The organism is Acinetobacter sp. RUH 2624, from assembly GCF_000162375.2.
In the GTDB taxonomy this organism is placed as follows: domain Bacteria; phylum Pseudomonadota; class Gammaproteobacteria; order Pseudomonadales; family Moraxellaceae; genus Acinetobacter; species Acinetobacter nosocomialis.
The window spans coordinates 855,769-913,439 of the sequence record NZ_KI391939.1 but is presented as its reverse complement, the minus strand read 5'-3'; the positions used below and the strand labels follow the sequence as shown (position 1 = coordinate 913,439).

56 protein-coding genes and 1 pseudogene (1 of these 57 running past the window's edge) are annotated in these 57,671 nt (G+C 36.6%); 36 read left to right on the top strand and 21 right to left on the bottom strand.

From position 1 onward, the window contains the following. From HMPREF0014_RS11005 to HMPREF0014_RS10990, 4 genes are all read right to left on the bottom strand, one after another. Positions 1 to 66, bottom strand: the beginning of a protein-coding gene (locus HMPREF0014_RS11005; protein WP_002050124.1) for an AAA family ATPase. It extends 717 nt beyond the left edge of the window; the window shows 66 of its 783 coding nt (coding positions 1-66); its start codon is at positions 64 to 66; its stop codon lies off the left edge, out of view. Positions 67 to 87: 21 nt separating this feature from the next. Then, positions 88 to 720: a 16S rRNA (guanine(527)-N(7))-methyltransferase RsmG gene (gene rsmG / locus HMPREF0014_RS11000; RefSeq protein ID WP_002050181.1), complete on the bottom strand. Its 633-nt coding sequence runs from the start codon at positions 718 to 720 to the stop codon at positions 88 to 90. Positions 721 to 807: 87 nt separating this feature from the next. After that, entirely contained in the window at positions 808 to 1,497 is a 690-nt protein-coding gene (gene murU, locus HMPREF0014_RS10995) for an N-acetylmuramate alpha-1-phosphate uridylyltransferase MurU (protein WP_002049766.1), read from the bottom strand. Next, entirely contained in the window at positions 1,497 to 2,510 is a 1,014-nt protein-coding gene (locus HMPREF0014_RS10990) for a phosphotransferase (protein ID WP_004887496.1), read from the bottom strand. The genes murU and HMPREF0014_RS10990 overlap by 1 nt, the downstream gene beginning before the upstream one ends. Positions 2,511 to 2,630: 120 nt before the next feature. Between HMPREF0014_RS10990 and HMPREF0014_RS10985 the strand changes: the two genes are divergently transcribed. Beyond that, complete coding sequence (locus tag HMPREF0014_RS10985) at positions 2,631 to 5,084, top strand: LPS-assembly protein LptD (RefSeq protein ID WP_004709137.1); 2,454 nt, start codon at positions 2,631 to 2,633, stop codon at positions 5,082 to 5,084. Next, the gene (locus tag HMPREF0014_RS10980) at positions 5,084 to 6,394 is read left to right on the top strand and encodes a peptidylprolyl isomerase (RefSeq protein ID WP_004887497.1); all 1,311 of its coding nucleotides are present in this window, start codon (positions 5,084 to 5,086) and stop codon (positions 6,392 to 6,394) included. Before HMPREF0014_RS10985 ends, HMPREF0014_RS10980 begins: the two co-directional genes overlap by 1 nt. A gap of 120 nt (positions 6,395 to 6,514) precedes the next feature. Here the strand turns inward: HMPREF0014_RS10980 and fba are convergent, their stop codons facing one another. The 3 genes from fba to HMPREF0014_RS10965 all read right to left on the bottom strand — a co-directional run bounded on the left by fba (position 6,515) and on the right by HMPREF0014_RS10965 (position 9,225). Then, positions 6,515 to 7,552 (bottom strand): class II fructose-bisphosphate aldolase, encoded by a 1,038-nt coding sequence (gene fba / locus HMPREF0014_RS10975; RefSeq protein WP_002049840.1) that lies wholly within the window; start codon positions 7,550 to 7,552, stop codon positions 6,515 to 6,517. A 121-nt stretch (positions 7,553 to 7,673) separates the two neighbouring features. Beyond that, positions 7,674 to 7,916, bottom strand: a complete 243-nt coding sequence (locus HMPREF0014_RS10970) for a hypothetical protein (protein WP_004887500.1) — start codon at positions 7,914 to 7,916, stop codon at positions 7,674 to 7,676. A gap of 121 nt (positions 7,917 to 8,037) precedes the next feature. Next, complete coding sequence (locus HMPREF0014_RS10965) at positions 8,038 to 9,225, bottom strand: phosphoglycerate kinase (RefSeq protein WP_004887501.1); 1,188 nt, start codon at positions 9,223 to 9,225, stop codon at positions 8,038 to 8,040. A 138-nt stretch (positions 9,226 to 9,363) separates the two neighbouring features. Between HMPREF0014_RS10965 and HMPREF0014_RS10960 the strand changes: the two genes are divergently transcribed. From HMPREF0014_RS10960 to putP, 14 genes and pseudogenes are all read left to right on the top strand, one after another. After that, the gene (locus tag HMPREF0014_RS10960; RefSeq protein WP_002050020.1) at positions 9,364 to 9,747 is read left to right on the top strand and encodes a DUF2237 domain-containing protein; all 384 of its coding nucleotides are present in this window, start codon (positions 9,364 to 9,366) and stop codon (positions 9,745 to 9,747) included. Further along, on the top strand, positions 9,747 to 10,340 hold the full coding sequence (locus HMPREF0014_RS10955) for a Maf family protein (RefSeq protein ID WP_006581996.1): 594 nt from the start codon (positions 9,747 to 9,749) through the stop codon (positions 10,338 to 10,340). The genes HMPREF0014_RS10960 and HMPREF0014_RS10955 overlap by 1 nt, the downstream gene beginning before the upstream one ends. A gap of 30 nt (positions 10,341 to 10,370) precedes the next feature. Then, a complete protein-coding gene (locus HMPREF0014_RS10950) occupies positions 10,371 to 11,534 on the top strand; it encodes a cupin domain-containing protein (RefSeq protein WP_004887505.1) in 1,164 nt (387 codons plus the stop codon). A 360-nt stretch (positions 11,535 to 11,894) separates the two neighbouring features. Further along, positions 11,895 to 12,461: a TetR/AcrR family transcriptional regulator gene (locus tag HMPREF0014_RS10945; protein ID WP_004709146.1), complete on the top strand. Its 567-nt coding sequence runs from the start codon at positions 11,895 to 11,897 to the stop codon at positions 12,459 to 12,461. Positions 12,462 to 12,936: 475 nt separating this feature from the next. Next, on the top strand, positions 12,937 to 13,245 hold the full coding sequence (locus HMPREF0014_RS10940) for a metalloregulator ArsR/SmtB family transcription factor (protein WP_002050127.1): 309 nt from the start codon (positions 12,937 to 12,939) through the stop codon (positions 13,243 to 13,245). Between the two features lie 419 nt (positions 13,246 to 13,664). Next, positions 13,665 to 14,867 carry a serine/threonine transporter SstT gene (gene sstT, locus HMPREF0014_RS10935; RefSeq protein ID WP_002050031.1) on the top strand — a complete coding sequence of 401 codons (1,203 nt, stop codon included), beginning with the start codon at positions 13,665 to 13,667 and terminating at the stop codon, positions 14,865 to 14,867. Positions 14,868 to 14,872: 5 nt separating this feature from the next. Then, positions 14,873 to 15,553, top strand: a complete 681-nt coding sequence (locus HMPREF0014_RS10930; RefSeq protein ID WP_004887507.1) for a YoaK family protein — start codon at positions 14,873 to 14,875, stop codon at positions 15,551 to 15,553. 3 nt (positions 15,554 to 15,556) lie between these two features. Then, positions 15,557 to 16,093: a DUF2058 domain-containing protein gene (locus HMPREF0014_RS10925; protein WP_002050144.1), complete on the top strand. Its 537-nt coding sequence runs from the start codon at positions 15,557 to 15,559 to the stop codon at positions 16,091 to 16,093. Positions 16,094 to 16,466: 373 nt separating this feature from the next. Beyond that, positions 16,467 to 18,314 carry an ABC transporter ATP-binding protein gene (locus HMPREF0014_RS10920; protein WP_006580778.1) on the top strand — a complete coding sequence of 616 codons (1,848 nt, stop codon included), beginning with the start codon at positions 16,467 to 16,469 and terminating at the stop codon, positions 18,312 to 18,314. Further along, a pseudogene (locus HMPREF0014_RS10915) lies at positions 18,314 to 18,753 on the top strand (MaoC family dehydratase). The gene HMPREF0014_RS10920 and the pseudogene HMPREF0014_RS10915 overlap by 1 nt, the downstream one beginning before the upstream one ends. Before the next feature lie 108 nt (positions 18,754 to 18,861). Beyond that, positions 18,862 to 19,887 (top strand): AraC family transcriptional regulator, encoded by a 1,026-nt coding sequence (locus tag HMPREF0014_RS10910; RefSeq protein WP_000705529.1) that lies wholly within the window; start codon positions 18,862 to 18,864, stop codon positions 19,885 to 19,887. A gap of 38 nt (positions 19,888 to 19,925) precedes the next feature. Beyond that, positions 19,926 to 20,300, top strand: coding sequence for a glycine cleavage system protein GcvH (gene gcvH / locus HMPREF0014_RS10905; protein ID WP_002049861.1), 375 nt, complete (start codon positions 19,926 to 19,928; stop codon positions 20,298 to 20,300). A 97-nt stretch (positions 20,301 to 20,397) separates the two neighbouring features. Further along, positions 20,398 to 21,105 (top strand): NAD-dependent deacylase, encoded by a 708-nt coding sequence (locus HMPREF0014_RS10900; RefSeq protein WP_079377024.1) that lies wholly within the window; start codon positions 20,398 to 20,400, stop codon positions 21,103 to 21,105. Between the two features lie 409 nt (positions 21,106 to 21,514). Then, positions 21,515 to 23,005 carry a sodium/proline symporter PutP gene (putP, locus tag HMPREF0014_RS10895; RefSeq protein WP_004709158.1) on the top strand — a complete coding sequence of 497 codons (1,491 nt, stop codon included), beginning with the start codon at positions 21,515 to 21,517 and terminating at the stop codon, positions 23,003 to 23,005. Positions 23,006 to 23,040: 35 nt separating this feature from the next. Here the strand turns inward: putP and HMPREF0014_RS10890 are convergent, their stop codons facing one another. Beyond that, positions 23,041 to 23,529 carry an Lrp/AsnC ligand binding domain-containing protein gene (locus HMPREF0014_RS10890; RefSeq protein ID WP_001014235.1) on the bottom strand — a complete coding sequence of 163 codons (489 nt, stop codon included), beginning with the start codon at positions 23,527 to 23,529 and terminating at the stop codon, positions 23,041 to 23,043. Positions 23,530 to 23,653: 124 nt separating this feature from the next. Between HMPREF0014_RS10890 and putA the strand changes: the two genes are divergently transcribed. The 4 genes from putA (at position 23,654) to HMPREF0014_RS10870 (ending at position 29,655) form a co-directional block, all read left to right on the top strand. After that, positions 23,654 to 27,406, top strand: coding sequence for a trifunctional transcriptional regulator/proline dehydrogenase/L-glutamate gamma-semialdehyde dehydrogenase (putA, locus tag HMPREF0014_RS10885; RefSeq protein WP_004887510.1), 3,753 nt, complete (start codon positions 23,654 to 23,656; stop codon positions 27,404 to 27,406). 104 nt (positions 27,407 to 27,510) lie between these two features. Next, on the top strand, positions 27,511 to 27,984 hold the full coding sequence (locus HMPREF0014_RS10880; protein WP_004887513.1) for a GrpB family protein: 474 nt from the start codon (positions 27,511 to 27,513) through the stop codon (positions 27,982 to 27,984). Between the two features lie 106 nt (positions 27,985 to 28,090). Beyond that, positions 28,091 to 29,176: a tRNA (uridine(54)-C5)-methyltransferase TrmA gene (gene trmA, locus HMPREF0014_RS10875; protein ID WP_004887514.1), complete on the top strand. Its 1,086-nt coding sequence runs from the start codon at positions 28,091 to 28,093 to the stop codon at positions 29,174 to 29,176. Between the two features lie 248 nt (positions 29,177 to 29,424). Then, entirely contained in the window at positions 29,425 to 29,655 is a 231-nt protein-coding gene (locus tag HMPREF0014_RS10870; RefSeq protein ID WP_002050077.1) for a hypothetical protein, read from the top strand. 35 nt (positions 29,656 to 29,690) lie between these two features. Here HMPREF0014_RS10870 and HMPREF0014_RS10865 read toward each other — a convergent pair whose 3' ends face one another. Beyond that, positions 29,691 to 30,437 (bottom strand): phosphodiester glycosidase family protein, encoded by a 747-nt coding sequence (locus HMPREF0014_RS10865; protein WP_004887516.1) that lies wholly within the window; start codon positions 30,435 to 30,437, stop codon positions 29,691 to 29,693. A gap of 187 nt (positions 30,438 to 30,624) precedes the next feature. Between HMPREF0014_RS10865 and HMPREF0014_RS10860 the strand changes: the two genes are divergently transcribed. Next, complete coding sequence (locus HMPREF0014_RS10860) at positions 30,625 to 31,215, top strand: lecithin retinol acyltransferase family protein (protein WP_002050195.1); 591 nt, start codon at positions 30,625 to 30,627, stop codon at positions 31,213 to 31,215. A gap of 49 nt (positions 31,216 to 31,264) precedes the next feature. Here the strand turns inward: HMPREF0014_RS10860 and HMPREF0014_RS10855 are convergent, their stop codons facing one another. Beyond that, positions 31,265 to 31,855: a YceI family protein gene (locus tag HMPREF0014_RS10855; protein WP_004709169.1), complete on the bottom strand. Its 591-nt coding sequence runs from the start codon at positions 31,853 to 31,855 to the stop codon at positions 31,265 to 31,267. Between the two features lie 214 nt (positions 31,856 to 32,069). On the opposite strand from HMPREF0014_RS10855, the gene HMPREF0014_RS10850 reads away from it, so the two are divergent. Then, positions 32,070 to 32,477 carry an OsmC family protein gene (locus HMPREF0014_RS10850; protein ID WP_004887518.1) on the top strand — a complete coding sequence of 136 codons (408 nt, stop codon included), beginning with the start codon at positions 32,070 to 32,072 and terminating at the stop codon, positions 32,475 to 32,477. Positions 32,478 to 32,534: 57 nt separating this feature from the next. Here HMPREF0014_RS10850 and tkt read toward each other — a convergent pair whose 3' ends face one another. Then, positions 32,535 to 34,523 (bottom strand): transketolase, encoded by a 1,989-nt coding sequence (tkt, locus tag HMPREF0014_RS10845; RefSeq protein ID WP_004887520.1) that lies wholly within the window; start codon positions 34,521 to 34,523, stop codon positions 32,535 to 32,537. A 524-nt stretch (positions 34,524 to 35,047) separates the two neighbouring features. Here tkt and metK point away from each other — a divergent pair. Then, positions 35,048 to 36,214, top strand: a complete 1,167-nt coding sequence (gene metK, locus HMPREF0014_RS10840; protein ID WP_002049844.1) for a methionine adenosyltransferase — start codon at positions 35,048 to 35,050, stop codon at positions 36,212 to 36,214. Positions 36,215 to 36,335: 121 nt separating this feature from the next. Here the strand turns inward: metK and HMPREF0014_RS26145 are convergent, their stop codons facing one another. Then, positions 36,336 to 36,584 (bottom strand): hypothetical protein, encoded by a 249-nt coding sequence (locus HMPREF0014_RS26145; protein ID WP_004702072.1) that lies wholly within the window; start codon positions 36,582 to 36,584, stop codon positions 36,336 to 36,338. Positions 36,585 to 36,842: 258 nt separating this feature from the next. Here HMPREF0014_RS26145 and HMPREF0014_RS10830 point away from each other — a divergent pair, with 258 nt between their 5' ends. Then, the gene (locus tag HMPREF0014_RS10830) at positions 36,843 to 37,031 is read left to right on the top strand and encodes a hypothetical protein (protein ID WP_002050045.1); all 189 of its coding nucleotides are present in this window, start codon (positions 36,843 to 36,845) and stop codon (positions 37,029 to 37,031) included. A gap of 71 nt (positions 37,032 to 37,102) precedes the next feature. Here the strand turns inward: HMPREF0014_RS10830 and HMPREF0014_RS10825 are convergent, their stop codons facing one another. From HMPREF0014_RS10825 to HMPREF0014_RS10815, 3 genes are all read right to left on the bottom strand, one after another. After that, complete coding sequence (locus HMPREF0014_RS10825; RefSeq protein WP_004887522.1) at positions 37,103 to 37,663, bottom strand: FxsA family protein; 561 nt, start codon at positions 37,661 to 37,663, stop codon at positions 37,103 to 37,105. A gap of 412 nt (positions 37,664 to 38,075) precedes the next feature. Next, positions 38,076 to 38,621 (bottom strand): GNAT family N-acetyltransferase, encoded by a 546-nt coding sequence (locus HMPREF0014_RS10820; protein WP_004709178.1) that lies wholly within the window; start codon positions 38,619 to 38,621, stop codon positions 38,076 to 38,078. Next, positions 38,618 to 39,211, bottom strand: a complete 594-nt coding sequence (locus HMPREF0014_RS10815) for an XRE family transcriptional regulator (protein WP_004887524.1) — start codon at positions 39,209 to 39,211, stop codon at positions 38,618 to 38,620. Before HMPREF0014_RS10815 ends, HMPREF0014_RS10820 begins: the two co-directional genes overlap by 4 nt. A 229-nt stretch (positions 39,212 to 39,440) precedes the next feature. Between HMPREF0014_RS10815 and ruvC the strand changes: the two genes are divergently transcribed. Further along, on the top strand, positions 39,441 to 39,986 hold the full coding sequence (gene ruvC, locus HMPREF0014_RS10810) for a crossover junction endodeoxyribonuclease RuvC (protein ID WP_002050094.1): 546 nt from the start codon (positions 39,441 to 39,443) through the stop codon (positions 39,984 to 39,986). A 4-nt stretch (positions 39,987 to 39,990) separates the two neighbouring features. Here ruvC and HMPREF0014_RS10805 read toward each other — a convergent pair whose 3' ends face one another. Further along, the gene (locus HMPREF0014_RS10805) at positions 39,991 to 41,454 is read right to left on the bottom strand and encodes a bifunctional ADP-dependent NAD(P)H-hydrate dehydratase/NAD(P)H-hydrate epimerase (RefSeq protein WP_004887526.1); all 1,464 of its coding nucleotides are present in this window, start codon (positions 41,452 to 41,454) and stop codon (positions 39,991 to 39,993) included. Positions 41,455 to 41,483: 29 nt separating this feature from the next. On the opposite strand from HMPREF0014_RS10805, the gene queG reads away from it, so the two are divergent. After that, complete coding sequence (queG, locus tag HMPREF0014_RS10800; RefSeq protein WP_004887528.1) at positions 41,484 to 42,584, top strand: tRNA epoxyqueuosine(34) reductase QueG; 1,101 nt, start codon at positions 41,484 to 41,486, stop codon at positions 42,582 to 42,584. A gap of 87 nt (positions 42,585 to 42,671) precedes the next feature. Then, complete coding sequence (gene bioB / locus HMPREF0014_RS10795) at positions 42,672 to 43,661, top strand: biotin synthase BioB (RefSeq protein ID WP_002049782.1); 990 nt, start codon at positions 42,672 to 42,674, stop codon at positions 43,659 to 43,661. Between the two features lie 45 nt (positions 43,662 to 43,706). On the opposite strand, the gene HMPREF0014_RS10790 is transcribed toward bioB, so the two are convergent. Further along, positions 43,707 to 43,919, bottom strand: coding sequence for a hypothetical protein (locus tag HMPREF0014_RS10790; RefSeq protein WP_002050123.1), 213 nt, complete (start codon positions 43,917 to 43,919; stop codon positions 43,707 to 43,709). Between the two features lie 66 nt (positions 43,920 to 43,985). Further along, complete coding sequence (locus HMPREF0014_RS10785; protein WP_002049957.1) at positions 43,986 to 44,336, bottom strand: hypothetical protein; 351 nt, start codon at positions 44,334 to 44,336, stop codon at positions 43,986 to 43,988. A gap of 434 nt (positions 44,337 to 44,770) precedes the next feature. Here HMPREF0014_RS10785 and HMPREF0014_RS10780 point away from each other — a divergent pair, with 434 nt between their 5' ends. The 5 genes from HMPREF0014_RS10780 (at position 44,771) to HMPREF0014_RS10760 (ending at position 50,513) form a co-directional block, all read left to right on the top strand. Then, positions 44,771 to 45,307 carry a fimbrial protein gene (locus tag HMPREF0014_RS10780; protein ID WP_006580773.1) on the top strand — a complete coding sequence of 179 codons (537 nt, stop codon included), beginning with the start codon at positions 44,771 to 44,773 and terminating at the stop codon, positions 45,305 to 45,307. A 70-nt stretch (positions 45,308 to 45,377) separates the two neighbouring features. Further along, complete coding sequence (locus HMPREF0014_RS10775) at positions 45,378 to 46,118, top strand: molecular chaperone (RefSeq protein ID WP_004887533.1); 741 nt, start codon at positions 45,378 to 45,380, stop codon at positions 46,116 to 46,118. Between the two features lie 55 nt (positions 46,119 to 46,173). Continuing rightward, positions 46,174 to 48,711: a fimbria/pilus outer membrane usher protein gene (locus HMPREF0014_RS10770; RefSeq protein WP_020992220.1), complete on the top strand. Its 2,538-nt coding sequence runs from the start codon at positions 46,174 to 46,176 to the stop codon at positions 48,709 to 48,711. Continuing rightward, positions 48,708 to 49,727 (top strand): fimbrial protein, encoded by a 1,020-nt coding sequence (locus HMPREF0014_RS10765; RefSeq protein WP_004887537.1) that lies wholly within the window; start codon positions 48,708 to 48,710, stop codon positions 49,725 to 49,727. Before HMPREF0014_RS10770 ends, HMPREF0014_RS10765 begins: the two co-directional genes overlap by 4 nt. 606 nt (positions 49,728 to 50,333) lie before the next feature. Further along, positions 50,334 to 50,513 carry a hypothetical protein gene (locus HMPREF0014_RS10760; protein ID WP_002049890.1) on the top strand — a complete coding sequence of 60 codons (180 nt, stop codon included), beginning with the start codon at positions 50,334 to 50,336 and terminating at the stop codon, positions 50,511 to 50,513. Positions 50,514 to 50,570: 57 nt separating this feature from the next. Here the strand turns inward: HMPREF0014_RS10760 and HMPREF0014_RS10755 are convergent, their stop codons facing one another. Then, complete coding sequence (locus HMPREF0014_RS10755; protein ID WP_002050142.1) at positions 50,571 to 51,422, bottom strand: LysR family transcriptional regulator; 852 nt, start codon at positions 51,420 to 51,422, stop codon at positions 50,571 to 50,573. 94 nt (positions 51,423 to 51,516) lie between these two features. On the opposite strand from HMPREF0014_RS10755, the gene HMPREF0014_RS10750 reads away from it, so the two are divergent. From HMPREF0014_RS10750 to HMPREF0014_RS10740, 3 genes are all read left to right on the top strand, one after another. Beyond that, a complete protein-coding gene (locus HMPREF0014_RS10750) occupies positions 51,517 to 52,449 on the top strand; it encodes a DMT family transporter (RefSeq protein WP_002050245.1) in 933 nt (310 codons plus the stop codon). A 114-nt stretch (positions 52,450 to 52,563) separates the two neighbouring features. After that, positions 52,564 to 53,028, top strand: a complete 465-nt coding sequence (locus HMPREF0014_RS10745; RefSeq protein WP_004887541.1) for a hypothetical protein — start codon at positions 52,564 to 52,566, stop codon at positions 53,026 to 53,028. Positions 53,029 to 53,278: 250 nt separating this feature from the next. Then, positions 53,279 to 54,694 carry a cytosine permease gene (locus HMPREF0014_RS10740; RefSeq protein ID WP_004887543.1) on the top strand — a complete coding sequence of 472 codons (1,416 nt, stop codon included), beginning with the start codon at positions 53,279 to 53,281 and terminating at the stop codon, positions 54,692 to 54,694. 56 nt (positions 54,695 to 54,750) lie between these two features. On the opposite strand, the gene HMPREF0014_RS10735 is transcribed toward HMPREF0014_RS10740, so the two are convergent. After that, on the bottom strand, positions 54,751 to 55,188 hold the full coding sequence (locus HMPREF0014_RS10735) for a PACE efflux transporter (RefSeq protein ID WP_004887544.1): 438 nt from the start codon (positions 55,186 to 55,188) through the stop codon (positions 54,751 to 54,753). A gap of 89 nt (positions 55,189 to 55,277) precedes the next feature. On the opposite strand from HMPREF0014_RS10735, the gene HMPREF0014_RS10730 reads away from it, so the two are divergent. Then, positions 55,278 to 56,177, top strand: coding sequence for a LysR family transcriptional regulator (locus HMPREF0014_RS10730; RefSeq protein ID WP_004709197.1), 900 nt, complete (start codon positions 55,278 to 55,280; stop codon positions 56,175 to 56,177). 626 nt (positions 56,178 to 56,803) lie between these two features. Here HMPREF0014_RS10730 and HMPREF0014_RS10725 read toward each other — a convergent pair. Next, the coding region (locus HMPREF0014_RS10725) for an IS3 family transposase (RefSeq protein WP_082187643.1) at positions 56,804 to 57,671 on the bottom strand (868 nt) is incomplete at its 5' end.

The window sequence follows — 57,671 nt, the reverse complement described above, 5'->3', positions numbered from 1 at the left end:
ATTTACTGCAGTCGTTGTTTTACCAACACCACCTTTTTGGTTTGCAATCGCAATAATTTGAGCCATGGTAACCCTAATACTTTTTATTTAAATTCGTTGAAGTAAAAGTAAATGACGTTGTTCATCAAGTCTTGGTACATGCAGTTCAATCACTTTACATGAAAATTCCTGCTTAAGCTCTTCCATTTCTTCAACTGGAATCAATCCTTTCATCGCAGCAATTATACTATGCTCATGTAAATATGGACGTGCAGCCTCAACAAAATCAGTTAAAGATGCAAATGCACGACTTGTGATCACATCAAATTGACCAAGCTCATCAATTGTATCTTGATTTTCAACACGCGTTTGCACAGCTACTACGTTTTTAAGCTTAAGGTCAGCAATAAACTGTTTCAAAAAACGAATTTTCTTACCATTTGAGTCAAGCAATACACAAGAGCGCTCTGGTTGACATAAAGCAATGATCATGCCTGGCATACCACCACCAGTACCAACATCAAGCAATCGACCTGGTGGTAAATCTTTCAAAATACTTAGGCTATCTAACAAATGCTTCACTAACATCTCTTTCGGATCACGAATCGCTGTTAGATTATAAGCTTTGTTCCAAAGTACCAAAGCATCTTGATACTTTAACAATAATGTCAAAGCTTCATCGCTAAGCGACAAACCTAATTTTTGACTACCCTGTTGTAACTCTTGAAAAAATGGATGCATAAACAAATAACATCTAAGTAAAATTTAAAACAAAGTATACCCATTTATGCATCGTGGAACACTATTTAACGATTAGGGATTACGCAGTTAATCGTAGAAGCCTTCACGAATTTGCAAATCTAGCTCCATTAAACGTTCAGGCGTTCCCACATCCACCCATGCACCCTTAAGCTTTTCAGCAGATATTCTTTGATTCTGCATCGCTTGCTTCAACAATGGTGCTAACGGACGTTTACCAGGCTCCAATCCATCAAAGAGCTTAGGATTGATAACAGATACCCCACTAAAAGTGAGATTCTCGCCCTTCACATCTTGATCGAATGCAAAAGCACGTCCATCCAATAATGTAAAGTCGCCTTCAGGATGTTGTTTAGGATTATCAACCAACACAAGATGAGCTAAATCATCATTTAGCTTAATATCGCGTAGCGCTTCAAAACCCATTGTGGTCCATACATCACCATTCACTAGAATAAATGGATCTGTTCCAAGCAGTGGCAAAGCATTAATAATTCCACCAGCTGTTTCCAGCCCTTCTTCTTCTCGTGTCCAACGGATGTCCACACCAAATTGAGAACCATCACCTAAGCTACTGATGAGCTTATCAGCCAACCAGGCAGAATTGATGACTATTTCAGTCACACCAATTTTCTTAAGCTTTTCGATATGCCACACAATAAGTGGCTTACCCCCCACCTCAAGCAGAGGCTTTGGTGTATATAGCGTAAGTGGACGCATACGATTGCCCAAGCCAGCAGCAAGAATCATTGCTTTCATTATGCTGCTACCTCATAGGGGCCATATTTTTCTATAAACTTAGGCATGACTGAGTTACGAATAAACGTCATGAAGTCATCAAGCTCATGATAACCACGACTCTCTTCAATTAAATACCACATGACTCGCGGCAAGTCTTTTAAATATCCAGACTTACCATCTCGCTCAAACAGACGAACAAAAATGCCCAAAATCTTGATATGACGTTGAATTGCCATTAAATCGGCATCACGTTTAAATTGCTCAAAAGTTCGGTTTTGTTTAGCAGATGCTGGTAAAAGCTCATAGAAAACTTTAAACCATTGATAAACACGCTCAGCATTCCACTGTACATACGCATCACGTGTAATCGAGATTAAATCATAAGTGTCGGCACCAATAACCGCATCTTGAAAGTCGATTACCCCCAATTCTTCTTCATTACTAATTTTCATTAAATTACGACTATGAAAATCACGATGCACAATAACTTGCGGTTGTGCCAATGCAGCATGAGCTAAGAAATCAAATGCGTCATCAATAGTTTTCTTTTGCTCAGCCGTTGGATGAATCCCAAGTGATGGCAACATCCAATCTGTTAGCAGCTGCATTTCAGACATAAGCTTTTCATAAGAATAAGCTGGGAAATGATCAATACCATTAATTGATTGCAAATGAGTGAGCTGTTTAAAGCTTTGTTCGTAATATTGATCAACTGTTGCATCATTTAATAATGTCGACAACAGCACATCACCAAAATCTTCTAGCAATAGAAAACCTTGTGTTAAATCCTTTGCAACAATTTGAGGCACTCGAACCCCATGCCCTGCAAAAAATTCGTCAATGGTTACAAACGGAACACAGTCTTCTTTTTCAGGAGGCGCATCCATAAGCATATAAGTTTTATTTTGTAACTGGATGCGAGCATAACGGCGAAAGCTGGCATCCCCTGCTAAATAAGCGATCTGAAATTGATCATTTTCAAGAACAGATGTAAGCCATGTATGTATCAATTGTTCACGTTGTGTATTCATTTGCAATAAAATCTAAAACAAGCTGAGATTTTTGAAGGGTTAAGTGTAGCCACTTATAAACTTTTTCTCTATGATGCGACAATAATTAATTGTGAATTAGCATACTTGGTTAATGAGACAATGAAGCATCAGTTTAAATTTAATCCTTTAGCGACCGCTATTTTTACGCTCTTATGTGGCTCCATACAATCAAGTTATGCTGAGTCAGCTGGTGTTGTCTCCAACATAGACAATAATCAACTTAAGGCGAGTATTAAGGAAGCCTATCCTGGGCAGGAATTCTTTCAACAATATTATGTTGATAAATCTGCACCTGAAGCGCAGTTGCGCAATAATAAATATTTGAGTTCGGCATTTTGCCAAGGAACTTGGATTACACCGATTAATCCTGAAACTAAAGCATTAGATGCAGATAAGGCTACATCGGTTGTAACGGCGGATTATGGTCATTACAACCCTGCTGGCGATTCTGAGCTAGAAGGAAACGTAGTAATAGATCAAGAAGGTCGTACTGTACGTGCCGATAAAGTTACCATCGATAAAACTCAAACATTTGCTCATGCACAAGGTCGAGTGCAGTTAGCCCAAGGCGGCTTACTCTCTCAAAGTGATGAAATTAATTACAATTTAAAGACTCAAACTGGTGATTTAAATAATAGTTTTTATATTTCTGAACAGCAGCATGCACATGGTCACGCTGGAAAAATCGAAAGAACCTCTCCAAATGTAATGGTTCTTAATGATGCAAGCTATACCACTTGTCCACCAGGCCAAAAGCCTGCTTGGAAAATTCAGGCTAATAAAATTGAGCTAAATCAGGAAACTGGTCGAGGCGTCACTCGTAATGCAAAAATCTATGTTAAAGATGTGCCAGTTATAGCAGTTCCATACTTTAACTTCCCAATTGATGACCGTCGAACTACGGGTATTCTTAACCCACAGTTTGGTTTTTCAGGTTTCTCAAATAGTGGTGGTGGCGGTGAACTTTCTGTTCCAATTTATTTAAATCTTGCACCTAATTATGATGCAACGATTACTCCACGATATCTATCAGAACGTGGAGCTATGCTCAAAGGTGAATTTCGCTATTTAACGGATGGCTTCGGTGCAGGGGTAATATCAGGCGGTATTCTTCCATCTGATAAAGAATATAACGATAAAGACCGTAAAGATTTTAATTTCCTCCACAACTGGAATATTAATGATCAATGGTCTACTAACCTTGAATATCACTATGCATCTGATAAAGACTATTTTGCAGACTTAGACAGCAGTCCAAACTCTAAAACCGATGTAAATCTACGAAGAGCTTGGGAACTGAACTATCAACATGGTATTCCGGGTTTAAAAGCTCAGCTTAAAGTTGAAGACTTCCAGACGCTAGATCCTTCAGTTTTGGATGCGAATAAACCTTATGCCCGTTTACCACAGTTCTTATTAAACTACGTAACTGGTAATCCACAAGGTCTACAGTACGAATTTAATAACGATACTGCATACTTTAAAAAATCAATTAATGATGGTTCTGCTCAGGAAAGTAGCGGTACACGTATTTATAACCAGTTTGCAACACGTTATAACTATCGTACACCAGCAGCTTTTGTTATTCCTGAAGTTTCTGTACGTTCTATCCAGACTTTTTATGACAAAGATAGCATTGCCTCACAAGGTTTAGATGCCAGTTCAGAGTCTAAATCAGTCGTCGTACCTCAGTTTACTTTAGATACTGGTCTTACTTTTGAACGTGATGGTAAATATCTTCAAACAATTACTCCACGTGCATTTTATGCCTATGCCCCTTATAAAGATCAGAATGGTTATCCAAACTTCGATTCAACCTCTGCTTCAGTTAACTACGATCAACTCTTTAACCCTTACCGCTTCTATGGGCATGACCGCCTTGAAGACAACAATTTCTTATCACTTGGCGTAAGTTATAGCCTTTTTGATACAGTAGGTTTAGAACGTTTACGTGCAAGTGTAGGTCAAAGCTATTATTTTGAAGATCGACGTGTAACTCTACAAAATCAACCTGATACATTTGATACCGAACGCAATACAGGACCAGTTGTAAGCTTAACAAGCCAACTTAACCAGAACTTTACGATTGCAGCAAATTCAGCTTGGATGTCAAACGGCGATAACGCACAGCGTGATTTCCAAGTTTACTACACGGGTGACAAAGGCAACCTATATAACTTAGGCTACTTCTATCGTAAAGATATCCCTGGTCGCCAAGATAACTATGACCAAGTTGTTGCATCGTTTATACAACCAATTAAAGACAACTGGCGTATTATGGGTCTTGTTCAATATGACATGGACAATGATGTGGCTCGTGAGCTGTTATTAGGTGTTAACTATGAATCATGTTGCTGGGGTATCTCAGTCTACGGTCGTTCTTACTATAACGACCTAGATGATCCAAAATCTCCTAATGTTAACGAGAAACGCGCGATTATGGCTGAAGTCACACTTAAAGGTTTAGGTGGTTTAAATAACAAACTTGCATCTATACTTGAAAATCGCGTTTTAGGTTTTAACAAAATTAATCAATCTTGGACACAACGTTAATGAAGGCAAAGCATCTTAAACAGTTTTTTAAAGCAACAACCCTTGCTGTATTAATATCTTCATCAATGCATAGTTTTGCCCAACCCACTGATGAAGTTGTGGCAATTGTGGACAATAGCGTAATTTTAAAAAGTGACCTTGAACAGGGAATGGCAGAAGCCACTCACGAGTTACAGTCACAAAAAAAAGAAGTACCACCTCAACAATACTTACAATTTCAAGTTTTAGACCAACTCATCTTGCGTCAAGCTCAACTTGAACAAGTAAAACGTTATGGTATTAAACCTGATGAGAAAAGCCTAAACGAGGCAGTACTTAAAGTAGCGAGTCAATCTGGCAGTAAAAGTTTAGAAGCATTTCAACAAAAATTAGATGCGATTGCTCCAGGAACGTATGAAAATTTACGTGGCCGTATTGCTGAAGATTTAGCAATTAATCGTCTACGCCAACAGCAAGTGATGTCACGTATTAAGATTAGTGATCAAGATGTTGACAATTTCTTAAAATCACCACAGGGTCAAGCTGCTCTAGGCAATCAGGCACATGTGATCCATATGCGAATTTCTGGAGACAATCCTCAAGAAGTTCAAAGTGTAGCTAAAGAAGTTCGTTCAAAGCTGGCTCAAAGCAATGATTTAAATGCTCTCAAAAAACTTTCAACTGCAACAGTAAAAGTTGAAGGTGCAGACATGGGATTCCGTCCCCTTTCTGATATTCCGGCTGAACTCGCTGCCCGTATTACTCCCCTACAAGATGGTCAAACCACTGATCTAATTTCTGTACGAGATGGTGTACATGTTCTAAAACTCTTAGAACGCAAGCAAAATGAACAAAAAGCCTTGGTACCACAGTATCAAACACGCCATATTCTTATTCAGCCTTCCGAAGTAGTAAGTCCTGAAAATGCAAAACAAATCATTGATAGCATTTACAAGCGATTGAAGGCAGGTGAAGATTTCGCCACTCTTGCGGCAACTTATTCAAACGATACAGGTTCCGCGCGTGACGGTGGTAGTTTAGGCTGGGTTAATCCAGGAATGATGGTACCTGAGTTTGATAAAAAAATGCAGGAAATTCCTGTAGGTCAAATTAGTGAACCTTTCCAAACTCAATTTGGCTGGCATATTCTACAAGTGACAGACAAACGCGAAAAAGATATGACTCACGAATATCAAGAGCGTATGGCACGTCAAATTTTAGGTGAACGTCAATTCAATACTGAAATTGATAGCTGGTTACGTGAAGTACGTGCAAATGCTTATGTAGAGATTAAAGATCCAAGTCTCGACAAAAAGAATCTGCAAAAGTAAGTTAATTTTTATTTAATTAAAACCTGTGTTTATCACAGGTTTTTTTATGGATAAGATTTAGATAATAAAAAAACCGGTTACATAAATAACCGGTTTCCATAAATCAAACCCTATCGGGAATTATTTATAACGATCCACCATTTTCTCTAATGAAATTGGACGGATCTTGTCAGCATTACCTGCTGTACCAAAGGCTTCATAACGATCGATACAAATTTGCTTCATTGAATCGACAGTTTTAGCAAAGTACTTACGTGGATCAAATTCAGCTGGATTCTCCGCCATGAAACGACGAATTGCACCTGTTGAAGCTAAGCGTAAGTCAGTATCAATATTGATTTTACGTACACCATGTTTAATTGCTTCTACAAGCTGCTCAACTGGCACACCATAAGTCTCACCGATATTGCCGCCAAACTCATTAATTACTTTTAACCATTCTTGTGGTACAGAGCTTGAACCGTGCATTACAAGATGAGTATTTGGTAATGCCGCATGAATTTCTTTAATGCGATCAATTGCTAAAATGTCACCTGTAGGTGGACGTGTAAATTTATAAGCACCATGTGAAGTACCTACAGCAATTGCTAAGGCATCAACATTCGTGTCAGCAACGAATTGCTTCGCTTCATCAACAGAAGTTAAAAGTTGAGAATGATCGAGTACACCTTCTGCACCAACACCATCCTCTTCTCCAGCCATACCTGTCTCAAGGCTACCTAAGCAACCGATTTCGCCTTCAACAGACACGCCACAAGCATGAGCCATTGCTACGACTTGACGAGTTACATCTACGTTGTAATCGTAAGTTGTAGGGGTTTTACCATCAGCACCTAATGAACCATCCATCATCACTGAGCTAAAACCAAGTTGAATAGAGCGTTGGCATACATCAGGGCTAGTACCATGGTCTTGGTGCATTACCACTGGAATGTGCGGCCACTCTTCGATTGCAGCCAAAATAAGATGGCGTAAGAATGGAGCGCCTGCATATTTGCGAGCTCCAGCTGATGCCTGAACAATTACAGGTGAATTGGTTGCATCTGCGGCAAGCATAATTGCACGCATTTGTTCTAAGTTATTTACGTTAAATGCTGGTACGCCGTAGTTATGTTCCGCAGCGTGATCCAAGAGCTGGCGCATTGAAATGAGTGCCATAATATCCTCCCAGGTAGTGCGGCTTATTCTACCTTGTCATTTATTTCAATTCAGCAACAAATCACAGTATTTCAAAAAAAATCCCTGCATTTGCAGGGACTTTTTAACAAAAAACAACAAATTAATGAGTTTCTGAAGCAGCCGCCTCGCTAGACGCACTACCTTCAACCACATCTGTATTCTTTTCATCTAAAACTGGCTTATCAAGCGAATCAATTGTAGCTTGCTGTTCAGGAGTTACTTTATCAGAAACTGCTGTAGATGCTGCATCTTGTCCTGCTTTAGAAGACTCTTCTTTTTTCGCACAAGCAGTCAACATCACTGGAACAATTAATAAAGCAGCTAAGGTAAGTTTTAAATTCATCACTATTTTCCACAATTGGTGATTTAGTGCTCATTATTTTATTTCAGTAATATGACAATTTAATGACTTATCAATGAAAAAGGGGTTGAACCCAACCCCTTCTTATTTTTACATATATGTATTATGCACGTTCTAATAAAACAGCCACTGCTGGCAAAGTTTTACCTTCAACAAATTCAAGGAACGCACCACCACCAGTTGAAATATAACCAATTTGGTCAGCAACATTATATTTATCAATCGCAGCTAAAGTATCACCGCCACCAGCGATCGAGAATGCATCAGATTGAGCAACTGCAAGAGAAAGTGCCTTAGTACCTTCACCAAATTGATCAACTTCAAACACACCAACGGGACCATTCCAAAGAATCGTTTTTGATGTTGTTAAAATATTTGCAAATGCTTTAGCTGTTTCAGGACCAACATCTAAAATCATATCGTTTGCAGTTACATCCTCAACTTTTTTAACAACTGCTTGTGCAGCCGCTAAAGAACCCAAGAAATCTTCAAAGTTAATTTGAGATGCATCCGCTACAACAACATCTGTAGGAAGTGGAACGCTTACTTTAGCAGCAATTTGTTTTGCTGTTTCTACCAAGTCAGCTTCGTATAGAGATTTTCCAACGTTGTAACCAGCGGCCGCTAAGAAAGTATTTGCGATACCACCACCAACAATAAGTTGATCACAAATAGTAGACAATGAGTTTAAAACATCAAGTTTTGTTGAAACTTTAGAGCCAGCAACAATAGCAACCATTGGTTTTTCAGGTGTTTGCATTGCACGGCCAAGCGCATCTAATTCAGCAGCCAATAAAGGACCAGCAGCTGCAACTGGAGCAAAACGTGCTACGCCCTCAGTAGAAGCTTCTGCACGGTGAGCAGTACCGAATGCATCCATCACAAATACATCACATAAAGCAGCATACTTTTGTGCAAGCTCAGGATTATTTTTCTTTTCACCAACGTTAAAACGAACATTTTCAAGCAAAACAACTTGTCCAGCCTGAACCTCTACACCATCAAGATAATCAGTAAATAATTTAACTTCTTGGCCTAATGCTTCAGTTAAATATGCTGCAACTGGTGCAAGTGATTGTTCAGGCTTTGGTTCACCTTCAACAGGACGACCTAAATGCGAAAATACCATTACAGCAGCGCCTTTTTCTAAAGCAGCTTTTATTGTTGGAAGTGCCGCACGTAAACGAGCATCGCTGGTAATCACACCATTTTTAACAGGAACGTTTAAATCTTCACGAATAAGTACACGTTTACCTGCTAAGTTAAGGTCAGTCATGCGCTGAAAATTCATGTAAAGCTCTCTTTATGATTTTAAAAACGCGCCAATTTTAAATTATTACATCAAAAAAGGTTAGTTTTTTTGCATAAAAGCTGTAGAAAGCCAAAGTTTTGATTATGATAGAGGTAGTAATTTAATATTTCATCGATTATGTCTATTCATCCCGATCCACAAATCAATCGTTTAAATGTTTTAGGTGAGCCTTTAGCGAGCTGTTGTTTTGATCCTATTACCGGATATTTTCGAAATGGTTTTTGCCATACAGCAGTAACAGATCTTGGGCAACACACTGTATGCGCTCAAATGACGTCTGACTTTTTAAATTTTTCGCAAAAAGTTGGCAACGATCTCATTACTCCTTTACCTGAAGCTGGCTTCCCTGGCCTGCAGCCAGGTGACTTCTGGTGCATTTGTGTAACTCGTTGGGTAGAAGCATATCAAGCTGGTCAAGCTCCACCTGTCAAACTTCATGCCTGCCATCAAGCAGTATTAAGTTATGTCCCATTAGATGTATTAATGGAATACGCAGTGTAATGAAACACCCCCAAATTATTTTGGCATCGAGTAGTCAAACGCGTAAGGATTTGATGAATCATTTGGGCATCGAATATATCTGTATCAGTCCAGATATTGATGAAAGTTCTCGTGGCGAGACTCATGCTGATGATTTAGCTAAAAGACTGGCTTTTACTAAAGCTCAGGTTATTGCTCAGAAAAATCCGGAAGCAATTGTAATTGGATCAGATCAGGTTGCATGGCGAGAACATGCACCTCATGATTTTATTGGCAAACCATTGACTATTGAAAATGCTAAAGCTCAGTTAAAAGCAAACTCAGCCAGAACAGTCTTTTTTAGTACAGCCTTAAGTGTTCAATGTCTTGAAAAAAGCTTTGAACACACTCTAGTTGAACATTATCAAGTTAAATTTCGCAATTTAAGCGACTCAGAAATTGAAAGATATATCGATTTAGATCAACCCCTTCATTGTGCGGGAAGTTTTAAGTGTGAAAGTCTTGGCATTAGTTTATTTGAGAAAATGATAGGCCAAGATCAAACCACCCTAATGGGCTTACCCATGATTCAGCTTTGTCAGATTTTAAGACAGCTTGAACTTCAAATTCCTTAATATTTATTAGTTTATTTATAGGTTATCTCCATGACAGAACCTTTAACCGTTTTAGGCGGCATTACTGCTGAACAGTTTTTATCAGAATACTGGCAGAAAAAACCATTACTTGTGCGTAATGCCATGCCTGAAATCATTGGCGTGTTAGAGCCAAATGATGTGAAAGAATTCGCTTTAGAAGATCATGTTAGCGCACGTCTTATTCGTCAAAAAGACAAAAATCCAAATGAGTGGCACGTAAAGTCTTCTCCTCTAACTAAAGGTGACTTTCAAAAATTACCAAAGCTATGGACACTGTTAGTACAAGCAGTTGATCATTACTCATTCGATTTAGCGGAATTATGGAAGAAATTTCCTTTTATTCCTCAATGGCGTCGTGATGACATTATGGTTTCTTATGCACCTAAAGGCGGCTCAGTTGGAAAACATTTTGACTTTTATGATGTATTTCTTGTTCAAGGACATGGACACCGCCGTTGGCAATTAGGCCAAATGTGTGATGCAACCACTGAATTTGTTCCAAATCAACCATTAAAATTATTGCCAGACATAGATGTTCATTTTGACGAAGTTTTAGCTCCTGGTGACTTATTATATGTTCCACCTGGCTTAGCACATTATGGTGTTGCTGAAGATGATTGCTTAACTTTCTCGTTTGGTTTCCGTATGCCTAATATTTCTGGCATGATTGACAGAATTAGTGACCAATTTGCTACCGATGAATTACTACAAAACCCTGTCATAGATATTGACCGAAAGAGTATTTCTCAAGTTGGTGAAATTAATACAGAAGAATTAGCGTATTTAAGAGGGTTGGTTTTAGCTCAATTGCAAAATTCATCAGTACTTGATGCTGCCATCATGGCATATATGACTGAACCTAAATATCCAGATAATATTCCTGAACCAGACGAGATAGAAGTTGAAGACCTCAATGCTATTTTGACAGAAGGTTATGAATTATTGCTAGAACCAGCCTCTCGCCTACTTTATACAGAACAAAATGGAGTTTTAAAGTTTTGGGGCAATGGAGAAGATTTAACGATAGTGGAATCTTTTGCCACTCAACTCAAAACAATAGCAGATGGAGAAAGTATTCCATTTAATAACCAGCTAAGCAATGTAGAGATTTTAGAAAACATTGTTCAATTATTGAATGATTCAATTCTTATGTTATTGCCACCGGCAGAATAATATTGACTAAATAGGTTAAAAGGAGAAAATTCTAAAATTTCTCCTTTTTTCTTTTATAAATAAATGTTTAAATATACCAATCTATAAATCTATTTTGCGGTTACATTTCTATGGTTTAAAATTATTTTCTAAATTAAAAAATTATCTAGTAAATACGTCTAATTAAGACATAGAAATTTTTTCAGCAAATATAAAATATATACCTAGAGCATTATGCTTTGCCCTTCTATTGTTTTTAAAAAACCTATTTTTTTCTATCAATAACAATCAATACAATGTAAAATTGTGCGTTCTTGCTTTTTATTTATACACTCGACCATTTAGGCTAAGAGCAAATTTTTTGTGTGAGGCTACTAAAATATGTCAAAAAAAGATGACATTATTACCACTGCATTAAGACTTTTTAACTCATATAGTTATAACTCTATAGGGGTTGATCGTATCATCAGTGAGTCTGGTGTAGCAAAAATGACATTTTACAAATACTTCCCTTCCAAAGAGAAACTAATTGAAGAGTGTTTATTACTAAGAAACTCACTTTTACAAAATTCTCTTACTGCTGCTATATCTAAACAAGACGAAAATGATCCATTAGCCCGTATTAAGGCAATCTTTTTATGGTATGCAGATTGGTTTAATAGCGAAGATTTTAATGGCTGTATGTTTCAAAAAGCCTTAGAAGAAGTATTAAAGCAATACCCTTCAACTCACCAACCTGCGACTTTATACAAAATATGGTTGACTCAGTTAATGCAGGATCTTCTTGTTCAACATGAAATTGAGGAATCTCGTCCTTTAGCATTACTGTTAGTCAATATTTTAGAAGGTATGACCATTCAAGCTCAGGTTGAGCACGGCTCAGTAAAAATTAATGACTACTGGAAACGTGTAGAGAAGCTTATTGAGTTTGAAAAAGTTGCACAGTAAAAAATAAAGCGTGATATTATTCTTCTTATATTGTTGAATCTTCTTCTTATTCATCACGCTGCGTCTGAAAGTCATTCTAGCCTAGAGTTAGACGTTTTTTTTGGACTATCATCCCAAACTAGAATATACAGACCTGTCTGTACAGAATCAATTATATCTTTAAAAAGTAAAAACTCAATCTTTTTTTATTACCCTTTCATAGATAAATCAGAATTAACTATAGATAGAACTTAAAATAAGATTCTTTTCCTTTGACTTTGTTTCATTTATACTTAACAATTACGCTTCTCACACAATGCAACACTTTTGACACAAAACAACTACAAATTATTGTTATACCTTAATAATGTTATATATTTATCAATTACACTTATAAACCTTTTCAACAAAAACAATTGGATTGATTAGTTTTGCTACATTCATTTTCTTAAGATCAATCTATACTATGCCGGCCATATTGATATAGGTATAAAGTATGAAAGATGGACTCCAAATTGAAGAAATGAAAAATGCGGCTGATTCAGTCGTAGGCACATTAAAGTCTTTAGCTAACCCTGACCGTTTATTAATTTTATGTCACTTAGCTCATGAGGAGTTAAATGTCTCTCAAATCGAAGAGAAAACCCAAATCACCCAACCCACTCTTTCACAACAATTGATGATGTTACGTAAAAGTGATGTCGTTTCAACACGTCGTGATGGCAAACAAATTTTCTATTCTATAAAGGATGACAAGATGCACTCAATTTTGAATACGCTTTATCAGTTATACTGTATAGAATAACTGCGCTGAATTTATAAAATTATAATAATATTAATGTATTCCTGAAATATGCGATTTTTCAACTTGGTAGCTAGTAATAAACCGAGCAAAGAGGATTGAAAATTCGCGTAGTTTTTCAAGTATCTAAAGCTATTGAAAACAACAATACACTCTCTTATTTCTTTCTGTCTCTCCCTCCACTATTTTTCAATAGGTTTTTAGACCCCACAGTTAATTTTTTATTGACTGTTATATAAGCAGAATATCTTTTTAATTAATTTAATAATTTAATTTTACTATTTTAAAAACAAATACTTAATATTACCTTTTTTTATTAATCTAATTACTTGATATAAAAAAGCTTAAGATTCACATCACTTAAGTATAAAATACTCCGCTTGTTCAACCTTTAGCCATGAATAGGTTAATAAGGCCTTTATATGCTTGAATTCTTTTCTCGATTAAGCTTAGTCACCAAAATTATTATCGCCATTATTTTAGGAATAGGTGTTGCACTATTATTTCCAACCGTTACACCTTACTTAAGCTTGTTTGGTGAGCTGTTCATTAAAGCATTGAAATCGGTTGCTCCTATTTTAGTTTTCGTACTGGTTCTCTCATCTATTGCTAACTTTCAGGTTGGTCATAGTGCAAATTTACGACCAGTCTTACTATTATATGTAGTGGGTATGCTATTAGCTGCGTTTAGTGCCGTTGTTGCGAGCTTGTCTTTTCCAAGTACTCTTTATCTTAATACTGTTTCACATAACAACCTACAAGCGCCTGGTAGCCTCGCTGATATATTAAAAAATTTGCTTTTAAGTTTTATTGCAAACCCTGTTCAAGCAATTAGTGAAGCGAACTTTATTGGCATTCTGGCATGGGCAATTGGTCTAGGTTTAGCAATGCGTCATAGTTCAGATACGACTAAACAAGTGATGCATGATGTTTCACATGCTGTGAGTGCGATTATTCACAAAGTCATCGCATTTGCACCTGTAGGCATTTTCGGTTTAGTTGCAGTAACCTTTGCCGATGCTGGTTTAGCAACGCTTGAAAGTTATGCGCAATTATTAGCTGTTCTATTAGGAACAATGCTTTTTGTTGCTCTTGTAGTTAACCCAATTTTGGTAGGTTTAACAATTCGTGGCAATCCATACCCACTTGTTTTTAAATGCTTAAAAGAAAGTGGTATTACTGCATTCTTCACACGCAGCTCAGCAGCTAACATCCCAGTTAACCTTGATTTAGCTGAACGTTTAGGTGTTAATCCATCTACTGCAAGTGTTTCTATTCCTTTAGGTGCTACAGTTAATATGGCTGGAGCAGCTGTTACAATCACTGTGCTTACTTTAGCAACTGTGCATACATTAGGGATTCATGTTGATTTGGCAACTATGATTATTTTGTCGGTAGTCGCTACAGTTTCAGCATGTGGTGCGTCTGGTGTCGCTGGTGGTTCGTTACTTTTAATTCCAGTCGCTTGTAGTTTATTTGGTATTTCATCAGAAATTGCGATGCAAGTTGTTGCAGTTGGTATGATTATTAGTGTATTACAAGATTCAACCGAAACAGCTCTTAACTCATCAACTGATGTTTTATTTACTGCCGCTGTTGATATTCGCTCAAGACAAAACTCTTAGAGAACATGCCATTTCAACGTTTACCAAACTGGTTCCAAATTGGTGCCTTTTTACTGGCAATGAATGCCGGAATGATTAATGTATTAGGGCTTATCACCCTTTTACATCAATCGGTGTCGCATATGACTGGTAATGTCAGTATGCTAGCCATGAGTTTGGTAAACTGGCACTTTGATCACGTCATATATTTGATACTTGTTATACTATGTTATGTATGTGGATCATTTTACAGTGGTTTTATTTTAGGCAATAGCCATTTCAAATTAGGCCGTCGATATGGCCTCCCTTTAAGCTTAGTTGCCCTCTTTATTTTTCTTTGCTGGTTATTACTGCCATATTTTCCCAAATATGGATTATTATGGGCTTGTGTCGCCATGGGTTTACAAAATGCCATGGTCAGCCATTATAAAGGGACCATTATTAGGACAACTCACTTATCGGGTGTCTTAACAGATCTTGGCCTTGCACTTGGTTACATAGCACGAGGTTTAAAAGTAGAAAACCGTCGTATTATTTTACATCTACTTATTTTTTCAGGTTTTCTTATTGGTGGTATAATTGCTGCTTCAGTTCACCCCTACTTAAAATTGCAATCATTTTTGCTACCAGCAATTTTAAGCTTAACACTCAGTATTTCATATTGGGCTGTTTATTTTCATCGTTCTTCCTCTTCAGATTCGGATTAAGTCATGGTTAAAAATGCCTTACAAGCTCAGTTACTCAAAGCAGGTTTAGTTGACAATAAAAAAGCAAAAAAACTCACCAAACAAGCTCAGCATGAGCAGCGTACTGGTCAAAGCAATGAAGCAGAAATCAAAGCAAATATTGAAAAAGCTCAACAAGAAAAACTAGCTAAAGACCAAGCTTTAAATCTAGAAAAACAGCAACAACTCGAAGAAAAAGCATTAAAAGCTTCTATTATTCAAATGATTAAACAACACAAAATTGTAGATTTTGCCGGAGATGTGGCTTATCAATTTATTGACGAGAATAAGATTAAAAAGGTATATCTATCTCAACAAGTCTACAATGCCCTTGTTACAGGTAGTTTAGTAATTGCTAAAGATCAAGATCAATACGCTTATCTTCCAAAAGCTTTGGCCGAAAAAATTGATCAAAAAATGCAAGGCTTTATTTTAATTAATAATGCAGAGAAAAATGAACAAACTACTGACGAAGAAGATCCGTATGCAGCATATGTTATTCCAGATGACTTAATGTGGTAATTATTATGAGCCTTTATGAATATTTAGATAAAGGCTCATGCTGCTTAGGCTAAATATCAGTATTTTATCATTTATTAAAAAAACTTATAAAAATTACATTCACATCAAATTCATTCACCACTTCATCTATTATTATCGATATAATGAATAAAACATTTTTTGTCTTTACCATGCCTTTTAGGCTTTTCCCGTTTCCAAATTTATATCTTGACTAAATCTTGTCAGTTTTAGCTAAAGATATACAACATAGACTTTGACGTGTATCCACACACCCAACAGATCAACATCTATATCGAGTTTGATCTAACTGACTTTATTGCAAATTAAATTGCGAAATTTTAATAAAGTAGCTGATGTATAAAGGTAGTCATTCATGCTGAAGTGGTTTGAAAAACTTGTAGATCCTTATCCAACCAAAGGTCTGGATGAGCCCTTACCAACTCGCTTTTTCCCATTTGTTTGGCAAGCTACTGAAGGTGTTCGTCCGTACTTATTATTACTCATTATATGTACAGCGGGTGCAGCCAGCTTTGAAGCTCTACTCTTTTCAAAAATTGGGCAACTTGTCGACTGGCTGAGTAACAGTCAACCAGAAAGCTTTTTAAGCCAACACGCTTCCAATATACTCATTCTTATTAGCGTTTTATTTGCTAATATTTTATTTGTTAATATTCAATCTATTATAAAACACCAAATTTTATATAGTACTTTTCCAATGCGCTTACGGTGGCGTTTTCATAATCTTTTGTTAAAGCAAAGTCTAGATTTTTTCCATAATGATTTTGCGGGTCGCCTTTCAGCAAAAGTCATGCAAACAGCACTAGCTATCCGTGAATTTTGGATTATTTTGGGCGATATGTTGGCTTATGTCAGCATTTATTTTATTACCGTTAGTATCGTTCTTGGTGCAATTTCACCAACTTTACTCATTCCACTTATGGTTTGGTTGGGTTTATTCTTATTAAGCGCTTGGTTCTTTATTCCCCGTTTAAGCAAAGTATCACAGCAACAAGCTGATGCTCGTGCAGTAATGACTGGACGTGTAACAGATGCCTACACAAATATTCAAACGGTTAAATTATTTGCCCATGCTGGTCGTGAGAGCCAGTATGCAAAAGCTTCAATGAAAGAGTTTATGACAACTGTCTATGCACAAATGCGATTAGGTACTCTTTTTGAAGTCAGCATTAATTTACTTTCTGCTGTTTTATTTGTAGGCGTGATTGGAACAGCAGTCTGGCTATGGACACAAGGCCTAGCAGCACTAGGTGTAATTGCAGCAACGACCGCCATGATTTTAAAGCTTAATAGCATGGCTGAGTTTATGATGTGGCATATGTCAGCCTTATTTGAAAATGTGGGTACCATTCAAGATGGTATGCAAACTCTTGGTAAGAAAATCAATATTCAAGACAAACCAGATGCAAAACCACTTACAGTAAAGCAAGGTGAAATCGTATTTAAAGATGTGACCTTTGCCTATAACAATAAAAATGTCATCGATCACTTTAATTTACACATTACAGCGGGCGAAAAGATTGGTATCGTTGGCCGTTCAGGTGCAGGAAAATCCACTCTCATCCAATTACTTTTACATTTCTACCATCTTAATGAAGGTGCAATTTTAATTGATGGGCAGAATATTGAAGATGTTACACAAGATAGTTTGAGAGCGAATATTGCTTTAGTTACTCAAGATACTTCTCTACTCCATCGTTCAGTTGCTGAAAATATTAAATATGGCCGTCCGGATGCAACCGATCTGGACATGCAAAGTGCAGTGCATAAGGCAAAAGCAGCTGAATTTATTCCTCAACTTGTCGACTTAAAAGGCCGTTCTGGCTATGAAGCACAGGTTGGTGAACGCGGTGTTAAACTTTCAGGCGGTCAGAGACAACGTATCGCTATTGCACGTGTTTTCTTAAAAGATGCACCAATTTTAATATTAGATGAAGCAACAAGCGCATTAGACTCGGAAGTTGAGGCAGCTATTCAGTCTAGTTTAAATGACCTGATGGTAGATAAAACAGTTATTGCAATTGCTCACCGTTTGTCTACCATTGCTCAAATGGACCGTTTAATTGTTCTTGATGAAGGTAGAATTGCAGAGCAAGGTACCCATGAAGAATTAATTGCTAAAAATGGTATATATGCACAATTATGGAAACGCCAAACTGGCGGCTTTCTTATTGAGCAAAAAGTAGTACAGGGTCAGGATTAATGCTTTATTTAGAAGATTTAAAAATTGGTGATCGTTTTATCAGTCGTGAATATGAAATTACACTAGATGAGATTAAACAATTTGCAAGCCACTACGACCCTCAGCCTTTCCATACAGATGAAGAATTAGCTAAAGAAGATCCAATCTTTAAAGGTATTGCTGCCAGTGGATGGCATACCTCGGCAATTACTATGCGCTTATGGACAGAATGTATGCCTATTCATGGGGGGCTCGTGGGTTCAGAGTCTAGTTTACGTTGGCCTCGCCCGACTCGACCTGGTGACCGTATACATGTTGAAGCTGAGATTTCAGCAATTCACCATCCAAAACAAAATTGGATCGTGGTATTGTAAGCTACGTTACGCAAGCTTTAAATCAACATGGAGATGTTTTACTTATTTCAACGACAAAAATCGTTGTCTTTAAAAAGAATATTTAACGAATCCTTGATATGATTGTCTAACAGTTTTTATAAACTCAAATTATATTTCATGACAAGATGTGTAAGAAATGCACGTAGAAAATTGATGAGAGCAACGGAACGCATATGAAAATTACCTCAGCTCGTCAAGATCAAGGTATTCCAGGAGTCTATGGCTTATTGCTATTAGATGTTGTTTCACGTTGGGGATACAACGATGAGACATTATTTGCCCCTTTTCATCTTACAAGTGAACAATTGGCTGACCCTGAATATCGTATTTCAACACCTGTAGCAAATGAACTGGTTAAACATGCCTTAAATCTCACTGGAGAAAGTACATTGGGTTACCATATTGGCACTCAAATGCGTATTTCAATTCATGGATTTATTGGCTACGCAATAATGACAGCAAAAGATATTACTGAGGCAATTGCTCTCGCTGCTCGTTTTATCCAGTTACGCTTACCTTTTTTACAACTCTATTTTTCTACCTTCGGCCCAAAAGCCACATTACAACTACAATGTGATATTGAGTTAGAACCACTTCGCACCGAAATTGTTTTAGGCTTAACTATTGGCATCATGACAATGGCAAAAGCTATGACAGGTATTGAAGATTTAGCGGGCGATGTCGACCTAGATTTTCCAGAACCAGCAGGCTTTGATAAATATAAGAGCAAACTAAGCAGTACTATTCGGTTTAATCAGCCTCATTTAATTTCTAGTTTTGATAAAAAATATTTAGGTCTTAAATTAATTAATTCAGATCCAATCGCCAGTCAAATTGCTATTAACCAATGTGAGGCTGAACTCTCTGCTTTAGGTGAACGCCGCCGTTTAGCAATGCGTGTACGTGATATTTTAAGTAATTCGGAACAACATTACTTAAGCATAGAAAATGTAGCAGAATACTTACACATGTCAGATCGCACATTAAAGCGACAGTTGGCAGCGGAAGGAACTTCATTTTCAACATTAGTAGATGAAGTCCGCTATCGTCATGCGACTTCTTTACTTTCACGTACAGATTATAGTCTTGAACAAATTGCGGATGAACTGGGTTATTCTGATGTCGCAAATTTCAGCCGAGCATTTAAACGCTGGAGTGGTCGTAGTCCTAGTAACTGGCGCAAAGACCCCTATTTATAATGTTATTAAAATATTGGACACAAGCTTAAGGAGATGTCATGAATCACCCTTCAGAATTGAAGTATGCACGTACACATGAGTGGGTAAAAATTGAAGGTGATCTTGTTATTACTGGGATTACCGACCATGCACAAGATGAGCTTGGAGACTTGGTCTATGTTGAAACTCCGGAAGTGGGCAGCCAAGTAACAGCTGGCGAACAAGCTGGAGTAGTTGAATCAGTTAAAACTGCTTCTGACATCCACGCTCCTGTTTCTGGTACAGTAGTGGAAGTAAATACAAACCTTGAAGATGATCCAGATTTTGTAAATGAAGATCCATACGGGAAAGGCTGGATTTATAAAATTAAGCCAGACAACATGGCAGACGTTGAAAAACTTTTAACAAATGAAGAATATGAAGCTGGCTTATAAAATTTAGCATTGCTTTCAATATTTGATAAAAACCAGTTTACTTTTAAACTGGTTTTTTTATATATGTATAAAATAGCTATAAAACTGGATATGTAGGATCAATAACATGACAAGACTTGTTGTATTTTCTGGTGCAGGTATGAGTGCAGAAAGTGGAATTAGTACTTTTCGTGACAGTAATGGCCTATGGGAAAATTATGATATACAGCAAGTTGCTACTCCGGAAGCTTGGGATAAAGACCCTGCGTTAGTCCAACGGTTTTATAACGAACGCCGTAAAAATATTTTAGAAGCTCAGCCAAATGAAGCTCATCAATATATTGCTAAATTACAAAACCATTTCGATGTACAAGTCATTACACAAAATATTGATGATTTACATGAACGTGCTGGTAGCCAGAATGTGTTGCATCTACATGGTAATATTCGATTAGCGAAAAGCTCTGGACCAAATGCCCAATATACAAATGAATTTTATGAAATTAATGGGTGGAAATTAGATCTAGAGCATGACTTTTGTCCAAATGGCTATCCACTTCGCCCTCATGTGGTTTGGTTTGGTGAAGCAGTTCCAGCATTTGAAGAAGCCATAAAGCAAGTGCAAGAAGCAGATATTTTCATTGTTATTGGTTCAACCTTAAGTGTTTACCCTGTCGCTGCTTTAGTTCATGAAATTCCTAACTACACTGACGCCTACTATATAGATCCCAAAGCGGATCATTCTCGTGTTCCATCTCAATATAAACTATTAAATATGACAGCCACAGAAGGTATGAAAGAGCTATTTCATCAATTGACGAACTAATATTTCTTTCATTTTTATTACAAATTTCACCTCTAAAGTTGTCTCTTCACATGAAATTGATTCGAAAACACTCAACTCATGTCAAATTTATTCTAGAGTCATATACTGTCATTGCTAATTTTGTAACCAAACATGCTGATCTATTTTCTAAATTTACTATTTTTATAATTTTCTAAACAATAAATGAATTATTCATACTATCTAAGCTATTGATTAAATTTACTTTAATTTTAATTGTAATTCAAATTACATTAGTTTACATAAAAATACACAAAACACATCACAAAGATAACAGAGCAAAAAATTTCTTTTGTGGTTGAATCTCAACCTCTTGAAATGCCGTACAAGAAAACAGCGACCTGGATTAGGTTACAATCACGGATTATGGATATAAGGACACACATCCATTATGAGTTATTTTGATCCCACCCTCATCATGTTTATGGTGTACATCGTAGCAATGGTACTTATCGGCTTATTTGCCTACCGTGCTACAAGCGACTTCTCTGATTATATTCTTGGTGGTCGTAGTTTAGGCAGTTTCGTTACTGCATTATCCGCAGGCGCATCAGACATGAGTGGTTGGTTACTCATGGGCTTACCAGGAGCGATTTATCTTTCTGGTTTATCTGAAGCGTGGATTGCAATTGGTCTAATTATCGGTGCTTGGCTTAACTGGTTACTGGTTGCTGGTCGATTACGCGTTCATACTGAAATCCAAAATAATGCACTCACTCTGCCCGACTATTTTACAAGTCGATTTGATGACAAGAAAAAGATTCTTCGTATTTTCTCTGCCGTTATTATCTTGGTTTTCTTCGCAATTTACTGTGCCTCAGGTATGGTAGCTGGCGCTCGTTTATTTGAAAATTTATTTGGTATGTCGTATACCACCGCAATCTGGTTAAGTGCTATTGCAACAATCAGTTATGTTTGTATTGGTGGATTTTTGGCAATTAGCTGGACTGATACTTTCCAAGCTGGCTTAATGATTTTTGCCCTTTTGCTCACCCCAATCGTAACTTACCTTGCAATTGGCGACACAACTCAGTTTGTAACGCTTATTGAAACTGCTCGACCACATGCATTTAACATCGTTTCAGATTTAAGTGTGGTGGCCGTTTTATCTTCAATGGCTTGGGGTTTAGGCTATTTTGGCCAACCACATATTCTTGTACGTTTCATGGCTGCTGACTCTGTAAAATCAATTCCTGCTGCTCGCCGTATTGGCATGACTTGGATGATTTTATGTTTAGTTGGTGCAGTCGGTGCCGGTTTCTTTGGTATTGCGTATTTCCAGCAACATCCTGAACTTGCAGGTGTTGTAAGTAAAAACCCTGAAACTGTATTTATGGAATTGACTAAAATTTTATTCAATCCATGGATTGTCGGTATCATTCTAGCTGCTATTTTAGCTGCGGTTATGAGTACATTAAGCTGTCAACTGTTGGTATGTTCAAGTGCGCTAACTGAAGATTTGTACAAAGGCTTCATCCGTAAAAATGCTTCTCAAAAAGAGCTTGTATGGGTTGGCCGTATCATGGTACTTGCAATTGCTGTTCTGGCAATTGTACTCGCTGGTAATCCTGACAGTAAAGTTCTTGGTCTTGTTGCTTATGCGTGGGCTGGTTTTGGTGCCGCATTTGGACCACTCATCATCTTGTCATTGTTCTGGAAACGTATGACTTTAGAAGGTGCTTTAGCAGGTATGATCGTAGGTGCAGTTGTCGTAATTGGTTGGAAAAATCTTTTCGCAAGCACCGGTGTTTACGAAATTATTCCTGGCTTTATCTGTGCATTTATCAGCATCATCGTAGTGAGCTTGATTAGCAAAACTCCAAATACTGATGTAACTGACCGCTTCGAACAAGCTGATAAACTTTATAAAGAAAGTGTATAAAAATGAATAAAATAAAAAGGGGCTTCGGCCCCTTTTTATTTATTTTTAGTTTTGATTTTAATTTTTGAACTATCTTTTACAACTTGCATCACAGGGTAGCTACGCGTTTCTTTCACACCTGGTAATTGCCATAGTACCTGCCCAGCAATACGTCTAAACTCTTCCATACTGCCACTTCGTAATTTAATTAAAAAATCAAATCCGCCACTAACCATATGGCATTCAACGATCTCTGGATAATGCACTACTGCGTCAATAAACTCATCTAAAACATTGGGTGTTGTTTTATCGAGTAAGACTTCAACAAAAACCAAAAAATTTGCATTTAACTTAACTGGATTTAATTTAGCTTCATAACCCAAGATAAATTCATCCTTCGTCAGCTTCTGCACCCGGGCCATAACTGCAGTTGGAGATAGGTTTACAAGTTCAGCCAATCTACTGTTGGAAATACGCCCATCTGTTTGAAGAATATCCAAAATTTTTAAATCTGTACGATCAAGGCTTAATAAGGGGCCATTCATCTGAATTTTCCTCTAAAAAATGGGCAAAATATAGTGAGTTATTCGGCGTTTCTTCTGTAATGATAAATTATCTAAACCTCTCTACTCAAGATGAGTTTACGAGAGCTGGTTAGCGGAAATAGATATGAACACAATGGATACTTTTCATCAAATGGATAAATCTCACCAAGGCTATATCACCGAATTCAACGATAAAAGTGAGTTTGAACAACGCATTAATACAGCTTGGCGTCGTGCCGAACCTGAAGCTGTAGAAGAGCTATTACAAGCTGCTGCGGTATCTGATGATTTAGATCATAAAATTTATGACCTTGCATTTAACCTTGCCCATAATTTACGTGAACGTAAGACCTCTTCGGGTAAAGCGGGTATTGTTCAAGGGTTATTACAAGAATTCTCTCTGTCTTCACAAGAAGGCGTGGCTTTGATGTGTCTTGCTGAAGCTTTGCTTCGTATACCAGACACAGCAACACGTGATTTGCTCATTCGCGATAAAATCAATCAAGGTAACTGGAAAGAACACGTTGGCCAAAGTAGCTTAATGTTTGTAAATGCTGCAGCATGGGGCCTCATGTTAACCGGTAAGCTTATGGAGACACCAAAGCAAACCAGTCTTTCAAGTGTACTTACTGGCCTGTTAGCCCGTAGTGGTCGTGGCATTATTCGTAAAGCAGTTGATGTAGCAATGCGCATGATGGGTGAACAGTTTGTAACTGGTGAAACCATCGAAGAAGCTGTCGACCACGCAAAAGTACTTGAAGATAAAGGTTTCCGCTATTCTTATGACATGTTAGGTGAAGCTGCCTTAACCGAACATGATGCTGAACGCTACTTTAACGATTACACACAAGCCATTCATGCAATTGGTAAAGCGTCTAATGGTAAAGGCGTTTATGATGGCCCTGGTATCTCAATTAAGCTTTCTGCTTTACATCCACGTTACCAACGTGCGCAAATTGAACGTGTTCACAAAGAACTCTACGGCAAAGTATTTGAGCTCGCTCGTTTAGCTAAACAGTACAACATTGGTTTAAATATCGATGCAGAAGAATCTGAACGTTTAGAAATTTCTCTTGAGTTACTTGAGCGTCTTTGTTTTGAGCCAGAACTTGAGAACTGGAAAGGTATTGGATTCGTTATTCAAGCTTACCAAAAACGCTGTTTCTTCGTAGTTGATTATATTATTGATCTTGCTAAACGCAGCCAAAAGCGTCTCATGATTCGCCTTGTAAAAGGTGCATATTGGGATAGCGAAATCAAGAAAGCACAAATCGAAGGTATGGATGACTACCCTGTCTTCACACGTAAAGTGCATACAGATCTGTCTTATATTGCTTGTGCTAAAAAATTACTTGCAGCGCCTGAGTTCATCTATCCACAATTTGCGACTCACAATGCTCAAACACTAGCAACAATTTATCATTTAGCTGATCCAAGCAAGTATTATGCTGGTCAATATGAATTCCAATGCTTACATGGCATGGGTGAACCACTTTATGAACAAGTTGTTGGTCCACGTGAGCAAAATAAATTAGGCGTGCCATGCCGTATTTATGCTCCGGTTGGTAACCATGAAACTTTGTTAGCTTATCTGGTTCGTCGTTTACTCGAAAATGGTGCGAATACTTCATTTGTTAACCGTATTGCCGATAAAACACTTAAAGTTGAAGATCTTATCCAGTCTCCAATTTATGATATTCGTAATGCAGCTAAGCTTGAAGGTTCAGTTGGTTTAAAACACCCATCAATTCCTCTTCCTTTAGATATGTATGGAACACTTCGTAAAAATTCTAAAGGATATGATTTAGCAAACGACGCTCCGCTTGCAGCTTTAGATAACACAGCTCAACAGTTACGTAACCGTATTTGGCAGAGTCATCCATTATTAGGAAATAGCGATTTATCGAAACAAGGTCATTCTATTGCAATTACAAACCCAGCACAAAATGATGAAATTGTTGGTTATGTACAAGAAGCTGATCTTAATGATGTAGAAATTGCACTTAATGCAGCTGAACAAATACAAATTGAGTGGGCAAATACACCTAAAGATCAACGCGCTCAATATTTAAAACGTGCAGCTGACCTTATGGAAAGCCGTATCCAAGAGTTAATGGTATTACTTTGCCGCGAAAGTGGTAAAACTTATGCGAATGCCATTGCAGAAGTTCGTGAGGCTGTAGATTTCTTACGTTACTATGCAACTCAGGTTGAAAATCTTCCTAATAATACAACCATTCAGCCACTTGGTACTGTACTTTGTATTAGCCCTTGGAACTTCCCTCTTGCGATTTTCTCTGGTCAAATTGCTGCAGCACTAGTTAGTGGTAACTGCGTTATTGCAAAACCTGCCGAGCAAACACCTTTAATCGCAGCTCAAGCAGTGCAAATTTTATGGGAAGCGGGTATTCCACATAGTGCTGTACAGTTATTACCAGGTCGTGGTGAAACAGTAGGTGCTCAGCTTAGCCAAGATCGACGTATTGATGGCATCATGTTTACCGGTTCAACTGAAGTTGCAAAAATTTTGCAGAAGACAGTTGCAAAACGTTTAGCTGCTAATGGTCAATCTATTCCTCTCATTGCAGAAACTGGTGGCCAAAATGCAATGATTGTGGACTCATCTGCATTAACTGAACAAGTTGTACTTGATGTTGTAAGTTCTGCATTTGATAGCGCAGGTCAACGTTGCTCTGCTTTGCGTATTTTATGTGTACAAGAAGATAGTGCTGCAACCGTTATTAAAATGCTTAAAGGTGCAATGCAACAGTTAATTGTAGGCAACCCTGCTATTTTAAAAACTGACATTGGTCCAGTTATTGATGACGAAGCAAAACAGACGATTGACCAGCACATCCAAAAAATGAAGTCTAAGGGCTATCCAGTACATCAATTGATGTTTGGAGCGACAAGCCAAACTGAATTAGATAAAGGAACTTTTGTTGTACCAACAGCAATTGAGTTACCTAACCTCGATGACTTACAGCGTGAAGTTTTTGGTCCGGTTTTACATATCATTACCTATAAGTATGGTGAGCTTGAACAACTCATCTCACGCATTAATGCTAAAGGTTATGGCTTAACAATGGGTCTACATACTCGTATTGATGAAACCATCCAAACCGTAATTCAACATGCTGAAGTTGGTAACCTTTATATCAACCGTAATATTGTTGGGGCCGTTGTTGGCGTTCAACCATTCGGTGGTGAAGGTTTATCTGGTACAGGTCCTAAAGCGGGTGGCCCTCTTTACATGTATCGCTTAATGCAGGATTGTTCAAACAAAGTATTAGCAACTCCATTTGCGGTAAAAAATGAGCAAACCATTTTTGAAGGCTTTAACCGTGAAGTTTATCAAAGCTTACAAAACTGGGCGAAACAACATTTACCACAAGCAAGTCGTGAAATTGAACCATTTGGTGTAGGCAAGTTTTATGAGTTACAAGGCCCTACTGGGGAAAGTAACCAATATATTATTTTGCCGCGTCACCGTGTACTTTCAATTGCCGACACTGAACAAAATCAATTACATCAATTGCTCGCAATTTTTGCAGTGGGTAGTCAAGCTGCTGTAATGCCAAATAGTCCATTGTTGGCAAAACATAAACAAACGTTGCCAAAAGATGTACTTGATGCAATTACGACTATCAAAAACATCACTACAGATGATTTTGATGCTGTTTTGCACCATGGTAGCCGTGAAGAGGTTCTCTCATTACAGCAAGAAATTGCAAGCCGCTCTGGTGCAATTGTAGGCATTACACATGTTGAATCAAACGAGTCAATTCCACTTGAACGTTTAGTAATTGAGCGTGCAATTAGTGTGAATACAGCTGCGGCTGGTGGCAATGCAAGCTTAATGACTATGTCGGATTAACAGATAATTTATCGAAAAGCCCAAATTTCAGTATTTGGGCTTTTTTGTTTAATCGAGTAATCTCTTTTTAAATATATAAATGTTATCGATTAGCGAATTTCATAATGATCTTTTTAGAACCAGAACAATATCAACAAAATTGTATTGATCTTTTCAACTCATACAAAAAGAATATCTCCTCCCTTTTACCATTTGCCAAAATTGAGCATATTGGTTCGTCTGCAATCCCAAATACGATTTCAAAAGGTGATCTAGATATTTATATTGAAGTGATGTCTGATCAATTTGAATTCGCAATAGAACAATTAAAAACACTTAATTTTATAGAAAAACAAAATACCCTTAGGACACATGAGCTTTGCATGCTTGAATCAATGAACGATGATGAAGTTGCATTTCAAATTGTAGTAGCCGATTCAGTATTTACGTTTTTCTTAACATTTAGAAATAAGCTTATAGATTCACCGCGGTTGGTGCATGAATATAATCAATTAAAATTACAGTGTAGCCATTTAGATCCCGATCAATATAGAGCAATAAAATCAGATTTTATTAACCGCGTCTTAAATCATCTTTAATTTAAGTACCCTATTTCTTTATGAATATCTGACTAAAATTGACTCCTGCAAGCTCGATTTTTTTGATACCATTCACTATTTGATTCTGTCTAAATTTTCTTTGTCTATGACCTCTTCTTATCGTCAACAACTTCAAGCTAAAATTGATCGCATTACTACTCAATTTTCTGAATTTACACCGCCTACATTAGAAGTGTTTGAATCACCTGAACAACATTTCCGTATGCGTGCTGAATTTCGGATCTGGCATACAGAAAGTGATATGTTCTATGCCATGTTTGAACGTAACGATGAAGACAAGCAAAAAACAGTTGTCCGCATAGATGAGTTTCCTATTGCAGACAAAAGTATTAACGATTTAATGCCTAGCCTTTTAGCAGAACTCAAAGCTGAGCCTTTACTTTCACAGCGTTTGTTTGAAGTTGATTTTCTCGCAACACTTAGTGGAGAAATGCTAGTTACCCTGATTTATCACCGTAAACTTAATCAGGAGTGGGAACAATCAGCTAAAGCACTTGCTGAAAAATTAAATATTAAAATTATGGGTCGTAGCCGAGGGCAGAAAGTTGTTATTGGCGATGACTTTGTTGTAGAAGAATTTGAACTTTCAAACCGTACATTCAAGTACAAACAAATTGAAAGTAGCTTTACCCAGCCGAACGCACAAGTTTGCAAAAAAATGCTGCAATGGGCATGTGATGCAGCTGAGGGTTCGAAAAAACACTTACTAGAACTTTATTGTGGTAATGGTAACTTTACCCTTCCATTATCACTAAAATTCGAACGCGTACTTGCTACCGAACTTGCAAAATCATCAGTTTATGCTGCTCAATGGAATATTGAACAAAACCAGATTGATAATATTCAGGTAGCACGCCTATCAGCTGAAGAGTTTACTCAAGCTTATCAAGGTGAGCGTGAATTCCGCCGTCTACAAGAAGCAAATATTGATATTCGAAGTTATGACTTTGATACCGTATTTGTAGATCCTCCGCGTGCGGGAATTGATGATGAAACTTTAAAACTTTTGCAAGGTTTTGAGCGTATTATCTACATTTCATGTAATCCCGACACTTTATATGAAAATTTAAAAACACTCACAAAAACTCATCGAGTGACTAAGTTTGCTTTGTTCGATCAGTTTCCTTATACACATCATGTTGAGTCAGGTGTATTACTCGAGAAGATTTAAACAAAATTTTTCAATGTAACTCTATTTTATAAGGAGATTAAATATCTCCTTATTTTTCAACACCTTTTAATTAAGTATTTAAATTTAAAAAAAATATCAAGTCATCTATTCGTCATAATTTCGTTTAACTCAACCATTACTATCGAAAATTCTCTAGTTCAACTGGTGGATTTATCACTTATAGAGACTTGTATTTTAATTTAATTTGGCTATATTTCGATCTATGTTAGGTTATATATGAAGGCTCTATGAGTTTTTGGCAAAAGCTGTTCTTAGCAGATCAACAGCATAACGAGCATAAGAATCAAACTGCTTGTGTTGAAAATGACTGCTCATGTAAAACTAATGAACAACTTCTAAGTGCGCTTGCACAAGCAACAGATGAAGATGTCATTATGGGAATAAAAAAAGTTCTTATTTCCCGTGGGTATAGCCGTAAAGAGTTAAATGAACTCATTCAAAAACCATCTATTCATTAATTATAAAGCCAGTCATGTACTGGCTTTTTTGTATTTTATTTGATTTCACAATTTGTATGGCTGACTAAACCAATAATAGGTCCCATATAAAATTTTCTATCATTACGGTTATTCTTAGGCAAATACAAACTAGAGATAGAACCATCTAGGTATAATGCCTGCTCTACGTTAAGACCTTTTTGGAAAAATTCAGCAAAATTATAAAAATTCACTCTATTTTTAGAGATCACAAAATAAAGTTTATTATTTTTTATACCTACCCCATTACGTATTTTCTTTGAATCGCTATTTGCTAGAAATAAGGGATTTATTTTGCCATTAATCAGCAACATAGGGCCTGATTGAGTTGCATATTCGGGTTGAAAAGCTTTTGCTTTATATTGTTCAGTTGTCAGTATAATAGCTTGTTTGTCATTCCATGCTAGAACTCCATTAGGCTGCAAAAAGAAGTTACCCCATCCATTATCTTCATTTAAAGGTTGACTCTCTCGCCCATTTTCAATATATAGCCCAACTGGAGAGAAGCCAGAATGAAACATACCTGCATTCATTGCAAAAGTAAGCTGTTCGCATGATTTGAGTTGGCGCTGAATATTATCGAAACTTTTATAATATTGATTCGTTTCTGGATTTTGCAAAAATAAGCGCAATTGATTTAAATTTGAAATTTCAATGACTTCAAATTGATCATCGGTAGCATTTTGCATTTGGCTATACTCTTCTGCTAAAGCAGATTGCCCAAAGACCATAAAATTAATAATACACAGCATGAGTATTTTCATTAATGGCAAACCTCATATGTCATTTTCTGTTCATAGCAATACTTTATTAAATAAAATGCTTTGATGTGATATATACCCGAAAGGCGCTTATTCCACCTAAACAATACACTAGAGCACAACTATATTCGTTATAATAGTGAACAGCTTTTAATAAAAGTGATCAAAACTTTATTGGATCAGCGTGAAAATGCAACAAACAAATAAACGCTACCCTTTAGGGGCTCATCTTATTGTAAAACATCTCGGCTATAGCCATCATGGTATTTACGCTGGGAGAGGTCGAGTTATTCATTATTCAGGCCTAGCACATTTCATCAAAAAACGACCCATTGAAATTACTTCATTAGATGCCTTTTCTCATGGCAAAAAAATTCATGTGCGTTCTTATGATGCGCCACGCTACAAAGGAAAAGTGGTTGTTCGACGTATGCGCTCACGCATGCACGAAAACCACTATCATTTAATTATTAATAATTGTGAACATTTATGCAGTTGGGCAATCACTGGTATTGAAACTAGTACTCAAGTTGAGCGTATGATGCATCGCTTAACCACCATTGGTTACGTAAGTTCGATCATGAGTTATATGAATGGCATGATGCTGACCGTAGCAACGACCTGCTTTGCTCTTGTTCTTTATATTAAAAAGAAATTACGTGATCAGGCAAAAATGAAAGTTCCAACTTATCAATTTTTAAGAGAAAAAGCCGAAAAAAGAAATGTAGATCCTTCTCAACCCTTAGTTTTTATAGAACCCGATAAAAAAGAACCAATCTAATAATTAAAAAAGTCCTCATGATTGAGGACTTTTTTAGAAAACTTACAACTTATTTTTTAGCTGCACTAGCTGCCGTTGCTTCAGTCGTAATGTTTACAGTGATCTTATCACCTACATTAGGCACATAGTTGCCTAGACCGAAATCAGAACGATTGAATGAAGTTGTCGCATTGAAACCAATCGCTGGAACTTTTGCCATTGGATGTTCACCCTGTTTGTTTAAAACAGCATCAAGTACAACTGGCTTAGTGACACCTTTAACAGTTAGGTCACCAGTAATTTTGAAGTGTTTTTTATCTTTAGTTTCTACTTTCGTACTTTTGAAAGTGATATTTGGATATTTTGCTGCATTAAACCAAGCTTCTTGTTGGAATTCTTTATCTAAAGCAGGCACGTTTGTATTTACACTGCTTAAAGGAATTGTCACATTTACAGAAGAATTTGCTGGTTTAGCATTATCAACTTTAATTACACCTTGGATGTCCGAGAAGTTAGCGCTTGGAGTTGAAAAACCAAAGTGATTCCATGAGAAAACAGTCGCTGTATGTGTTGGGTCAATTTTATAATCCACTGGTGCAGCTAATGTAACTGTACTTGCCAATGCTACTGCTAAACCGAAGCTTAATGTTTTAAGATGCATTTTTCGTATCCTTTATTGATATAGTCGTTAGTGTATACATCAAGTAATTTAATTCACTATTCTTTATAAAACGATATGTTTCATCCATGCAACAATAAAAGCGTTACAGTTGTTATTCAAAACCCATATTATAAAGTATAGATATTTTTCTATCCGAAACCTTCAGATTTATTGGTTTTTACTTCGATTTTATTGATAAATAACAAGGTAAAACATGGCTAACACTGTTCAAGCACAAAGCACTTCTACTCCGTACCGAGTGACACTGACCGATCCGTCAGGTCATCAATGGTTTGCAGACGAACCAACTGATAAAGGTGGACGAGATACAGCTCCAAATCCAGTTCAGCTTTTACTATCAGCTTTAGGCGCGTGCACTACAATTACACTAGAAATGTATGCAAATCACAAAGGGATTAAGCTTGAGCATGTACAAGTCGATTTAGCTTTAAATCCAAATAGTGATCCGGAAGCCGGTCAAAATAATATTGAACGTAAAATTACGCTAAAGGGTGAATTTACTGAAGATCAACATAAACGTCTTTTAAAAGTTGCTGAAAGCTGCCCAATTCATAAGTTATTGACTTCGAATATTTCGATTCAAACTGAACTTAATATTTAAAATTTATAAAAAAAGCGCCCCAATCGGGACGCTTTTTTCTTCTGCTTAGTTAATTCATTAAGCAGTCAATTCTTTTACTGCAGCTACTACAGCTTCAGTTGTAATACCAAAGAATTGGAACAAATCTTTCGCTGGTGCTGACTCACCATAAGTTGACATACCAATTACTTTGCCATCAAGACCAACAAACTTCCACCAGTAGTCAACATGAGCTGCTTCAACCGCAACACGTGCACGGATATGAGCTGGTAATACAGCTGCACGATATGCAGCGTCTTGTTTCATAAACTCTTCTGCACATGGCATAGAAACTACACGCACACCTTCAAGCTGAGCATAAGCTTCCATTGCTAAAGAAACTTCAGAACCAGTAGCAATAATAATTGCTTTCAACTCGCCTTTCTCTTGAGCAAGAACATAACCACCTTTTGCTGCATTCTGAATTTGTTCTTCAGTACGCGTTTGGAATGGCAAGTTTTGACGAGAGAAAATAAGTGCTGTAGGGCCATCTTTACGCTCTAAAGCAGATTTCCATGCAATTGCTGTTTCAACAGTATCAGCAGGACGCCAAGTATTTAAGTTTGGTGTACCACGTAAAGAAGCAATTTGTTCAATTGGTTGGTGTGTTGGACCATCTTCACCTAAACCAATTGAGTCATGTGTATAAACATGAATTACACGTTGTTTCATCAATGCAGACATACGCACTGCGTTACGTGCATATTCCATAAACATTAAGAATGTTGCCACGTAAGGAATGAAACCGCCATGTAATGCAACACCATTTGCAATTGCAGTCATACCAAACTCACGTACACCATAGTACACGTAGTTACCAGCTGGGTTTTCTTGAACACCTTGGCAACCTTTCCAAAGTGTTAAGTTAGAACCAGCCAAGTCCGCAGAACCACCTAATAATTCAGGTAATAAAGGACCAAATGCTTGTAATGTATTTTGACTTGCTTTACGAGTTGCTACAGTTTCAGCTTTAGCATTTGTCTCACGAATAAACGCATCTGCTTGAGCTGAAAACTCTGCTGGTAAATCACCGTTAATACGACGAAGTAACTCAGCTGCTTCTGTAGGATATTTTGCTTGGTATTGAGCAAATACTTCATTCCAAGCTGCTTCAGCTTCATTACCTTTTGCTTTAGCATCCCATGCAGCATATACATCAGCAGGAATAACAAATGCTTCTTCAGTCCAACCTAAAGCTTCACGAGTTAAGGTAATTTCATCTTTACCTAACGGCGCACCGTGACAATCTTCTTTACCTTGTTTGTTTGGAGAACCTAAACCAATAATTGTTTTACAAATAATAATCGTTGGTTTTTGAGTTTCAGCTTTAGCTTCAACTGTTGCTTGACGAATAGCATCAGCATCATGGCCATCTACACGAAGAACTTGCCAGCCATAAGCTTTGAAACGCTCTTCAGTATCATCACTAAACCAGCCTTCTACTTCACCATCAATCGAAATGCCGTTGTCATCATAATAAGCAATCAATTTACCAAGCTGTAAAGTACCTGCCAATGAACATACTTCGTGAGAAATACCTTCCATCAAACAGCCGTCACCCAAGAAACAATAAGTGAAGTGATCAACTACTTTTAAATCATCTTTATTGAATTGAGCAGCTAAAGTTTTTTCAGCCAATGCAAAGCCAACAGCATTTGCAATACCTTGACCTAAAGGACCAGTCGTTGTTTCGATGCCTGGTGCATAACCATATTCAGGGTGACCAGGAGTTTTTGAATGCAATTGACGGAATTGTTTTAAATCTTCAATTGAAAGATCATAACCTGTTAAATGAAGCAAAGCATATTGCAACATTGAACCATGACCATTTGACAAAACAAAACGGTCACGGTTTGCCCATTGTGGATTAGTTGGGTTGTGATTTAAAAACTCGCGCCAGACGACATCAGCAATATCTGCCATCCCCATTGGAGCACCTGGATGCCCTGAGTTTGCCTGTTGCACAGCATCCATTGCCAATACACGAATTGCGTTTGCAATACGACGTTCGTTTAAAGGGGTCGTCATAGATCAGAATCCAATTTTAATAGATTGATGAAAAGAAGATGATGAATAACCATTCAATGCCGCTATATTGTCTTAAAAAAACGCCTAGGGGTAAACCCCAACACGGTATATTTCTTTATTTTTAACCTTTTCTTGGTTACTCAAAAAACATTTAGCTTCTTAAGCTGTGTAAAACAATACTATTTATGGGTAGTTCTATCCTCAACATTTGTCGAGATACCCCCCTTTGATCAGCATATAAAGTTATATTTATTCTGTTTAATTATAGTCTTTCGCTTCATAGTCGAAATTTTTTGGTTAATATTTAATAAAATCAAATGTTTAAAATTTAGACATTTTTTTAAATTTTTTATATAAAAATAATTAATTTTCATCTAGCTATATCAATTTCCCTGATACTCTTATCAATTAAAACATAGTAGAAATGAAAGAAATTCATGCTTTTTAGTCAGTATGAACTGGTCCTCAAGCTCAAGTCGATGTAACATATTATGTCTTTTTGAAATAACCAAGATAGGACTTTCATGCGCGAGTACGCTGTTTTTACCTCGGAATCTGTAAGCGAAGGTCATCCCGATAAAATGGCCGACCAAATTAGCGACGCTATTTTGGATGCAATCTTAAAAGAAGACCCATACGCACGTGTTGCTTGTGAAACACTGGTAAAAACAGGCGCTGTTGTACTTGCAGGTGAAATCACAACAACTGCGAATATTGATGTAGAAGCTGTAGTTCGCCAAACTGTTAACGGTATCGGCTATCACCATTCAGATCTAGGCTTTGATGGATCAACTTGTGCCGTAATCAACATGATTGGTAAACAATCACCTGAGATTGCACAAGGTGTAGATCGCCAAAAACCTGAAGATCAAGGTGCTGGTGACCAAGGTTTAATGTTTGGTTATGCAAGTCGCGAAACTGACGTGCTTATGCCAGCTCCTATTTCTTATGCTCACCGTTTAATGGAGCGTCAAGCTGAGCTCCGTCGTTCAGGTGCATTACCATGGTTACGTCCAGATGCAAAAAGTCAGGTTACTTTTGCGTATGAAAATGGCAAGCCTGTACGTTTAGACGCAGTAGTACTTTCTACTCAACATGATCCTGAAATTACTCAAACTCAGCTTAAAGAAGCTGTAATTGAAGAAATTATCAAACCGATCATCCCTGCTGAAATGTTCCATGCAGCCACTAAATTCCATATTAACCCGACTGGTATGTTTGTTATCGGTGGCCCTGTAGGTGACTGTGGTTTAACAGGTCGTAAAATCATTGTTGATACTTATGGTGGTATGGCTCGTCACGGCGGTGGTGCATTCTCTGGTAAAGATCCATCTAAAGTAGACCGTTCAGCTGCTTACGCTGGTCGTTATGTTGCTAAAAATATTGTTGCGGCTGGTCTTGCTGACAAATGTGAAATTCAGGTGAGTTATGCAATTGGTGTTGCAGAACCAACTTCTATTTCAATCAATACTTTTGGTACTGCAAAAGTTTCTGATGAGTTAATTATCCAATTAGTACGTGAGCATTTTGATTTACGTCCATTTGGTATTACTCGTATGCTTAACTTAATTCAACCAATGTATAAACAGACAGCTGCTTACGGTCATTTTGGTCGTGAAGGTTCAGATTCTGCATTCACATGGGAAAAAACTGACAAAGTTGAAGTACTTAAAGATGCTGCGGGCCTTTAGGCCCTATATATTAAAAGCCCGCTTAATGCGGGCTTTTTTATTATTTTTTATATTTTGTTAAAATTAAGCAATAAACTTTCCAACACACATTATTTAAAAGTATGTAGCAAATTAAGCACTACTACTGTTTCGTAGTTTTATCACCTTCATTTAGTACATCTAATAAAGTCGATTGGGTAGGTGTATCCTGATGATTTTGTATATAAATATGGACAACTTTGAATACAACAACTACTGCCAAACAAGCCATCACACAAAACATCCATAACCCATAAGGACTACGAATATGATGTGAACCACAATATGGACATGATTTGTCAGTTGATGCCACAACTTTGTCACAACACGCACAATGATATTGATATAGCATAGGTAACCCTCCTTCCCTCACTTCAACCGTTGTTGTTTTAATAGGTTTGCTACAATTTTTAATTTATACATCCTTTATATTTATCCTATGTGAAATGAAAAGAGAATTCAATCTGAATGAACAATGCGTTCATTTTTAAAAACTTTAGTTTATACAATGAGATAAATTAAATATTATTTTTTCTATACTATTTTTCTTATTTTGATATTTTGCTGAATTTGTTAAAATACATGAATAGTTCATTTTCTAGGCCAATCCATGTCACACACCCAACTCATTAATAAAGGTGGCTTTCGTGAAAGAGCCAATAGAAGCCGGAAATATCAACAATCTGAAAACAAGCAGACAGCTCTACCTTCAAACAAGTATCAACCTCAGACGAAGTCAGAAGAAAATTCAACTGTAATAGCTCAAGCTGGAACAGATAATGCTGATTGTTCAAATTAATAATCGATAGAATATTAAAAAAGGCCTAATCATTTAAGATTTAGGCCTTTTATTTTTATATAAGGAATTAATCAATCCTTATTTTTATGTTCAATTTTCTTATGGTCTGGGGTAACTTCTCTCGCTTCGCCATCGATAATGCTGGAGTCACCACGGTATTGATTGCCACCTTGTGAGTTCTGCATATCCTGCATTTGACGCATTAAATCAGCAAATGGGTTTTGACCAGCACCTGCTCCGCCCATGCCACCCATCATTTTTTCCATCATTGCTTGCTGACGCTTTGCAAGTGTTCTCATTGCGATATTACGAAACGCAGTTTGCACGCCTGGAATTAGAATTAAAAGCGCTAACACATCAGATACCACACCAGGCACCATCAATAAAAAACCTGCAAAAGCATATGCTAGTTTTTTAGTTACTGTCGGATCACTGCCTAATTGCCCGGTCATCTGCATTTGTTGTAATTGCGGCATAATACCAGCCGTACTTTTGCGAATAAGCGTAAGACCAATAAAGAAAGCAATAATGAACCAGAAAAACACATACCATCCACTGATGAACTGTGCTACGCCAATCCATACGGCAATTTCAACAATCGCGCCCAGAACCACAATAAGAAGTAAATTCATGTAAAACTTTATCTATCTCAAAAAGAAAATTCATTGCAGTTTTAGCTATCTAATCCATGAACCATTTTCAGTTGAAAATACGGATTAAAGAGCTTGTAGTGAAGCTTAGGCAATGTTTTCTTTTAACCTAAAAACATGGCTAAACCCAAATGCTGCAATACTATTAATAAGACTGATTTAAATTAATAAAATAGCCATACTTTATTATTAATGAGTGCTATAACAACTTTATCAAGTGTTTTTTCTACAAGATTGTAATTTTTTCATAAATTGAGCTCTTTTATTATATGAAATAAGTGGTTTTACATGAAAAGAGATTAGAACTATTAGGTATTTTATAAATCCATGCTATGACTCAGTTCAAATTTTCTTACTTTGAACTGAGCCGTTGTCTACCCAAAAATTCAATAATTTATCCATCCACTGGTTCAAATGGTGTATTTAAAATTAGCTGATAAAATGCAGCATCTAACCATTGTCCAAATTTAAAGCCTACCTGTTTAAAAGTACCTGCATGTGTGAACCCGAGTTTTTCGTGGAGTCCAATACTGGCTTGATTTGTCGCATCAATACAACCAATCAATACATGAATCTGAGCCTCTTGAGCCCGCTGAATTAACGCTTGCATTAAAACTTTACTTAAACCACAGCCCCGATGTTCATGATGAATATAGATACTATGCTCAACCGTATACTTATAAGCCGGAAAAGCTCTGAAAGCTCCCCAACTAGCAAATCCTAATAACTTACCTGACTCATCTACAGCCCCGATTACAGGAAAACTATTTCCGGTTTTTACCGAAAACCAAGTTTTCATTGAATCAAGCGAACGCGGTACATAGTCATACAATGCTGTAGAATTAACAATTGCCTCATTTAAAATCTCTAATATAGCTGCCGCATGTTCTGCTTCATTACAATCAATTAAACGAAAATTAGAATCGAGGGAATAGTTCATGAAGATTCCTTAAGAGCAGACACGAGTTGATTAGAGACGACTAAAATATAGCGAGCGACTTGTGATGAATTATTGCTATATATGACAGGTTGATCTAATTGCATAGCTAAGCAATCCCCTTCGCCCAATGCATAAGAGTTTTTGCCCAGTTGAATATCAATTTGCCCTTCAACTACCCAAATTTGCTGTTGTACTACTTTAGAGCTTTCACTAATTTCATACGTAATTCGAGCATGAGGAGGGAATTCAATTTCAACAATTTGAAATGGTAGTTTTAAATTTGGTGGTGAGACAGTACGGCGAACATATCCAGTTTCCGGATCTTGCCACTCAGCTTGTTCATTTCGGCAAATAAATGGTTGAGGAGATGGACTAGTTGTTTCGTTCGTAAAAATTTTAGTTAAAGGTACTTCTAGACCATTGGCTAGTTTTTCAAGAACAACTGCCGTTGGACTCGTTTCCCCTCTTTCAATTAAAGAAATAGCTGAACGGCTAACTTGGCATCGGGCAGCTAGCACATCCAAAGTATATCCACGTGCTAAACGCAGCTCTCGTATTCGATGTGCAATCCTGATGTTGATATCATCCATCGACCAGACTCAATTCCATATTTATAGATAAGCATTCCATTAAACTAGAATTGTATCAAGTGATCTTAGACCAATTACGATTAAGGTCCAAAAAGTACCTAACAAAATATACATCAGTAGGGTTAGAAATCGAAAAATAACCATTTATATCAGCATTGGTTAAATTACTTATGCAGAACCTTTTTGGCTATGCAACAATACTCTCTAAACTATTTATGTAAGTCTACACATGGCATTGATTATTGGAATTGACCCAGGTTCACGCTTAACAGGTTACGGAATCATTGAAAAAGATGGTAGTAAACTACGTTTTGTCGATGCTGGTACAATCCGAACAGAAACTCAAGAAATGCCAGAGCGCTTAAAGCGTATTTTCGCTGGCGTTGAGCGAATTGTGAAATTTCATGGCCCAACTGAAGCTGCGGTTGAACAAGTTTTTATGGCACAAAATCCGGACTCTGCTTTAAAACTAGGGCAAGCCCGAGGAGCTGCAATAGCCGCCTTAGTTAATTTAGATTTACAAGTTGCAGAATATACAGCCCGTCAAATAAAACAATCCGTAGTGGGTTATGGTGCTGCCGATAAAGAGCAAGTACAAATGATGGTCATGCGTTTACTCAACCTAACTATTAAACCTCAAGCCGATGCAGCTGATGCTCTTGCTGCTGCGATTTGCCATGCCCATGCTTCAGGAAGTATGAGTAAACTTTCTGTCTTGAATGCTTTAGGTGGTATGGCACGTGGACGCAGCCGTTCGAGTAGCCGTAGACGTTAAAGCTTTATTGATTATTTACTACTCGAGTAATTGCCTGATTCATTTCATAAGCTTGTAAACCACGTATTCCGTTTTTTGCCAGTTGGTCCCCTGCCTGAGCATGAAGAGTTACAATCTCATGTAATGCAATACCTTTGTGGAACTGGGCTTTTAAGCTTGTGATCATACCCGCTAATATGTCTCCCATGCCGCCCGTTCCCATACCAGCATTACCTTGGGTACAAATATATAACTTATTCTCTAAAATTAAGCTGCCAGCACCTTTCAGCACCCATTGAGCCGCATATTTTTGTTGCAACGCATAAATAGCAGTAATTCGGTCATTTTCAATTTTCGCTGTAGAACAATCCAATAAAGTAGCGGCTTCTCCGGGATGTGGAGTTGCATAAATATGTGCACCCAATTTTTTAGGTTGTTTGGCAAGAAACCATAGTGCATCTGCATCTAATACAACCTCCAAATGTGAGTCATGATTTAAATAATCGAACCACTGTTGATAGATTTGCTGTGCCCATTCATCACGCCCTAAGCCCATGCCAAAACATACTGCATCAACCTGAGATAAAATCTCTTTAATACTGTTTTCATCGAAATTATTAATGTCACGAAGCATAATATTTGGAGCTCTCGACAAAATAGCCTGATGATGGTTTCGGTGACAAACTACCGTAACTTTGCCTGCTCCTGCATGAAAGGCAGCTTCAGCAGCCATAATGACAGCCCCGCCCATTTGCTCATGACCACCTATCACCAAAACATGTCCATAACTTCCCTTATGACCAAAAGCCAAACGTTTAGGAAGTCTGATATGTGTTGGCGTCAAGTAAGCAAGAGGTTTCAGGTCTTGGTCTACTGGAATTAAATTAATTAAATGAATTTTCCCCGCATACTCTTTACCTTGGCCTGTAAATAATCCAGCTTTAAGCCCTAAAACAGTAAATGTATGATCAACCCTTACAGCACAAGGTAAGACTCGTCCTGTATTTGCATGTAAGCCACTTGGTATATCAATTGAAATTTTTAACCCAGCTTGCTCGTTAAACTGTTGAATAGAATGTTGCCAATAATCATTTAACTCTCGATTTAAACCAATCCCAAATAACGCATCAATATGACAATCAAATGTTCTGTGTACCTCAAAACCTTGATGTATTTGGACATGATTTGCCTTAGCAAAATGGGCAGCATGGTGTAAATCGGCTGACTCGCCCAATTCGGCCGCAAATATTTCAACATATAACCCTGCTTCCTTGAGATAACTTGCTATAAAGTAGCCATCACCAGCGTTATTACCTTGTCCACACCAAACAGCAATATTCTTAATATCTTGGTTTTGAAAAAGTACAATGAGTTGTTGAGTGATTGACCAAGCTGCTTGTTGCATTAAGCCTAATGATGAGTTTTGCGCAGCAAACCAACGTTGCTCCCATGCCTGGATATCTTGGCTATGGTAAACTACTGCCTGCATATTCTTATCCTCTTGCATTTTTCGGTTTTATGACATCTTCCAACACATCACGCATTGCAGTGCAACAAATTGATCCACATGAATTAAAAGCATGGATCAAAGCTCAAGCATTAGACTTGGGTTTTGCTGATTGTGTCATTGCAAAACCAGATGCTCAAGAGCAAATGCCACGTTTTTTAGAGTACCTTGAACGTGGTTATCATGCAGATATGACATACCTAGAAGAAAATTTGGAAAAGCGGGCTGATCCGACTCTATTAGTTCCTGGTACAAAAAGTATTATTTGCGTGCGTATGAATTATTTGGTGGAATCACCAAAGCCAAGATATGTACCTTTTGAACCCAACTCTGCGATTATCGCCCGTTATGCTCGTGGTCGTGATTACCATAAGGTGATGCGAGGCAGATTAAAAACATTAGCTACACGTATCCGTGAAAAAGTGGGAGATTTTGAATCTCGCCCTTTTGCAGACTCCGCGCCGATATTTGAAAAATCATTAGCTGAAAGTGCTGGAATGGGCTGGACAGGTAAACATACTTTGCTCATTCATAAAAAGTCAGGTTCTTTCTTTGTCTTAGGTGAACTATTTACATCACTCGACTTACCTTTTGATAAACCTGCAACATCTCACTGTGGTTCTTGTAGTGCTTGTATTGATATTTGCCCAACTCAAGCGATTGTCGAACCTTATATGTTAGATGCTAGACGCTGTATTGCTTATTTAACAATCGAATATAAGGGAATTATTGATGAAGAATTACGTGCAGGTATTGGTAACCGAATATTTGGTTGTGATGACTGTCAATTAATTTGCCCGTGGAATAGCTTTGCTAAGACAGCTTCTATTACTGACTTTAACCCTAGACATGGTTTAGATAATATTAGTCTGCTTGATATCTGGCAGTGGGATGAAGCTACTTTTTTAGCCAATACAGAAGGTAGCCCAATACGACGCACAGGTTATCAGTCATTTAAGCGCAATATTGCTATCGGTTTAGGCAATGCACCGTACTCAAAAGAAATTGTAGATCAGCTACACAAAGGCAAAAATTTACATGACGAAATCGTCAATGTGCATATTGATTGGGCAATTGAACAGCAACTTAATCAACTTCAGCTCTCAAATTAAAAAAATGATGTTTTTTGCCCTATAGCTTTAATACGAATTCTGTATGATTATGTACAGTGAATTAATGCCATCATCATGGATATGACAATGACTCTACGTAATGATTGGACTCGTGAAGAAATCCAAGCTCTATATGAACAACCTTTTTTGGATTTAGTTTTTAAGGCTCAGCAAGTACACCGTGAGCACTTCACTGCCAATACAATTCAGGTCAGCACCCTTTTATCGATTAAAACGGGTAAATGTCCTGAAGATTGCAAATATTGCTCTCAATCTGCACATTACGATTCAAAATTAGAAGCAGAAAAACGTATTGCTGTTGAAAAAGTAATTAGCGAAGCAAAAGCTGCAAAAGATTCAGGTTCATCTCGTTTTTGTATGGGTGCTGCTTGGCGTAACCCACATGAACGCGATATGCCATATGTTTTAGAAATGGTACGTGAAGTTAAAGCATTAGGTATGGAAACCTGTATGACATTAGGTATGCTTAACCAATCACAAGCAGAACGCCTAAAAGATGCTGGTTTAGATTATTACAACCATAACCTAGATACTTCTCGTGAATACTATTCTCACATTATTAGCACACGTACTTTTGATGACCGTTTGAATACTCTGGATTATGTACGCCAAGCAGGTATGAAAGTATGTAGTGGTGGTATTGTTGGTTTGGGTGAAAGCCGTGAAGATCGAATCGGTTTATTACACGAGTTAGCAACCTTACCTATTCACCCAGAATCTGTGCCAATTAACATGCTTGTACCAATTGAAGGTACACCTCTAGCTGATGTTGAAAAACTAGATGTTATTGAATGGATCCGCACCATTGCGGTAGCACGTATTGTTATGCCGCATAGTTATATTCGTTTATCTGCTGGTCGTGAATCTTTAAGTGATTCAGATCAAGCTTTAGCATTTATGGCAGGTGCGAACTCACTGTTTTCGGGTGATAAATTGCTTACCACTCCAAATGCAGGTGAAGGTAAAGACCAAGCATTATTTAACAAACTTGGTTTAACTGCTGAAAAGCCAAAGCCAACTGTTTCTGATTTATCAGTAGATGCAATGAGTGCTTAACAGCATCAAGAATAAAAAAGCCCTGATCATTCAGGGCTTTTTTATTCATACAGAAGTTACTAATATTCCATAAGTAGCATTCAGGAAAGTTCCAACTCGAATAATATCCCTACCTGCTGCATGTGTAACCGATAATTCTTGGCTCAATACATCAAACTGAAAAGATTCAAAAACATCTTGATGGTTTAAAAGCCATAGAATGGTATCTGAAATATTTTCATCTGCGATATAAGTCAAAGCTTTGTAGTCTTTGCTCATGAATAACTCAAATAAAAAAAACAAGCAAATTTTATCTGAGATATTCAAAGCTTAAAAGAAATTTCCTTAGGCCGCTTTAGGGTTCACTAATGAGTGACCTGACAATAAGCTATTTAACGCTTTAGGTGAAAACTCTAAAGAAAGTACATGGCTCTTTAAATTAATCGAGTGTCTACTAATCAATGGCAAAAGCCCTTCTTCAGTTTCTAAAACATACTCATCAACAATATTCAAAATACCTTCCAAATTCGTTGTGCTAGATGCTAAGTCATGACTAAAGACGTCATAAATTGTTTGTAAGTTAAACGTCGTGTTCTGTTCTGTAGGATGTTTAAGTAAATAGTCCTTTAAGAATAAGACTAATTTATGAGCAAAGAAAAAATAATTCGGTTTATAACTGTATTTCATGCTGTTCATGGAAACAAACTCCAGAAGATCTTTTATTGAATCACAACTAAAACACTAGGAATTAAACCTTAAAAAATTCTTAAAAAAATAATTATGTTTATATAAGATACACAAAATAAATTTATTAATAAAAACAAAAAGTTAATCAAACAATATATACACATTTTATAAAGAAAAACTTAACTCAATTAAATTCAATAACTTAAATTAAACTTATTATCAATTTATTTTAAATAAAATAAATTTAATATATTTTACCATGTGGTATAAATCTAAATTACAAATCAATTATTCATTAAAAAATAACCAAACAAAATACATAAAAATATAATGTAATTCTTGTTTTTTAATTTAAAGGTGCTATATTTCCACCGCGTTACTTGATCAGAATAAAAGCACTGAAAAGTAATTAATCTATATTTATAGGATATTTCGGGGAATTCATGAAAAAATTTATTTTTATAGCGGTAGCTTCACTTTTTAATATTACAACAGTACAAGCAGCTGATGGTACGATTACTATTAATGGTCTAGTAACTGATAATACTTGTACGATTGAAACAGGTGATAAAAACCTTACAGTGAATTTACCAACAGTATCATCTCAATCTTTAAAAAATGTAGGAGATGTTGCTGGTCGTACACCTTTTCAAATTAATCTAACAAATTGCGCTTCTGCTGGAAAAGTTGCGACTTATTTTGAACCAGGAGCAACGGTTGATTTTAATACTGGACGTTTATTAAACCAAGCCACTTCTGGTGCAGCTGCTAATGTCAATATTCAACTATTAGGAAGCAATAACGCAGTAATTCCTGTACTTGCTAAAGGGGTTTCCGGTGCACAAGATAACTCTCAATGGGTAAATGTTTCTGCTGGTGGTAATGCGGATCTTAATTATTATGCTGAATATTATGCGACTGGTGTATCTACTGCGGGTACTGTAACTTCGCAAGTAAAATACACGATTATTTATCAATAATTTAAAGCCAGCTTCTATTATTAAATAGAAGCTCTATTTCATCTATTATTTATTATTGAGAATATGACTCATGCTTTTTCGTGGTCGTAAATTTTTTTGGGGAATGGCTTGCCTTCAAGCAGTACTTGCTAGTATAGGACATGCTGAAATAATACTGCATGGTACACGCGTAATATATCCATCGGATGCTCGAGAAGTTAGCTTACAACTAAGCAACAATGGTACAACACCCTCACTTGTTCAAGCTTGGATTGATGATGGAAATTCAAAATCGACTCCCGATGAGTCGAATGTACCCTTTATTATTACACCTCCTATTTCCAGAGTCGAACCCACTAAAGGCCAAACCTTACGAATTACTGCACTACCAAGTGCTTCTCAATTAAATCAAAATAAAGAAAGTATTTTCTGGCTTAACGTATTAGATATTCCACCAAAACCAGAAGGGAAAAAACAAGTAAATAATGAACCACTACCTAATAATTTTCTTCAATTAGCGATTCGATCACAAATTAAATTTTTTTATCGGCCAGCAAATTTAAAAGAAAATATTGATACATTTAGTGAAAAAATTCAGTGGGTGAAAAATGGGGAAATATTGCTTATTAAGAACCCTACTCCCTTCTACATTACAATGAGCTCAATTTTTCAAGAAGTAAATCATCAAAAAATAGATTTATTAAAACAAGGTTTAATGCTTTCTCCTTTTTCAGAAGACCAGATAAAACTTAAAAATAGCAATATAACGAATATGAGCTTTGTTTATATAAATGATTACGGCGGGCGAATTGAACAAACAATAAAGTTCTAAGCTTATTTACCTTTTTTGAAATTTAAACACCTATTTATGAATAGGCACAAAGACTATGTCAGAATGGTTCATACCCAGTACATGCTTTAAAAAGCGCACTAGTTATTATCTAGTATTAAGTATAGCGATTAATGTGCCATTAACTGTATATGCATCAGACAATATGAGTGGGCAAAATATACTAAAAGCTGACTTTGATACTAACTTTTTAGTAGGAAATGCACAGAAAATTGACATTGGTCGATTTAAATACGGCAACCCTATTTTACCTGGTGAATATAGTCTGGATGTATATATTAATGGCCAATGGCTAGGTAAACGAAAGTTTCTTTTTAAAACTACAAATTCGAATGAAAATGCAAAAACCTGTTTTACAGCAGATATGCTTTTAGAATATGGCGTTAAAACAGAAATTATTCATCGGGAAGCCAATAATTTACCTACCTGTAATGATCTAGAAAAATGGGTTAATGATGCTTTTTATCAATTTGATACCTCGCGTCTGAGACTTGATATTTCGATCCCTCAGGTTGCTTTGCAAAAAAATGCTCAAGGATACGTCGACCCACGTTTATGGGATCGGGGTATAAACGCTGCTTTTTTTGCATACAATGCTTCTGCATATCGTATTGTAAGTAATGACCATGAAACAAATCATGCTTTTATGGGTACAAACGTCGGGATAAATCTCTATGACTGGCAATTACGCCATAGTGGGCAGTGGAAATGGCAAGATCATAACGAAATTCCAAAAAAGACTTCTTTCTATACATCAAACAATACATATGCCCAAAAAGCATTTCCTAAGTTTAATAGTGTCGTTACTTTAGGTGATTACTTTACCAATAGTAATTTTTTTGATGCCTTACCTTATCGCGGAATTAACGTAGCAAGTGATGATCGCATGCTGCCTAACAGCATGCTTGGATATGCGCCACAAATTCGGGGTTATGCAAAGACTAATGCAAAAGTTGAAGTGCGCCAACAGGGAAATTTAATTTATCAAACTACTGTTACTCCTGGAAGTTTTGAAATTAATGATCTTTATCCGACAGGTTTTGGTGGTGAACTACAAGTTTCTATATACGAGACGAATGGAGAGATTCAAAAGTTCTCTATTCCCTATGCTTCTGTAGTAGAGATGCTTCGCCCAAAGATGAGTCGTTATTCTTTTACTCTAGGACAATTTAGAGATGCTAATATCAATTTAAATCCATGGCTAGTACAAGGTAAATATCAACGAGGCATTAATAACTATTTAACAAGTTATACTGGGTTTCAGGCAACCGAACACTACCAGTCTTTTCTGATAGGTAGCGCATTTGCAACTCCAATTGGTGCAATTGCAGTTGATGCAACTCAATCGAAAGCTAATTTTGATCAAAAACCAACACTAAAAGGGCAAAGTTACCGTTTAAGTTATAATCGACTATTTACGCCAACGAATACAAATTTAACTTTAGCAACCTACAGATACTCGACCGAAAATTATTTGAAATTAAGAGATTCAATTTTAATTCAAGATTTACAACAACGAAATATTGATAGTTTTTCTGTAGGAAAACAAAAAAGTGAATTTCAGATCACATTAAATCAAAGTCTTCCAAATCAATGGGGCAATTTTTATTTAGTGGGTTCATGGATTAATTACTGGAATCAGCCTAATCGCAATCAACAATTTCAATTTGGTTATAGTAATCAATTTAAAGATTTGACTTACAGCATTTCTGCAATTACTCATGAGCTTGATCTCGAAGATCAACAGACTAGTCACGAAACGCAGTATTTATTGTCTTTGTCTTTTCCACTCAAATTTAAGAAAAACACAATTAATTTTAATAGCTCTATTTCTGAAGATAGCAAAACTGTAGGGATGAGTGGTTATATCGGAAACCGCTTTGATTATGGCACGTCCGTTTCATACCTAGATCAAGGACAAAGCAGTGTAAATATTAATGGTACCTACCGTAGTAATTACACAACTATAGGTGCGTCATTTAGCCAATCCGATGCATATCAGCAGGAAATGATCAATTTAAATGGAAGTGTGGTTGCTCATTCTCAAGGGCTTTTATTTGGACCAGATCAAGTGCAAACCATGGTATTGGTCTATGCCCCCGAAGCCACAGGTGCCCGAGTCGGCAATACATCTGGACTAAACATTAATAAACATGGTTATGCTGTAATCCCTTATGTTACGCCCTATCGCTTAAATGACATTAGCCTTGACCCTCAAGGGATGCCATCAAATGTTGAACTTTCAGAAACAAGTCACCGTATTGCACCTTATGCAGGATCAATAACCAGAGTCAATTTCTCCACAAAAACGGGCTATGCACTTTTTATTAGTACTCAAACTCCTAATGGTGGTCACCTACCATTTGCTGCACAAGTGTTTAACCAGAATAACGAAGTAGTTGGAATGGTAGCCCAAGGTAGTCGTATTTATTTACGTACGCCCCTGTCTCATGATCATCTTTATGTGAAGTGGGGAGAAAGTAATACCGAAGAATGTCAACTTGAATATGACATTCAATCAAAAATCTCACAGGAAAAACAATCAATTATTATGACAGAGGCAATCTGCAAATGAAAAAAATACTTATTCAAAGTGGTTTATTAATCACTAATTTCTTTATTTACAACCAAGCAAATGCAAACTGTACTTTAAGTAAAGGTTTTACTACAGTTGATATTCCAATAACGATTGGCACCATTGTGGTTCGTCCAAATGATCCTGTAGGCACAGTTTTACAAAAGAATACTTTTACCATTTCACCCAATAATTCTACTGCAACGTGTAACCGCCCTGGTGACCAAATTATAGCGGCTCTACCTCTAAATTATCCAATTAGTCCAATAGGCAATAATGTTTACGCCACAAATATACCGGGTATAGGTATTCGAATTTACCGTGAGGCAACTGACTCTTCAAACTCTTCTGTTTATTACCCTTATAAGCTTACATTGACACCTCATACAGCATATACACTTTCGCCAGGCTATATTGTTTTGGAAGTGATTAAAACTGCTACCACTACTGGTTCTGGTGCATTAGTGGCTGGCCGTTATAGTACTTACTATGTAACAGGTCAACAAAATCGCCCCTTCTTAACAACTACAGTATTAGGTAGTTCACCTATTCTCATTGCATCATCATCTTGTGAAATTCAAAATGGTGTAGATACGGTTGTTGAACTTCCGACTGTGACAAAATCAGGCTTTCGAGCTATCGGAACAACTCAAGGTGAGAAAAACTTTAACCTATCCATTCTTTGTAATGGTGGCGAGAATAACTCCGGTATACCTACAAGTAACACATTGAGTTTAAGCTTTGACTACAATTCCGATGCTGCAAACAGTCAGGTTATTAGTAATAGTGCTGCTGAATCAACTAAAGCGAACGGTGTTGGTGTAGAACTTCTATGGAATATGAATGGTGCAAATAGTACGATTCAAAAAGGAAATAAACTAGGTATTGGTACTATAGGCTCCAACCAAACAGTTCAATATGATGTGCCATTAACTGCACGTTACTACCAAACTGCTGCCAATGTAACGGCGGGAGAAGTCAAAGCTAATGCCACCGTCACGATTCAATATGATTAGAGGCAATTTCATTCTTTCTGACTACTGAATCTTAAGAAGAGGTAGTTAGATACGTTGAAGAATAAAGTTATTTTGACTAATTTTTAACTAATACTAAAAGAATCATTTTTTGATATAAATTATTTTTTAAATTTTACTAACAAATAAATTAAAAAAATGCTCATAAGCGAATAAAGCCAATGAGCATTAGTGATAACCACTTAACCTGAAATACAAATTGTGGGAAATATATCACAATTTGCATGACTATAATTTCAAAATTTAGCTTAAATATCAAGTCTTTTTTTTAACAAAAGTTTGATAAAACTATTTAACCAGTTAATTTTAAACAAAAATTAATTAAAAATAAAATTTAGAATCCCTATTCTACAGACTTTCTAAAGAATTATCATTCGATTAATTAAGAAAATATGAATTTTATAGAGATTAATGTGCAGTAAAATTAAAAAGTGGTTTAGGTAGAATGTTTGAGTTAAAGCCCTAACTTCAAATTATGTAATTCTCTGAACTATAAAGCTTTACATAACCTATAAGAAAAAAAACATAAACAAATCGGGAAATATTCTTCAATTACAGCCTAAATCCCAGTTTTTATTACAAAACAGCATGCTTATTTTTTGGAAAATCTTTTGTATTTTATTATTAAGTTTAGGGGCTTTCGGAGTTGGTTTAGGTATTAGTCATTTAGACTTTTTCTTATTTTTTATTGGGATACTTTTTCTATTGTGTTTTTTTCTAGCCCTAAAGCAAGCGCGTGAAGATGCAGGGATTTTCCCGGATGAATAAAAATTTCTTTAATTTAATAGGTACATAAGGAAAAACAGAGTTAAACAAAATTTAAAATTAAACTCTAAATGGTTCAAAACAATTCAAAAGAAAATCCATCACTACTCTTACCACAGGACTACTCCTTAGATCTTCATGGATGACCAACCAAATTTCAGCGCTCATCGGGTCATTATCTGGTAATTTTATCAAATTGCCTTGTTGGCCTAAAAAGTCAGGTAGAACGGCTAAACCTACTCCGCCGCATGCAGCTCTCCATTGCAACTCAGGATGATTAGTAACCATGAGCGGGTCTTTATTATTCAATTTTTCTTTTAATTTTTGTTGTTTCTGTCCATGTACACCACCGACCTCCACACTAATCCACTCATAATTTTCTTGATTCGTTGAAGCCAAATAACTTGGAGTAGCATATATTCCAAAAGGGATTTCTCCGACTTTACGAGCAACTAAATATTCATCTTTAGGTCGCCCAAATCTTACGGCAATGTCAGCCTCTCTATGCTGCAAAGATACATAATGAACATCTCCAAGTACACGCAGTTTTAATTGTGGATAATGACGATAAAACTTTCCGAGATGAGGCATGATTAGATGAGCAGCAGTTAACGGAGGCATACTAATAGAAACAGTCCCCGTAACCTCCTGCTGTCCAGCCAGAGCAAGTCGCTCAATAGAAAATGTCTCTTCCATCATACGTGCCACTACTTGGGCAAGCTGCTCGCCTTCAGATGTTAAAACGTAAGTGCGGGGTCTACGATCAACTAATTTTAATTTTAAGCTCTGTTCTAACTGAGCAATTCTTCTTGCAACAGTGGCATGGTCAACCCTTAACTTTCTTGCCGCAGCTGAAAGTGATTTTTCTTCAGAAAAAACTGAAAAATAATGTAAATTTTCCCAATCTATCATTGTGCAAATTTTCACATTAGAGATGAATTAATATGGAATTGTACACCTTTAAGTGATTACTCAGAATAGAGACATTCTTTTTCGGAGCCCTATCATGAATAAAACGGTGGTTTATGCCTACACAGGTGTTGTAATAACGATGCTTTTTTGGGGCTCAGCATTTAATGCGATGTCTTATATTATCCAATCGATGCCTCCTCTTTCGGCAGCAGCTGAGCGTTTTACGCTTGCAAGCCTTGCTCTATTTATTATTTTTGCGGCCATGGGAAAATTACGTTGGGCTACTTTTCAGCAGAATTTATTTATCTATCTTATTATTGGAATTATAGGGATTGCTGGTTTTAATATAGGTTGTTTCTATGGCTTGCAAACAACATCAGCAGTCAATGGTGCCTTAATCATGGCAACCACACCATTGATCACTCTACTGCTAGCAATTTTACTTGATGGAGAAAAATTAACACTTCCTAAATTTATCGGAGTTGTATTTGGTTTAAGTGGTGTGCTTTTCGTTATTAGCCATGGGCATATTTCCACGTTACTTCATTTAAAAATAGCAATTGGTGACTTTTATATCTTACTTGGTGGTATCAGTTTTTGTTTAGCCAATGTGTTATCACGCCGGTATGTAAAAAATGCTACGCCTCTAGAAACTACAACGTTCTCTATGCTGTTCGGTGCTTTGACTCTAATCATACTAAGTCTAATTTTCGAGCACCCATTTAAAGCAGTTGTTATGGCGCCTATTACTGCACACTTAGCTATGGGATACGTCATTATTTGCTCTACTATGATTGCTTATTTATTTTGGTTTAACGGCATTCAAAAACTAGGCGCAGGTAGAGCATCAATCTTTTTTAACTTTGTTCCAGTTTTTAGTATGTTAGTTGCAATGTTAGCTGGTCAAACACTTAATATCTGGCAAATTATAGGTACTGCTTTAGTTATGCTAGGCGTGCTAAGTAGTAGCGGCTTTATTCAAATTAAACGCCGTCCTGCACTTATAACCAAGCCTTGTACTAAATAGTGATCACACAAATTCATCTTAATTATTGCGTTGTAACAAACAATGTATGTTTCTTTAAAACTTAACAAATGGCTGCCATATATAGTTTTAAAAACACAACAAGGAGAAATTAAGATGAATTTGGATTTTACAACAATCGAAAAACAGGCCCAATTGCTCAAAGAAGAGCAAGAGAAATTAGAACAGAAAGATCATGATTTTCAGTTAGCTTTAGACAAGCACCGAGAAGCATTAAAAGACTTATTTAAAGAACTATTTCACGATCGAGAAATTAAAACAGAAAAAGGAGGTCAATTTTGTGTCATATTTGGTGATTTTAAAATTTCTTTATTAATTGAAACAGCCAAATTTGAAAATGGTGTGCCCGTTAAATTAAACTCTGTGAACCCAATTATCGTTAAATTTAAGAAAGATAAACCAGTTGCCAAAGCTCAATTTTCCGATGCGACGCAATATCTAGATAGTGCATTTCAAACACCGCATTATCAGTACTACTATAAGCACGATGATAAAACCCAATTAGTTAAATTTTCGGAGTTACCCGTATTTTTTCAAGCCATTCTTGATGCTGAAGTCTAATTATCTGCCCTCATTAGAGGGCTTTTTTTATAGATTTTATTTACCGCTCACTTTCTCATCTTTATAAAAACACTCACCTCACCAGTCTACTGTTCTCACCACATCTAAATTTATGAGTACAAAAAATTAAAGCAATGATTTACCGAAACCATTGCTTCTTTTTGAAATAGCTTGTATATACATGTTTATATTTGTTTGTACAAAATGGATTCTAATAAAAGAAAAGCTCTTAAAGGATAAGGAGAGTGTTATGGACTCATCAACTGGAACATCGAAAAGTGGGTTTGTTGAAAACCGAAGTATTGACTTTATTCCTGAAAATGAAAGGCATGGCAGTATATTCGCCCAATTTACACTTTGGTTTGGTGCCAATTTACAGATTACAGCTATTGTCACGGGTGCATTAGCTGTCGTATTAGGTGGTGATGTATTTTGGTCAATCATTGGCTTATTTATTGGACAATGCTTTGGTGCTGCTGTCATGGCCTTGCATGCAGCTCAGGGACCCAAACTTGGCCTTCCCCAAATGATTTCCAGTCGGGTTCAATTTGGAGTGTATGGTGCATGTATTCCCATTATTCTGGTTTGCCTGATGTATATTGGCTTTACCGCAACTGGTGAAGTACTCGCTGGTAAAGCAATTGCACACCTTGCACAAGTCAGTAATACAACAGGTATTTTAATCTATGCTTGTTTTATTATTTTATTTGCAACTATTGGCTATCGCTTAATTCACTGGGTAGGAAAAGTCGCAAGTGTCATAGGTTTAATAGCTTTTATTATTATCCTTACTCAAATTTTAGCTCTCTCGAATATTTCAGAATTGCTTGCTGTACGCCATTTTAGCTGGCCATCTTTTTTATTGGCAGTTTCTCTTTCTGCTTCTTGGCAAATTTCATTCGGACCTTATGTAGCAGATTATTCTCGTTATTTACCTACAAAGACCTCTTCAAATCGGGTGTTTTGGGCAGTTGGCCTTGGGTCTTTAGTAGGTTCTCAAATTTCAATGATGCTTGGTGTATTCATTGCTCAAGTCTCGAATGGTGGTTTTGTTGGCAATGAAGTTCAGTACGTTGTAGGCATGAATCCAATCGCTCTTGTGATTACTTTTTTATATTTTAGTATTGCATTTGGAAAGGTCACTTTATCTACACTCAATGCTTATGGCAGTTTTATGTGTATTGCGACCATTTGGAACAGCTTTAAACCAAGTGCTCAAATTTCAAAATTAACGCGACTTACAATTGTTCTTGCAATGGTAATTATCTCAACATTTATTGCAGTTGTAGGTGAACATACTTTTTTAAGCGCATTCAAATCTTTTATTTTATTTCTTCTGACATTTTTCATTCCTTGGAGTGCAATTAATTTAGTTGATTACTATTTTATTTCTAAAGAAGAATGCGATGTAGATGCCTTATATGACCCAAATGGTAAATATGGCCGCTGGAACACGATTGGAATCGCTTGTTATTGTATTGGTATCTTACTTCAGTTGCCCTTTATTGATAGTAAATTCTATAAAGGACAAATTGCCGAAATGTTGGGTGGAGTCGATTTATCCTGGTTAGTGGGATTGTTATCCACTGCAGTTTTATATTATGTACTTGCCAAAAGAGCTCAAATAAAAATTTCAAAAGCTCTTGAACTTGAACGAGTAAAATAATGTGAAGACGAGATATCAAAGTCTAAATAACGCTTTGATATCTCATTAATATTTTTCTACTGTTGAGCAGTAGTTGGTTGTGCAGAGGCAGGCAATCCAAATAACTTATCGAATATCCAATTAAATATGAATGTATAAATTGGAATGATAATAATAAATGCAACATCTAACCAAAATGCAGCAACAAGAGAAATATCCATCCACCATGCAATAAGCGGAATTAAGAACATTACTAAAGTGATTTGAAAACCGATCGCATGCGCGATTCTACGTTTAACAGTGCGTGACTTATTCTCTTGTCGTGCTTCCCATTTTTCGTAAAGAATGTTGTAAATAAAATTCCATGTTACCGCAATTGTCGTAATCATGACTGAGAGCGGTCCCGTGTGCTCTACACTATCTCCGGCCAAAAGAGCTAAACCTACTGATGAAATCACCATTCCAATAATTTCATATGAGGACACATAAACAATACGACGCTTTAAACCTTGCATAACCAATCATCTTTTCTTACTTCTTTTTATTTTAGTTTCAGTTAAAATCACATATAAAGTTAACAGCTTTCAGTTTCACTGATATCAAAATGAATTTTAATAGCGAAAATATAGAGCTTTTCTTAAGTGTACTTGATACTGGATCTTTCTCGGCAGCGGCACGTAAGTTAAATCGAGTACCCTCCGCCGTGAGCATGGCTGTTGCCAATATTGAGGCAGAACTTGGTTACCTTTTGTTTGAACGTACTCACCGTAAAGTCATTCCTACTTCAGCGGCTTTAGCATTAGAGCCCCAAGCACGTATTATTGCTGAGCAGCTTAGGTTATTAAGTACCCATGCCTATGAGCTTTCGCTAGGACTTGAAAGTAAATTAAAAATTGGTGTTGTTTCAGATGCAAATACCAATTTACTTTTTAAAGCGATAAAAAAACTGGCTGATAAATTTCCCTTACTTAATGTAGAGATTATTACAGCCCCCCAAGACGATATTCTAAATTTGCTCTATACAGAAAATATTAACCTTTGTCTGGCAGGTTCTGATCTCAATATAAAAATGCGTGAAAGCTTACAATTAGTGATGAATGAAACTCTAGTTGCTACAATTTCTGTTCATCACCCACTTTTAAAACAAAATGATAAGTTAATCTCTATTGAAGAATTAATTAATGTTCGACAAATTGTAGTTGCAAGTAGTGAATTAAACATACAGGATTCACGTTCAATTGTTGGAGCAATGTACTGGAAAACCAATAGTTTACAGACCGCGATTAATATGGTTGAGGCTGGTTTAGGATGGGGAAATTTTCCTTTATCTTTGGTAAAAGAAAAAATTGAACAAGGACATTTAGTTCAACTAGATTTTAAAAATACAAAAAATCATTTACCTCTATCTATCTATCTCATCTGGCTCCAAGATAAACCATTATCAAAAGCAGCAAGAGAACTTGTTCAAATGATTCGAGCAAATTTATCTCATGCTGCTTATTAAAAACCGCCCTATAGGCGGTTTTTAGTGCTTATTTAGATTTATCAGCTTCAGCTTTATCATTCTTATGCTTATAACAATAGCCAAACATTGCACCTGCGCTGAAGAAAAACATTGCTTTTAACATGATGACACTCCTATGCCTCGTTTAGTGAAAATTAAACTTAGCATTTAGGTGTGTTTCACTTTGACTACTATTTAAATCAATTTTGTTCATAATGAAAATTTACGTGTCAATCTTTTTCAATTTATTAAAAAAAACCAAAAAAACTATTTATTTGATTCTATTAGATTAATTTTTTAAGAGATTTAGACTTGAGTTATCAATTAAAACAAAGCAAAAAGCCTATTCATGGTGAATAGGCTTCTTACTGTATTTCAGGACTAAGCAATAATAATAATTATCAAAAATACTCCACTACTGTATAAATTCCAAGTGTTTTAGTCAAGTATAAAATTCATCAATTACAAATAGTTGTAGGAAGTGTGAAAGAATATTCATTCTGTGTTTTACTGATAAAACTTACTGTAAAGTTATACTGATTTTAGAACCGGTCGTAGTCTTATTTTTTAATTTGCGAACTTCAAAATTTTTATAGATTGATAGTAATAGATTTAATAAATTGATCCTAGACAGTATCGTGGACAACAAATCCCTCTAAATTCTTAAAATATTTCTTCTCAAAGGCTTCAGGGCTTAACCAGCCATTTGCAGAATGTCTTCTGACCCGATTGTAATAAATCTCAATATAGTCAAACAAGACAGCATTCGCTTCTTTTCGAGTGGCAAACACACTGCCATGGACCACATGACCTTTCAATGTATGAAAGAAGCTTTCAGTCACTGCATTATCCCAACAGTTTCCACGTCTAGACATACTCTGAGTACAATCATTTGTCAGTAACAGCGCTCTAAAATCACGACTACAGTACTGTGAACCTTGGTCCGAATGAACCATAACACCAGTTGGATAACCCTGACGAGCCATTGCATAGTTAAACGTATCACACACCAACTGGCGGTCTATTCGATGGCTGGTTTGCCACCCCACGATACGACGACTAAATAGATCCAGCATCACACATAAATACAGCCAACCTTGCTTGGTACGGATATAGGTAATATCCGTTGTCCAAACCTTGTTAGGCTGAATGACTGTAAATTGACGCTCTAACAGATTGGGTGCTGTAGGCAAACGATGGTTTGAATCAGTCGTATGCTTGTATTTACGCGCAATCCTGCTGCGTAAACCCAGATTTTTCAGCATTCTTCCAACAGTGCGTTCACTCATGCTGTAACCTAAATCATGCATGTCATGTACCAATGAAGGTGCACCCAATCGTGCATGATGCTGCCAATATACGGCTTTTAAATCATTATATTTCTCTACCGTATTGGCCTGACGTTTTCGCCAGGCATAATAGCCTGAAGTGCTGACACCTAGGTATTTACAGGCAGAAGATACCGTGACTTCATTCATATCTAGATCTTGAATT

Excerpts from the sequence above, each read along its gene's own strand:
- rsmG (WP_002050181.1), bottom strand. The coding sequence starts at position 720 with ATGCATCCATTTTTTCAAGAGTTACAACAGGGTAGTCAAAAATTAGGT.
- murU (WP_002049766.1), bottom strand. The coding sequence starts at position 1,497 with ATGAAAGCAATGATTCTTGCTGCTGGCTTGGGCAATCGTATGCGTCCA.
- HMPREF0014_RS10990 (WP_004887496.1), bottom strand. The coding sequence starts at position 2,510 with ATGAATACACAACGTGAACAATTGATACATACATGGCTTACATCTGTT.
- HMPREF0014_RS10985 (WP_004709137.1), top strand. The coding sequence starts at position 2,631 with ATGAAGCATCAGTTTAAATTTAATCCTTTAGCGACCGCTATTTTTACG.
- HMPREF0014_RS10980 (WP_004887497.1), top strand. The coding sequence starts at position 5,084 with ATGAAGGCAAAGCATCTTAAACAGTTTTTTAAAGCAACAACCCTTGCT.
- fba (WP_002049840.1), bottom strand. The coding sequence starts at position 7,552 with ATGGCACTCATTTCAATGCGCCAGCTCTTGGATCACGCTGCGGAACAT.
- HMPREF0014_RS10970 (WP_004887500.1), bottom strand. The coding sequence starts at position 7,916 with ATGAATTTAAAACTTACCTTAGCTGCTTTATTAATTGTTCCAGTGATG.
- HMPREF0014_RS10965 (WP_004887501.1), bottom strand. The coding sequence starts at position 9,225 with ATGAATTTTCAGCGCATGACTGACCTTAACTTAGCAGGTAAACGTGTA.
- HMPREF0014_RS10960 (WP_002050020.1), top strand. The coding sequence starts at position 9,364 with ATGTCTATTCATCCCGATCCACAAATCAATCGTTTAAATGTTTTAGGT.
- HMPREF0014_RS10955 (WP_006581996.1), top strand. The coding sequence starts at position 9,747 with ATGAAACACCCCCAAATTATTTTGGCATCGAGTAGTCAAACGCGTAAG.
- HMPREF0014_RS10950 (WP_004887505.1), top strand. The coding sequence starts at position 10,371 with ATGACAGAACCTTTAACCGTTTTAGGCGGCATTACTGCTGAACAGTTT.
- HMPREF0014_RS10945 (WP_004709146.1), top strand. The coding sequence starts at position 11,895 with ATGTCAAAAAAAGATGACATTATTACCACTGCATTAAGACTTTTTAAC.
- HMPREF0014_RS10940 (WP_002050127.1), top strand. The coding sequence starts at position 12,937 with ATGAAAGATGGACTCCAAATTGAAGAAATGAAAAATGCGGCTGATTCA.
- sstT (WP_002050031.1), top strand. The coding sequence starts at position 13,665 with ATGCTTGAATTCTTTTCTCGATTAAGCTTAGTCACCAAAATTATTATC.
- HMPREF0014_RS10930 (WP_004887507.1), top strand. The coding sequence starts at position 14,873 with ATGCCATTTCAACGTTTACCAAACTGGTTCCAAATTGGTGCCTTTTTA.
- HMPREF0014_RS10925 (WP_002050144.1), top strand. The coding sequence starts at position 15,557 with ATGGTTAAAAATGCCTTACAAGCTCAGTTACTCAAAGCAGGTTTAGTT.
- HMPREF0014_RS10920 (WP_006580778.1), top strand. The coding sequence starts at position 16,467 with ATGCTGAAGTGGTTTGAAAAACTTGTAGATCCTTATCCAACCAAAGGT.
- HMPREF0014_RS10910 (WP_000705529.1), top strand. The coding sequence starts at position 18,862 with ATGAAAATTACCTCAGCTCGTCAAGATCAAGGTATTCCAGGAGTCTAT.
- gcvH (WP_002049861.1), top strand. The coding sequence starts at position 19,926 with ATGAATCACCCTTCAGAATTGAAGTATGCACGTACACATGAGTGGGTA.
- putP (WP_004709158.1), top strand. The coding sequence starts at position 21,515 with ATGAGTTATTTTGATCCCACCCTCATCATGTTTATGGTGTACATCGTA.
- HMPREF0014_RS10890 (WP_001014235.1), bottom strand. The coding sequence starts at position 23,529 with ATGAATGGCCCCTTATTAAGCCTTGATCGTACAGATTTAAAAATTTTG.
- putA (WP_004887510.1), top strand. The coding sequence starts at position 23,654 with ATGAACACAATGGATACTTTTCATCAAATGGATAAATCTCACCAAGGC.
- HMPREF0014_RS10880 (WP_004887513.1), top strand. The coding sequence starts at position 27,511 with ATGATCTTTTTAGAACCAGAACAATATCAACAAAATTGTATTGATCTT.
- trmA (WP_004887514.1), top strand. The coding sequence starts at position 28,091 with ATGACCTCTTCTTATCGTCAACAACTTCAAGCTAAAATTGATCGCATT.
- HMPREF0014_RS10870 (WP_002050077.1), top strand. The coding sequence starts at position 29,425 with ATGAGTTTTTGGCAAAAGCTGTTCTTAGCAGATCAACAGCATAACGAG.
- HMPREF0014_RS10865 (WP_004887516.1), bottom strand. The coding sequence starts at position 30,437 with ATGAAAATACTCATGCTGTGTATTATTAATTTTATGGTCTTTGGGCAA.
- HMPREF0014_RS10860 (WP_002050195.1), top strand. The coding sequence starts at position 30,625 with ATGCAACAAACAAATAAACGCTACCCTTTAGGGGCTCATCTTATTGTA.
- HMPREF0014_RS10855 (WP_004709169.1), bottom strand. The coding sequence starts at position 31,855 with ATGCATCTTAAAACATTAAGCTTCGGTTTAGCAGTAGCATTGGCAAGT.
- HMPREF0014_RS10850 (WP_004887518.1), top strand. The coding sequence starts at position 32,070 with ATGGCTAACACTGTTCAAGCACAAAGCACTTCTACTCCGTACCGAGTG.
- tkt (WP_004887520.1), bottom strand. The coding sequence starts at position 34,523 with ATGACGACCCCTTTAAACGAACGTCGTATTGCAAACGCAATTCGTGTA.
- metK (WP_002049844.1), top strand. The coding sequence starts at position 35,048 with ATGCGCGAGTACGCTGTTTTTACCTCGGAATCTGTAAGCGAAGGTCAT.
- HMPREF0014_RS26145 (WP_004702072.1), bottom strand. The coding sequence starts at position 36,584 with ATGCTATATCAATATCATTGTGCGTGTTGTGACAAAGTTGTGGCATCA.
- HMPREF0014_RS10830 (WP_002050045.1), top strand. The coding sequence starts at position 36,843 with ATGTCACACACCCAACTCATTAATAAAGGTGGCTTTCGTGAAAGAGCC.
- HMPREF0014_RS10825 (WP_004887522.1), bottom strand. The coding sequence starts at position 37,663 with ATGAATTTACTTCTTATTGTGGTTCTGGGCGCGATTGTTGAAATTGCC.
- HMPREF0014_RS10820 (WP_004709178.1), bottom strand. The coding sequence starts at position 38,621 with ATGAACTATTCCCTCGATTCTAATTTTCGTTTAATTGATTGTAATGAA.
- HMPREF0014_RS10815 (WP_004887524.1), bottom strand. The coding sequence starts at position 39,211 with ATGGATGATATCAACATCAGGATTGCACATCGAATACGAGAGCTGCGT.
- ruvC (WP_002050094.1), top strand. The coding sequence starts at position 39,441 with ATGGCATTGATTATTGGAATTGACCCAGGTTCACGCTTAACAGGTTAC.
- HMPREF0014_RS10805 (WP_004887526.1), bottom strand. The coding sequence starts at position 41,454 with ATGCAGGCAGTAGTTTACCATAGCCAAGATATCCAGGCATGGGAGCAA.
- queG (WP_004887528.1), top strand. The coding sequence starts at position 41,484 with ATGACATCTTCCAACACATCACGCATTGCAGTGCAACAAATTGATCCA.
- bioB (WP_002049782.1), top strand. The coding sequence starts at position 42,672 with ATGACTCTACGTAATGATTGGACTCGTGAAGAAATCCAAGCTCTATAT.
- HMPREF0014_RS10790 (WP_002050123.1), bottom strand. The coding sequence starts at position 43,919 with ATGAGCAAAGACTACAAAGCTTTGACTTATATCGCAGATGAAAATATT.
- HMPREF0014_RS10785 (WP_002049957.1), bottom strand. The coding sequence starts at position 44,336 with ATGAACAGCATGAAATACAGTTATAAACCGAATTATTTTTTCTTTGCT.
- HMPREF0014_RS10780 (WP_006580773.1), top strand. The coding sequence starts at position 44,771 with ATGAAAAAATTTATTTTTATAGCGGTAGCTTCACTTTTTAATATTACA.
- HMPREF0014_RS10775 (WP_004887533.1), top strand. The coding sequence starts at position 45,378 with ATGCTTTTTCGTGGTCGTAAATTTTTTTGGGGAATGGCTTGCCTTCAA.
- HMPREF0014_RS10770 (WP_020992220.1), top strand. The coding sequence starts at position 46,174 with ATGTCAGAATGGTTCATACCCAGTACATGCTTTAAAAAGCGCACTAGT.
- HMPREF0014_RS10765 (WP_004887537.1), top strand. The coding sequence starts at position 48,708 with ATGAAAAAAATACTTATTCAAAGTGGTTTATTAATCACTAATTTCTTT.
- HMPREF0014_RS10760 (WP_002049890.1), top strand. The coding sequence starts at position 50,334 with ATGCTTATTTTTTGGAAAATCTTTTGTATTTTATTATTAAGTTTAGGG.
- HMPREF0014_RS10755 (WP_002050142.1), bottom strand. The coding sequence starts at position 51,422 with ATGATAGATTGGGAAAATTTACATTATTTTTCAGTTTTTTCTGAAGAA.
- HMPREF0014_RS10750 (WP_002050245.1), top strand. The coding sequence starts at position 51,517 with ATGAATAAAACGGTGGTTTATGCCTACACAGGTGTTGTAATAACGATG.
- HMPREF0014_RS10745 (WP_004887541.1), top strand. The coding sequence starts at position 52,564 with ATGAATTTGGATTTTACAACAATCGAAAAACAGGCCCAATTGCTCAAA.
- HMPREF0014_RS10740 (WP_004887543.1), top strand. The coding sequence starts at position 53,279 with ATGGACTCATCAACTGGAACATCGAAAAGTGGGTTTGTTGAAAACCGA.
- HMPREF0014_RS10735 (WP_004887544.1), bottom strand. The coding sequence starts at position 55,188 with ATGCAAGGTTTAAAGCGTCGTATTGTTTATGTGTCCTCATATGAAATT.
- HMPREF0014_RS10730 (WP_004709197.1), top strand. The coding sequence starts at position 55,278 with ATGAATTTTAATAGCGAAAATATAGAGCTTTTCTTAAGTGTACTTGAT.